General features: G+C 67.7%; 54 protein-coding genes and 2 tRNA genes (1 of these 56 cut by a window edge). 26 read left to right on the forward strand and 30 right to left on the reverse strand.

Features of this window, described 5'->3' with window-relative positions; all coding sequences use genetic code 11:
- The 3 genes from thrS to IP78_RS02725 form a co-directional block, all read left to right on the forward strand.
- Positions 1 to 1894, forward strand: a 1894-nt coding sequence (gene thrS, locus IP78_RS02715) for a threonine--tRNA ligase (RefSeq protein WP_054110282.1), incomplete at its 5' end; no start/stop codon positions are given.
- 1457 nt (positions 1895 to 3351) lie between these two features.
- Positions 3352 to 4353: an LLM class flavin-dependent oxidoreductase gene (locus tag IP78_RS02720; RefSeq protein WP_054110177.1), complete on the forward strand. Its 1002-nt coding sequence runs from the start codon at positions 3352 to 3354 to the stop codon at positions 4351 to 4353.
- Between the two features lie 106 nt (positions 4354 to 4459).
- Positions 4460 to 4960, forward strand: coding sequence for a ferritin-like domain-containing protein (locus tag IP78_RS02725; protein WP_054110178.1), 501 nt, complete (start codon positions 4460 to 4462; stop codon positions 4958 to 4960).
- Between the two features lie 253 nt (positions 4961 to 5213).
- Here IP78_RS02725 and IP78_RS02730 read toward each other — a convergent pair whose 3' ends face one another.
- On the reverse strand, positions 5214 to 5861 hold the full coding sequence (locus IP78_RS02730) for a CAP domain-containing protein (RefSeq protein WP_082384805.1): 648 nt from the start codon (positions 5859 to 5861) through the stop codon (positions 5214 to 5216).
- Between the two features lie 120 nt (positions 5862 to 5981).
- Here IP78_RS02730 and IP78_RS02735 point away from each other — a divergent pair, with 120 nt between their 5' ends.
- Both IP78_RS02735 and IP78_RS02740 read left to right on the forward strand, forming a co-directional pair.
- Complete coding sequence (locus IP78_RS02735) at positions 5982 to 7187, forward strand: acetyl-CoA C-acetyltransferase (protein ID WP_054110283.1); 1206 nt, start codon at positions 5982 to 5984, stop codon at positions 7185 to 7187.
- A gap of 193 nt (positions 7188 to 7380) precedes the next feature.
- Positions 7381 to 9555, forward strand: coding sequence for a 3-hydroxyacyl-CoA dehydrogenase NAD-binding domain-containing protein (locus tag IP78_RS02740; RefSeq protein ID WP_054110180.1), 2175 nt, complete (start codon positions 7381 to 7383; stop codon positions 9553 to 9555).
- 75 nt (positions 9556 to 9630) lie between these two features.
- Here the strand turns inward: IP78_RS02740 and IP78_RS02745 are convergent, their stop codons facing one another.
- On the reverse strand, positions 9631 to 9960 hold the full coding sequence (locus IP78_RS02745; RefSeq protein ID WP_054110181.1) for a hypothetical protein: 330 nt from the start codon (positions 9958 to 9960) through the stop codon (positions 9631 to 9633).
- Between the two features lie 102 nt (positions 9961 to 10062).
- Here IP78_RS02745 and IP78_RS02750 point away from each other — a divergent pair, with 102 nt between their 5' ends.
- Together IP78_RS02750 and IP78_RS02755 are read left to right on the forward strand one after the other, a co-directional pair.
- Positions 10063 to 11028, forward strand: coding sequence for an alpha/beta fold hydrolase (locus IP78_RS02750; RefSeq protein ID WP_054110182.1), 966 nt, complete (start codon positions 10063 to 10065; stop codon positions 11026 to 11028).
- Positions 11025 to 12224, forward strand: a complete 1200-nt coding sequence (locus IP78_RS02755; RefSeq protein WP_255350731.1) for an NAD(P)/FAD-dependent oxidoreductase — start codon at positions 11025 to 11027, stop codon at positions 12222 to 12224. The genes IP78_RS02750 and IP78_RS02755 overlap by 4 nt, the downstream gene beginning before the upstream one ends.
- Positions 12225 to 12640: 416 nt before the next feature.
- On the opposite strand, the gene IP78_RS02760 is transcribed toward IP78_RS02755, so the two are convergent.
- Positions 12641 to 12877, reverse strand: coding sequence for a zinc-finger domain-containing protein (locus IP78_RS02760; protein WP_054110183.1), 237 nt, complete (start codon positions 12875 to 12877; stop codon positions 12641 to 12643).
- Positions 12878 to 12982: 105 nt separating this feature from the next.
- Here IP78_RS02760 and IP78_RS02765 point away from each other — a divergent pair, with 105 nt between their 5' ends.
- The 4 genes from IP78_RS02765 (at position 12983) to IP78_RS02780 (ending at position 15789) form a co-directional block, all read left to right on the forward strand.
- Positions 12983 to 13957 carry an ABC transporter ATP-binding protein gene (locus tag IP78_RS02765; RefSeq protein WP_054110184.1) on the forward strand — a complete coding sequence of 325 codons (975 nt, stop codon included), beginning with the start codon at positions 12983 to 12985 and terminating at the stop codon, positions 13955 to 13957.
- A 14-nt stretch (positions 13958 to 13971) separates the two neighbouring features.
- Complete coding sequence (locus tag IP78_RS02770) at positions 13972 to 14646, forward strand: hypothetical protein (RefSeq protein WP_054110185.1); 675 nt, start codon at positions 13972 to 13974, stop codon at positions 14644 to 14646.
- A 142-nt stretch (positions 14647 to 14788) separates the two neighbouring features.
- A complete protein-coding gene (locus tag IP78_RS02775) occupies positions 14789 to 15166 on the forward strand; it encodes a response regulator transcription factor (RefSeq protein WP_231680893.1) in 378 nt (125 codons plus the stop codon).
- A gap of 89 nt (positions 15167 to 15255) precedes the next feature.
- Positions 15256 to 15789, forward strand: coding sequence for a DUF4199 domain-containing protein (locus IP78_RS02780; protein WP_054110187.1), 534 nt, complete (start codon positions 15256 to 15258; stop codon positions 15787 to 15789).
- Here IP78_RS02780 and IP78_RS02785 read toward each other — a convergent pair.
- The 9 genes from IP78_RS02785 to IP78_RS02825 all read right to left on the reverse strand — a co-directional run bounded on the left by IP78_RS02785 (position 15786) and on the right by IP78_RS02825 (position 25057).
- Positions 15786 to 16184: a hypothetical protein gene (locus tag IP78_RS02785; RefSeq protein ID WP_054110188.1), complete on the reverse strand. Its 399-nt coding sequence runs from the start codon at positions 16182 to 16184 to the stop codon at positions 15786 to 15788. The two genes, IP78_RS02780 and IP78_RS02785, sit on opposite strands and share 4 nt — an antisense overlap.
- A gap of 36 nt (positions 16185 to 16220) precedes the next feature.
- On the reverse strand, positions 16221 to 17216 hold the full coding sequence (gene bioB, locus IP78_RS02790) for a biotin synthase BioB (RefSeq protein ID WP_054110285.1): 996 nt from the start codon (positions 17214 to 17216) through the stop codon (positions 16221 to 16223).
- A 44-nt stretch (positions 17217 to 17260) separates the two neighbouring features.
- Positions 17261 to 18583 carry an amidohydrolase family protein gene (locus IP78_RS02795; protein ID WP_054110189.1) on the reverse strand — a complete coding sequence of 441 codons (1323 nt, stop codon included), beginning with the start codon at positions 18581 to 18583 and terminating at the stop codon, positions 17261 to 17263.
- Between the two features lie 224 nt (positions 18584 to 18807).
- Complete coding sequence (gene lpdA / locus IP78_RS02800; RefSeq protein ID WP_054110190.1) at positions 18808 to 20202, reverse strand: dihydrolipoyl dehydrogenase; 1395 nt, start codon at positions 20200 to 20202, stop codon at positions 18808 to 18810.
- Positions 20203 to 20212: 10 nt separating this feature from the next.
- Complete coding sequence (locus tag IP78_RS02805) at positions 20213 to 20578, reverse strand: type II toxin-antitoxin system VapC family toxin (protein WP_054110191.1); 366 nt, start codon at positions 20576 to 20578, stop codon at positions 20213 to 20215.
- Positions 20572 to 20790 (reverse strand): ribbon-helix-helix protein, CopG family, encoded by a 219-nt coding sequence (locus tag IP78_RS02810; protein WP_054110286.1) that lies wholly within the window; start codon positions 20788 to 20790, stop codon positions 20572 to 20574. Before IP78_RS02810 ends, IP78_RS02805 begins: the two co-directional genes overlap by 7 nt.
- Positions 20791 to 20851: 61 nt before the next feature.
- The gene (locus IP78_RS02815; protein WP_082384806.1) at positions 20852 to 22549 is read right to left on the reverse strand and encodes a 2-oxo acid dehydrogenase subunit E2; all 1698 of its coding nucleotides are present in this window, start codon (positions 22547 to 22549) and stop codon (positions 20852 to 20854) included.
- Entirely contained in the window at positions 22549 to 23619 is a 1071-nt protein-coding gene (locus IP78_RS02820) for an alpha-ketoacid dehydrogenase subunit beta (protein ID WP_082384814.1), read from the reverse strand. The genes IP78_RS02815 and IP78_RS02820 overlap by 1 nt, the downstream gene beginning before the upstream one ends.
- A gap of 205 nt (positions 23620 to 23824) precedes the next feature.
- Entirely contained in the window at positions 23825 to 25057 is a 1233-nt protein-coding gene (locus IP78_RS02825) for a 3-methyl-2-oxobutanoate dehydrogenase (2-methylpropanoyl-transferring) subunit alpha (RefSeq protein WP_054110192.1), read from the reverse strand.
- Positions 25058 to 25204: 147 nt separating this feature from the next.
- Between IP78_RS02825 and IP78_RS02830 the strand changes: the two genes are divergently transcribed.
- Complete coding sequence (locus IP78_RS02830; protein ID WP_054110193.1) at positions 25205 to 25693, forward strand: Lrp/AsnC family transcriptional regulator; 489 nt, start codon at positions 25205 to 25207, stop codon at positions 25691 to 25693.
- A gap of 28 nt (positions 25694 to 25721) precedes the next feature.
- Entirely contained in the window at positions 25722 to 26657 is a 936-nt protein-coding gene (locus IP78_RS02835; RefSeq protein ID WP_054110194.1) for a pirin family protein, read from the forward strand.
- Between the two features lie 213 nt (positions 26658 to 26870).
- Here the strand turns inward: IP78_RS02835 and IP78_RS02840 are convergent, their stop codons facing one another.
- The 4 genes from IP78_RS02840 to IP78_RS02855 form a co-directional block, all read right to left on the reverse strand.
- The gene (locus IP78_RS02840) at positions 26871 to 28448 is read right to left on the reverse strand and encodes a DASS family sodium-coupled anion symporter (RefSeq protein ID WP_054110195.1); all 1578 of its coding nucleotides are present in this window, start codon (positions 28446 to 28448) and stop codon (positions 26871 to 26873) included.
- Positions 28449 to 28544: 96 nt separating this feature from the next.
- A complete protein-coding gene (locus IP78_RS02845; RefSeq protein ID WP_082384807.1) occupies positions 28545 to 29609 on the reverse strand; it encodes a TerC family protein in 1065 nt (354 codons plus the stop codon).
- A 281-nt stretch (positions 29610 to 29890) separates the two neighbouring features.
- Positions 29891 to 30664 carry a MauE/DoxX family redox-associated membrane protein gene (locus IP78_RS02850; protein WP_054110196.1) on the reverse strand — a complete coding sequence of 258 codons (774 nt, stop codon included), beginning with the start codon at positions 30662 to 30664 and terminating at the stop codon, positions 29891 to 29893.
- A gap of 674 nt (positions 30665 to 31338) precedes the next feature.
- Positions 31339 to 31638, reverse strand: coding sequence for a glutaredoxin domain-containing protein (locus IP78_RS02855; protein ID WP_082384815.1), 300 nt, complete (start codon positions 31636 to 31638; stop codon positions 31339 to 31341).
- Between the two features lie 67 nt (positions 31639 to 31705).
- Here IP78_RS02855 and IP78_RS02860 point away from each other — a divergent pair, with 67 nt between their 5' ends.
- Positions 31706 to 32119, forward strand: a complete 414-nt coding sequence (locus tag IP78_RS02860) for a MerR family transcriptional regulator (protein ID WP_054110198.1) — start codon at positions 31706 to 31708, stop codon at positions 32117 to 32119.
- 3 nt (positions 32120 to 32122) lie between these two features.
- Here the strand turns inward: IP78_RS02860 and IP78_RS02865 are convergent, their stop codons facing one another.
- From IP78_RS02865 to IP78_RS02880, 4 genes are all read right to left on the reverse strand, one after another.
- A complete protein-coding gene (locus tag IP78_RS02865) occupies positions 32123 to 32578 on the reverse strand; it encodes a DUF411 domain-containing protein (protein ID WP_054110199.1) in 456 nt (151 codons plus the stop codon).
- Positions 32578 to 32982: a copper resistance protein CopC gene (locus IP78_RS02870; protein ID WP_054110200.1), complete on the reverse strand. Its 405-nt coding sequence runs from the start codon at positions 32980 to 32982 to the stop codon at positions 32578 to 32580. The genes IP78_RS02865 and IP78_RS02870 overlap by 1 nt, the downstream gene beginning before the upstream one ends.
- A gap of 11 nt (positions 32983 to 32993) precedes the next feature.
- On the reverse strand, positions 32994 to 33806 hold the full coding sequence (locus tag IP78_RS02875; RefSeq protein ID WP_231680897.1) for a copper resistance protein B: 813 nt from the start codon (positions 33804 to 33806) through the stop codon (positions 32994 to 32996).
- A gap of 260 nt (positions 33807 to 34066) precedes the next feature.
- Entirely contained in the window at positions 34067 to 35863 is a 1797-nt protein-coding gene (locus IP78_RS02880; protein ID WP_082384808.1) for a copper resistance system multicopper oxidase, read from the reverse strand.
- 116 nt (positions 35864 to 35979) lie between these two features.
- Between IP78_RS02880 and IP78_RS02885 the strand changes: the two genes are divergently transcribed.
- Entirely contained in the window at positions 35980 to 36459 is a 480-nt protein-coding gene (locus IP78_RS02885) for a nuclear transport factor 2 family protein (protein ID WP_054110290.1), read from the forward strand.
- 3 nt (positions 36460 to 36462) lie between these two features.
- Here the strand turns inward: IP78_RS02885 and copD are convergent, their stop codons facing one another.
- The 5 genes from copD to cpdR all read right to left on the reverse strand — a co-directional run bounded on the left by copD (position 36463) and on the right by cpdR (position 38805).
- The gene (gene copD / locus IP78_RS02890) at positions 36463 to 37371 is read right to left on the reverse strand and encodes a copper homeostasis membrane protein CopD (RefSeq protein ID WP_054110203.1); all 909 of its coding nucleotides are present in this window, start codon (positions 37369 to 37371) and stop codon (positions 36463 to 36465) included.
- A gap of 1 nt (position 37372) precedes the next feature.
- Complete coding sequence (gene copC / locus IP78_RS02895; RefSeq protein ID WP_054110204.1) at positions 37373 to 37732, reverse strand: copper homeostasis periplasmic binding protein CopC; 360 nt, start codon at positions 37730 to 37732, stop codon at positions 37373 to 37375.
- 158 nt (positions 37733 to 37890) lie between these two features.
- Positions 37891 to 38121, reverse strand: coding sequence for a hypothetical protein (locus IP78_RS02900; protein WP_054110205.1), 231 nt, complete (start codon positions 38119 to 38121; stop codon positions 37891 to 37893).
- 65 nt (positions 38122 to 38186) lie between these two features.
- Positions 38187 to 38261 (reverse strand) — tRNA-Val (locus IP78_RS02905).
- Between the two features lie 184 nt (positions 38262 to 38445).
- Positions 38446 to 38805, reverse strand: a complete 360-nt coding sequence (gene cpdR / locus IP78_RS02910) for a cell cycle two-component system response regulator CpdR (RefSeq protein ID WP_054110206.1) — start codon at positions 38803 to 38805, stop codon at positions 38446 to 38448.
- Between the two features lie 125 nt (positions 38806 to 38930).
- Between cpdR and IP78_RS02915 the strand changes: the two genes are divergently transcribed.
- Positions 38931 to 39797 carry an N-formylglutamate amidohydrolase gene (locus IP78_RS02915; RefSeq protein ID WP_054110291.1) on the forward strand — a complete coding sequence of 289 codons (867 nt, stop codon included), beginning with the start codon at positions 38931 to 38933 and terminating at the stop codon, positions 39795 to 39797.
- A gap of 249 nt (positions 39798 to 40046) precedes the next feature.
- On the opposite strand, the gene IP78_RS02920 is transcribed toward IP78_RS02915, so the two are convergent.
- Positions 40047 to 40748: a DUF599 domain-containing protein gene (locus IP78_RS02920; protein WP_054110292.1), complete on the reverse strand. Its 702-nt coding sequence runs from the start codon at positions 40746 to 40748 to the stop codon at positions 40047 to 40049.
- A 112-nt stretch (positions 40749 to 40860) separates the two neighbouring features.
- On the opposite strand from IP78_RS02920, the gene ppa reads away from it, so the two are divergent.
- Positions 40861 to 41436 carry an inorganic diphosphatase gene (gene ppa, locus IP78_RS02925; RefSeq protein WP_054110207.1) on the forward strand — a complete coding sequence of 192 codons (576 nt, stop codon included), beginning with the start codon at positions 40861 to 40863 and terminating at the stop codon, positions 41434 to 41436.
- A 66-nt stretch (positions 41437 to 41502) separates the two neighbouring features.
- Here ppa and IP78_RS02930 read toward each other — a convergent pair whose 3' ends face one another.
- Entirely contained in the window at positions 41503 to 43632 is a 2130-nt protein-coding gene (locus IP78_RS02930; protein ID WP_054110208.1) for a M13 family metallopeptidase, read from the reverse strand.
- Positions 43633 to 43864: 232 nt separating this feature from the next.
- On the opposite strand from IP78_RS02930, the gene IP78_RS02935 reads away from it, so the two are divergent.
- The 3 genes from IP78_RS02935 to IP78_RS02945 are packed head-to-tail and all read left to right on the forward strand — an operon-like array spanning position 43865 to position 47486.
- A complete protein-coding gene (locus IP78_RS02935; protein WP_054110209.1) occupies positions 43865 to 44683 on the forward strand; it encodes a response regulator transcription factor in 819 nt (272 codons plus the stop codon).
- A 30-nt stretch (positions 44684 to 44713) separates the two neighbouring features.
- Complete coding sequence (locus tag IP78_RS02940; protein ID WP_156320256.1) at positions 44714 to 46147, forward strand: HAMP domain-containing sensor histidine kinase; 1434 nt, start codon at positions 44714 to 44716, stop codon at positions 46145 to 46147.
- A 31-nt stretch (positions 46148 to 46178) separates the two neighbouring features.
- A complete protein-coding gene (locus IP78_RS02945; RefSeq protein ID WP_231680898.1) occupies positions 46179 to 47486 on the forward strand; it encodes a trypsin-like peptidase domain-containing protein in 1308 nt (435 codons plus the stop codon).
- Between the two features lie 6 nt (positions 47487 to 47492).
- Here IP78_RS02945 and IP78_RS02950 read toward each other — a convergent pair whose 3' ends face one another.
- Together IP78_RS02950 and rpe are read right to left on the reverse strand one after the other, a co-directional pair.
- Complete coding sequence (locus IP78_RS02950; RefSeq protein ID WP_054110211.1) at positions 47493 to 49307, reverse strand: heparinase II/III family protein; 1815 nt, start codon at positions 49305 to 49307, stop codon at positions 47493 to 47495.
- A complete protein-coding gene (rpe, locus tag IP78_RS02955) occupies positions 49304 to 49972 on the reverse strand; it encodes a ribulose-phosphate 3-epimerase (protein ID WP_054110212.1) in 669 nt (222 codons plus the stop codon). The genes IP78_RS02950 and rpe overlap by 4 nt, the downstream gene beginning before the upstream one ends.
- A 144-nt stretch (positions 49973 to 50116) precedes the next feature.
- On the opposite strand from rpe, the gene hppD reads away from it, so the two are divergent.
- The 6 genes from hppD to IP78_RS02985 all read left to right on the forward strand — a co-directional run bounded on the left by hppD (position 50117) and on the right by IP78_RS02985 (position 56265).
- Positions 50117 to 51214, forward strand: coding sequence for a 4-hydroxyphenylpyruvate dioxygenase (gene hppD / locus IP78_RS02960; RefSeq protein ID WP_054110213.1), 1098 nt, complete (start codon positions 50117 to 50119; stop codon positions 51212 to 51214).
- 52 nt (positions 51215 to 51266) lie between these two features.
- Positions 51267 to 51401: a hypothetical protein gene (locus IP78_RS15715; protein ID WP_255350732.1), complete on the forward strand. Its 135-nt coding sequence runs from the start codon at positions 51267 to 51269 to the stop codon at positions 51399 to 51401.
- Positions 51402 to 51592: 191 nt separating this feature from the next.
- On the forward strand, positions 51593 to 52648 hold the full coding sequence (locus tag IP78_RS02970; RefSeq protein WP_054110215.1) for an isoaspartyl peptidase/L-asparaginase family protein: 1056 nt from the start codon (positions 51593 to 51595) through the stop codon (positions 52646 to 52648).
- Between the two features lie 2 nt (positions 52649 to 52650).
- Positions 52651 to 53127 carry an isoprenylcysteine carboxylmethyltransferase family protein gene (locus tag IP78_RS02975; RefSeq protein ID WP_054110216.1) on the forward strand — a complete coding sequence of 159 codons (477 nt, stop codon included), beginning with the start codon at positions 52651 to 52653 and terminating at the stop codon, positions 53125 to 53127.
- Between the two features lie 125 nt (positions 53128 to 53252).
- Positions 53253 to 56102, forward strand: coding sequence for a pitrilysin family protein (locus IP78_RS02980; RefSeq protein WP_054110217.1), 2850 nt, complete (start codon positions 53253 to 53255; stop codon positions 56100 to 56102).
- Between the two features lie 88 nt (positions 56103 to 56190).
- Positions 56191 to 56265, forward strand: a tRNA-Gly gene (locus IP78_RS02985).
- Positions 56266 to 56387: 122 nt separating this feature from the next.
- Here the strand turns inward: IP78_RS02985 and IP78_RS02990 are convergent.
- A protein-coding gene (locus IP78_RS02990) for a S9 family peptidase (RefSeq protein ID WP_156320257.1) crosses the window boundary here: on the reverse strand, positions 56388 to 56866 show its end. It continues 838 nt past the right edge of the window; only the last 479 of its 1317 coding nucleotides appear in the window; its start codon lies off the right edge, out of view; its stop codon occupies positions 56388 to 56390.

The following is a 56866-nucleotide window of genomic DNA, read 5'->3' on the forward strand; positions in this document are numbered from 1 at the left end:
GCGAGACTCCCCCGCCGGTTCGACTGCGCGCGACGTGGCGGCCGCCATCTCGCCCTCGCTGGCCAAGAAGGCGGTGCTGGCCGAGCTGAACGGCGAGCAGCGCGACTTGAACCGGGTGCTGGAGACGGGCGGTTCCTTCCGCCTGATCATGCGCGACGACCCCGAGGCGCTCTACACCATCCGCCACGACACGGCCCATGTGCTGGCCGAGGCCGTGCAGACGCTGTTCCCGGGCACCCAGGTCACCATCGGCCCGGCCATCGAGGACGGCTTCTATTACGATTTTTACCGCGAGACGCCCTTCTCGACCGACGACTTCGCCGCCATCGAGAAGGAGATGGCGAAGATCGTGGACCGGGACGCGAAGTTCGAGCGCGAGGTCTGGGACCGGGACGAGGCCATCCTGTTCTTCGAGGCGCGCGGCGAGAGCTTCAAGGCCGAGCTGATCCGCGACCTGCCCGAAACCGAGACCATCACCCTGTATCGCCAGGGCGAGTGGATCGACCTGTGCCGGGGGCCGCACTTCCCCTCCACGCGTCACGTCGGCAAGGCCTTCAAGCTGACCAAGCTGGCCGGGGCCTATTGGCGCGGTGACTCGAACCGCGAGCAACTGCAGCGCATCTACGGCACCGCCTGGGCGACCAAGGAGGATCTGGACGCCTATCTGAAGCGGCTGGAGGAGGCCGAGAAGCGCGATCACCGCCGCATCGGCCGCCAGATGGAGCTCTTCCACATGCAGGAAGAGGGCCGGGGCATGGTCTTCTGGCACCCCAAGGGCTGGGTGCTGTGGCAGGTGATCGAGGCCTATATGCGCCGCCGCCTGGACGCCGCCGGCTATGTCGAGGTCAAGACGCCCCAGGTGCTGGACCGCAAGTTCTGGGAGGCCTCGGGCCACTGGGAGAAGTACCGGCCCAATATGTTCGTGTGCGAGACGGTCGAGGGGGAAACGCTCAGCCTCAAGCCGATGAACTGTCCGGGCCATGTGCAGATCTTCGGCATCGGCCAGAGGTCCTATCGCGAACTGCCGCTGCGCATGGCCGAGTTCGGCGCGTGCCACCGCTATGAGCCGTCCGGGTCGCTGCACGGCCTGATGCGGGTGCGCGGCTTCACCCAGGACGACGCCCACATCTTCTGCCGCGAGGACCAGATCGTGGAGGAGACGGCGAACTTCATCGCGCTCGCCCGCTCGGTCCACGCCGACCTCGGCATGGAGACCGCCTACATCAGCCTCGGCACCCGGCCCGAGGTGCGCGCCGGCACGGACGAATTCTGGGACAAGGCCGAGGCCCTGATGGCCGAGGCGGCCCGCGCGGCCGGGACCGAGCCGGTGGTGACCGAGGGCGACGGCGCCTTCTACGCGCCCAAGCTGGATTTCGTGGTCAAGGACGCCATCGGCCGCGAATGGACCTGCGGCACCATCCAGCTGGACTATGTCCTGCCCGAACGTCTGGGCGCGGAGTACGTCGGCGAGGACGGCGGCAAGCACCGGCCGGTCATGCTGCACCGGGCCATCCTGGGCAGTTTCGAGCGGTTCATCGGCATCATGATCGAGAACTACGCCGGGGCCTTCCCCCTGTGGCTGGCGCCGGTCCAGGCCGTGGTGGCGACCATCACCTCCGACGCCGACGACTATGCCCACCAGGTCGCCGCCCGGTTCAAGGCCGCCGGCCTGCGCGTCGAGACCGACCTGAGGAACGAGAAGGTCGGCTACAAGGTGCGCGAACACTCGGTCGGCAAGGTCCCCGTCATCGCCGTCGTCGGCCGCTCCGAGGCCGAAAAGGGCGAGGTGGCGATCCGGCGGCTGGGCTCGCAGGAGCAGACGGTGGTCAGCCTGGACGAGGCCATCCGCATCCTGACAGTGGAGGCGACGCCGCCGGATTTGAGGAGGGGGTAATGTATAATGCTGAGAGGCGTCGGGGCCGTATCAGGCCCGAGGCGAATCCGCGCGCTCGAGCCTCCGCACGTCAGGAGGGGTACCGCCCGAGAAAATCGTCCAATGTTAGGCTTATGGGGCCGTCACTCTCTCGGGGACGGCAGACCGCCTCGAACTGCGCGGCTAACTCTGGCTCCGTCGCCAGGAAATGGATACGTGCCGGCGCAAACGACTGGCGAACGGGGTCTTGTTCGGTGCTCCACGTTGTGCTGCCTCGGTCGATGCGGGTGCCTGCTGCGCAATCGAAAACAGAGAAGGTGTGAGTGTAAAGACCCGCCCGCCCTGACAACACTATTCGCATGATTTCGGGCTCGTTTGGTTCGTCAGGACCAACACGTATCGCAGTCCGCTGCCCAGCCACGATGCCAGTGTGGCGCCAGCCAGATTCCGGTTGGGCTTGACCTCCCACGAGCATGGCCACCAACATCGCGACATGGGTCATCATGGGACAGTTGGGCAGAAGGTTGCGTTAGGATCGACGAACCGGGGGACAAACGTCCCGGATTGTGCCGTTGACTCGTCGGAGAGGTTTGCTCGAGTCACTTGATTCAAATACTGATTTGTATTGGGATTCAGGTATGATGCCGCCGTGTAAATGCTTATTGAGTTCGGAGCAGACCTGTTTTCCACTAGCCATCTCGCGAAGGCGAAATCTCCTGGCGAAGGGATACCTGCGTTAACGCCAGGGTGAGAGTGTATAAATCCGACTGGAATGCTGCCCGCGCAACCGTCAGGGTTAATCGCTACAGTAGGCTGACTATCTGGCTGACCGTCGGGTCCATAGTAGATTATCTGCCTGCCGTCCTCACCGAGAATTGGAGGACCGTCATGGATCGGGCCGAGCATCAAGGTTCCGTCACCAGCTTGGCAGATAAGCGCGCCAAACTCGCGATTTTGTAAGTCTTCTGAGAAACGCGCAAATGCGGCGGCCAAAAGCGCGGAAACAGCGGCACGGGCCATGGCGTCTGAGTCCCATTGTCGGCGACCTTCCTCGCTGGGACACGCTATCTGCTCCTCAGTAAATCCCTCCGGGATCGGCGCATTGGGATCGTCGGTGATCTGTTGTTGCTGGTCTCCAGTGCCCGTGCCTTTCGTTGGCCACTGGATCGTAGCATAGGGGCTCGGTGCACGGCGCGTTTGCCCGTTGACGATTACGTCTCCGACCGTCGTCGGGGGACCAGTGTCTGTCATACGTCGTCTCGGACAAAATTCTTGATCACCCGCTCAAATATATGTGAGAAAGTCTTCAGTATCAATGAAATAATTTGGCACACTGGATCCAACCTAAATCTCGCGTGAAGTATAGCGTTCTAATGCCGACGGCCTACAGATTCATCTCCAGATCTCCGATAAGCAAGCACTCGACGAAGAACTGGATTGCTCCTTAAATCTCGTCTCCCTAGGCCTAAACGCAGCCCATGACCGCCCTCTCCATCCTCGACCTCGCGCCCGTTCCCGAGGGGTCCGACGTGTCGCGGGCGCTGGCCAACACCCTCGACCTGGCCCGCCACGCCGAACGGCTGGGCTATCGGCGCTACTGGCTGGCGGAGCATCACAACATGCCGGGCATCGCCTCGGCGGCGACGTCGGTGGTGATCGGGGCGGTGGCGGCGGCGACGAGGACGATCCGGGTCGGGGCCGGCGGGATCATGCTGCCCAACCATGCGCCCCTCGTCATCGCCGAGCAGTTCGGCACGCTGGCGGCGCTCCATCCCGGGCGGATCGACCTGGGGCTGGGCCGGGCGCCGGGGTCGGACATGGCGACCGCGCGGGCCCTGCGGCGCAACCTCGCCGGCGACGCCGACAGCTTCCCCCAGGACGTGGTCGAGCTCATGCACTGGTTCGAGCCGGCCGAGGAGGGCCAGCGGCTGCGCGCCAATCCCGGCGAGGGGCAGGACGTGCCGATCTGGATCCTGGGGTCGTCGACCTTCGGCGCGCAGCTGGCGGCGCATCTGGGCCTGCCCTATGCCTTCGCCAGCCATTTCGCGCCCGGCGAGATGATGGCGGCGATCCGCCTCTATCGCGAGACCTTCCGGCCCTCGGCGCGGCTGGACCGGCCCTATGTCATGCTGGGCTTCAACGTCTTCGCCGCCGAGACGGACGAGGCGGCGCGGCTGTTGTTCACCTCGGTCCAGCAGGCGTTCGTCAACCTGAGGACCGGGCGGCCCGGCAAGCTGCCGCCGCCGGTCGAGGGCTATGCAGAACGTCTGGACCCGGCGGCGCGGGCCATGATCGACCAGGCCCTGTCGTGCTCGGCAGTCGGAGGCCCCGCGACGGTGCGCGATCAGATGCGGGCCTTCGTCGATCGCACCGGAGCCGACGAGCTGATGATCACCAGCCAGATCTGGGACCATGCCGCGCGGGTCCGCTCGCTGGAAATCCTCGCGGAAACAAGGGCGGACTTGGCCAAGGCGGCCTGACTGGCGGCCAAGCGTGGCCTTAAGTCATTGATTTAACAAGCTTGGCTTTCGGAACGGGGACGGCAGGGCATCGTTCTATGGGCTCATCCCTGGAAGGAGTTGACCCATGGCCGACAAGACCCTCGACACCCTGTTCCACGACACGCTGAAGGACATCTATTACGCCGAGCGCAAGATCCTGAAGTCCCTGCCCAAGATGCAGCGCGCGGCCCAGTCGCCCGAGCTGAAGGCGGCCTTCGAGAAGCACATCGGCCAAACCGAAGGCCAGATCGAGCGCCTGCAGCAGGTGTTCGACATCATCGGCAAGCCGGCACGCGGCAAGACCTGCGACGCCATTGAAGGCATCCTGGCCGAGGGCGACGAGATCGCCGAGGAGTACAAGGGCACGGCGGCGCTGGACGCCGGCCTGCTCGCGGCGGCCCAGGCCGTGGAGCACTATGAGATCACCCGCTACGGCACGCTGAAGCGCTGGGCTCTGGTGCTCGGCATGAAGGACGCGGCCCGCCTGCTGGACGAGACGTTGCAGGAGGAGAGCCAGACCGACACCGACCTCACCGCCATCGCCGACGCCGCCGTCAACGCCGAGGCCATGCAGAAGGCGGCCTGACCTCAGAGCGCCTTGTCATCCCGGAAATCGCGCCAGCGATTATCCGGGACGCAGGGACGCTTTGAAGGGCAAGCCCCGGAAGGTGCGAAGCGCCTGTCCGGGGCAATGGTCGACGATCCACCATTCTCCCGGACAATCGCTGGCGCGATTTCCGGGAGTTTCGGGTTCGGCGACGCCGCGTCCCGGCTTTCCCCCCGGCTCCGGGCCGGGGTTCGGCCGGGATGACAACACAGCGCCAATCCGATGGGTCGGTTCAGGGCCGCCGGCCGTCGACGTTTCCGGGCGGAGAATAGCGGCAGGCGAGCAGCTGCTGGCCCTCGCGCGCCTCGATCGCGCAGCCCACGTGGGTGGTGCCCGACCAGATCAGCTGGGTGTAGTGGCCGACGGCCGTCCAGTTCCCGGTTCGGCTGACGTTCGGAAAGACACCGGGGCGGTAGTCCGTGCGCTGCCGGGTCCAGTCCTCGACCATCTCCTCCGGCGTCCAGACCCGGTCACCCCAGCCGGTCCACAGATTCTCGCCGTGCCCATGCGGACGCGGGTCGTGGGCGAAGCGCCTGGTGGCCATCAGTTCGCGGGCCCAGACGCGCGCCTCGACCTCTAGATCCGCGCTCCAGACAAGCGGCGGCGCCCCGACCCGGCGGCGCTCGGCGTTGTGGGCGTCGAGCAGCCGGACTTCGACCGAGGCCGACGGGCGACTGTCCTGCGGCGGGGTGATGGGGACGACGACCCGGGCGTTTTGCGATGGCGGCTCGATCCAGCGCGGGCCGCCGGGATCGGCGGGCACAGGGACCGGGGCAGGTGCCACGGCTGGGGCTGAAACAGGAGAGGGGCCAATGGCCGGAACAAGGGCGCAAGCCGAGGTCAGGGAGGCGGCGACGGCGGAGGCGGCAAGGCGTATCATGGCGTTCTCAATAGCCGACGCGCGCGGCCGTTCCGTGTCAAGGTAACTCTTATCTTGACGTTGACGTAAACGTCCGCTTTAGAGCCTTCACGCGATCCGTCCTCAATGGAGACCCACACCATGACCGACGCCTATATCTACGACGCGGTTCGAACCCCGCGCGGCAAGGGCAAGAAGGACGGGTCCCTGCACGAGATCACCGCCCTGTCGCTGGCCAGCCAGGTGCTGGAAAGCCTGCGCGACCGCAACGGGCTGGATACGTCGAAAGTCGACGACGTCATCCTGGGCTGCGTCTCGCCAGTCGGCGAACAGGGTGCCGACATCGCCCGCACCGCCGTGCTGAACTCCGGCTGGGCCCAGACGGTCGCCGGTGTCCAGATCAACCGCTTCTGCGCCTCGGGCCTGGAGGCCGTGAACATGGCGGCGGCCAAGGTGAAATCCGGCGAGGCCGACTTCGCCGTCGGCGGCGGCGTCGAGGCGATGAGCCGCGTGCCGATGGGCAGTGACGGCGGGGCCTGGCCGGTCGATCCGTCCAGCGCCTTTTCGACCTATTTCGTGCCCCAGGGCGTGTCGGCTGACATGATCGCCTCCAAGTGGGGCTTTTCCCGCGACGACGTCGACGCCTATGCGGTCGAGAGCCACAAGCGCTCGGCCAGGAGCTGGGCCGAGGGCCGGTTCTCCAAGTCGGTCGTGCCGGTCAAGGACCAGCTGGGCCTGACCATCCTGGACCACGACGAGACCATCCGTCCGAACACGGATATGCAGACCCTGGGCGCGTTGAACCCGTCCTTCGCCATGATGGGCGAGATGGCCTTCGACGCCGTGATCAACCAGCGCTACCCCGAGGTCGAGCGCGTCAACCACGTCCATACGCCGGGCAACAGCTCGGGCATCGTCGACGGATCGGCGGGCGTGCTGATCGGCTCACTGGAAGCCGGCAAGGCCTTGGGCCTGAAGCCGCGGGCGAAGATCCGGGGCGCCGCCTCGATCGGGTCGGAGCCCTCGATCATGCTGACGGGACCCGAGTTTGTGGCCAACAAGCTGCTGGGCAAGCTGGGCATGTCAAAGTCTGACATCGACCTGTGGGAGCTGAACGAGGCCTTCGCCGCCGTGGTGCTGCGCTTCATGCAGGCGCTCGACATCCCGCACGACCAGATCAACGTCTGCGGCGGCGCCATCGCCATGGGCCACCCGCTGGGGGCCACCGGCGCCATGATCACCGGCGTTGTGCTGGACGAGCTGGAGCGCTCGGACAAGGAAACCGCCCTCATCACCCTGTGCATCGGCGGCGGCATGGGCACCGCCACGGTGATCGAGCGGGTTTGATTTTCACGGGGTCGCCCCCTCTTCTCCCTTCCCCTCGAGGGGGAAGGGCCAGGGATGGGGTGGACCCCCGGTCTTTCCGGCGAGCCCGGAAGACTCCGGAGTCTTCGAGTCTGGACGGCGGGCATCCTGCCTCCACCCCATCCCAACCCTTCCCCCTCGAGGGGAAGGGCTTTCGAGAGAAGGCCTGACAGCCATGGAAAACTTCAAGATCGACGTCGACGCCGACGGCATCGCCCTGGTCACCTTCGACGTGCCGGGCCGCTCGATGAACACCCTGACCTCGGGCGTCATGGCCGAGATCCCCCAGGTGGTCGAACGCATCAAGACCGACGACGCCATCAAGGGTGCGGTGCTGACCTCGGGCAAGACCTCGGGCTTCTGCGCCGGGGCTGACCTGGGTGACATGGCCGCGGGGATGCTGACGGGCGGCTCGCTGCAGGACGCCTATGACGCCGGCTGGAAGCTGAACGGGGCGCTGCGCGCGCTCGAGACCTGCGGCAAGCCGGTGGCCGCCGCGATCAACGGTCTGGCGCTGGGCGGCGGGCTCGAACTGACGCTGGCGTGCCACTACCGCGTGGTCGGCGACAGCCCGAAGATCCAGCTGGGCCTGCCCGAGATCAAGGTCGGCCTGTTCCCGGGCGGCGGCGGCACCCAGCGCCTGACGCGTCTGGTCGGCGTGCAGGCGGCGATGATGGCCATGAGCGAGGGCAAGTCCTTCCGCCCCAACGACGCCAAGGGCGCGGGCATCGTCCATGAGGTCGTGCCTGCCGGCACCGAGGTCGAGGCCGCCAAGGCCTGGATCAAGGGCGGCGGCAAGGCCCAGCAGCCGTGGGACGACAAGTCCTTCAAACTGCCCGGCGGCGGCCCCTATCACCCGGCCGGCATCCAGAACTTCCTGGTCGGCAACGCCATGCTGAGGAAGCAGTCCTACGGCAACTATCCGGCCGTCGTGAACCTGATGAAGGCGGTCTATGAGGGCGTGCAGGTACCGATGGATGCGGCGCTGCGCATCGAGACCCGCTACTTCATCAAGACCCTGATGACGCCGCAGGCCCAGGGCATGATCCGCAGCCTGTTCCTGTCCAAGCAGGAGCTGGACAAGGGCGCGGTGCGTCCCAAGGACGTGCCCCAATCGGATCCGAAGAAGGTCACCGTGCTCGGCGCTGGCATGATGGGCGCGGGCATCGCCTATGTGAACGCCATGGCGGGCATCCAGACCATCCTGATCGACCGCGACCAGGAAAGCGCCGACAAGGGCAAGGCCCATGTCGAGGACCTGCTGAAGAAGCGCCTGTCGCGCGGCCAGCTGACCCAGGACAAGTACGACGCCCTGCTGGCATCCGTGATCGCCACCACCGACTATGACCACATCAAGGGCTCGGACCTGGTGATCGAGGCGGTGTTCGAAAACCGCGAGATCAAGGCCGATGTGACCAGGCGCGCCGAGGCCCAGCTCACGCCCGGCGCCGTGTTCGGATCCAACACCTCGACCCTGCCGATCACGGGCCTGGCCGAGGCCTCGGTCCGGCCTGAGGACTTCATCGGCATCCACTTCTTCTCGCCCGTCGACAAGATGATGCTGGTCGAGATCATCATGGGGGCCAAGACCGGCCAGGCCGCGCTCGCCAAGGCGCTGGACTACGTCATGAAGATCAAGAAGACGCCGATCGTCGTCCAGGACGGCCGCGGCTTCTACACCTCGCGCTGCTTCGGCACCTATGTCGCCGAGGGCCTGGCCATGCTGGAGGAGGGCTATGCCCCGGCCCTGATCGACAACATCGGCCGCATGACCGGCATGCCGCGTGGCCCGCTGGAGATGCACGACGACGTGGCGCTGGACCTGTCGGTCAAGATCGCCAAACAGACCGCCGAGGACCTGGGCGACGCCTATGTGCCGCTGCCCGGCTGGAAGATCGTCAAGACGATGGTCGAGGACCTGGGCCGCTATGGTCGCAAGAACGGCAAGGGCTTCTACGATTACGACACCAAGCCCAAGACCCTGTGGAAGGGTCTGTCGGACCTGGCGCCGGTCACCATCAACGACTCGACGCCCGAGATGGTCGAGGACCAGAAGCGGCGCCTGATCTTCCGTCAGGCCGTCGAGGTCGCCCGCTGCTGGGAAGAGGGCGTGATCGACGACCCGCGCGAGGCCGACGTCGGCGCCATCCTGGCCTGGGGCTTCGCGCCCTGGACCGGCGGCCCGATCACCTACATCGACCAGATGGGCGCCAAGGCCTTCGTCGAGCAGGCCGATGCCTATGCCGCGAAGTACGGCGAGCGGTTCAGCCCGCCGCAGCTGCTCCGCGACATGGCGGCCAAGGGCGAGACCTTCTACGGCCGGTTCACGGGGCAGAAGGCGGCGGCCTGACCGTCAGCCAGATTTGAAGCAGAAACGGCCCCGGGATCGCTCCCGGGGCCGTCTTCGTTTCCTCAGGCACCTGGATCAGGAGCCGGTGAACTCGAACTCCTGGCCGTCGATCTCGCACATGTTGACGCGCTCGACATAATCCGATCCGTCGTCGAATGTATAATAGAAGTCGTACATGCAGTCTTCGAGGCCATCGTCGATTGTTATCTCGACCGAGTCACCAGGCTCGACCTGGTAATCCAGGATGTTGTCGCTCCATTCATCGGACGAAGACTGTCCGTACAGGATCGAATCGATGGTCGCGTTCGAGTTGTTGACGATCGAGAACGAGACTGAGCCCGTCTGGGCCGATGCAGGCAGGGCAAAGGCGACGCAGGCGGCGGCGGCCAGGAACAGGTTACGCATTGAGATTTCCCCCGCAACGGACGGTGTGTCCGCGCTGTGTCATCCGGTGTAACCGAGATCGGTCACTGCACAAGTCCGGCCGAACCTGGAAAGATCGCCGTCATGCAAACTCGTCACATCGCGACCGACGGCCTGGTCCAGCGCGTACTGGAGGCGGGCCCCGAAGACGCACCTCTCGTCCTGCTGATCCACGGCTTTCCCGAGCTGGGGATCAGCTGGCGCGCTCAGGTCGCGGCGTTGGCGCAAGCCGACTATCGCGCGGCCGCACCCGACATGCGCGGCTATGGCGGCACCAACAAGCCGGAACGAACGGAGGATCATACCATCCTGCAGCTGGTCGGCGACATGGTCGATCTGGTGCGGGCATTGGGGCATCAGACCTGCGTCGTCGTCGGCCACGACTGGGGCGCGCCGGTCGCCTGGCACTGCGCCCTGATGCGGCCCGACGTGTTCACGGCGGTGGCGGGGCTGTCGGTGCCGTTCCAGCCGCGCCGGGCGGCCGGGCCGCCGACACCGGCGATGGCTGCGATCTCGAAGCGGCTGGGCCGGGGCGAGCTCTACATGAACCAGTTCCAGAACCCGGACGCGCACCGCATCTTCGAGGCCGATGTGGCGGCGGGCCTGCGCAAGGGCTTCTACGCCTATGACGGGGCGACGCCGGACGGCCGCCAGTCGACGGGTTTCATCGCCCCGGGCCACGACTTCCTGTCCGAAATCCCCGACGACGCCACCCTGCCGCCGTGGATGAGCGAGGATCACTTCGCGGAGTATGTGAAGGCCTTCACCGCCTCGGGCTTCAAGGGGCCGATCGACTGGTATCGGTGCCTGGACCTGAACTGGTCGCTGACGGCCTTCCTCCAGGGGCAAAAGATCACCCAGCCGTCCATGTTCATGGTGGGAGAGCGCGATCCCGTGCGCCACTACGCCGGCCAGCACGAGGCCGGACTGAAGGACTGGCTAACCGATCTGCGCAGCCAGACCGTGCTGCCCGGCGCCGGCCACTGGTTGCAGCAGGAGCGGCCGGATGAGGTCAACGCCGCTCTCCTCTCTTTCCTGGGTTCGCTGTGAACCCACGACCCCAGACCTTCGACGTTGTCATCGTCGGCGCGGGCGCCGCCGGGATGATGTGCGCCATCGAGGCCGGGCGGCGCGGACGGCGCGTATTGGTCGTCGACCACGCGCGCGCGCCGGGCGAGAAGATCCGCATCAGCGGTGGCGGCCGATGCAACTTCACCAATCTGGAGGCCGGGCGGACCGACCGGTTCCTGGGCACCAACCCCCGGTTCGCGAGCTCGGCGCTGGGGCGATTCACACCCGCCGACTTCATCGCCCGCGTGGACCGGGCCGGCATCGCCTGGCACGAGAAGACTCTCGGCCAACTCTTCTGTGATGACAGCGCCAAGCAGATCATCCGTATGCTGACCGATGACATGCGGGCGGCGAGGGTTGAACTGCGACTGGGCACGGCGGTGGAAACCTATGACCGGTCTGGCGAGCGGTTCGACCTGACCCTGTCGGACGGCTCGGCCGTGTCGGCGGCATCGCTGGTGGTGGCGTCCGGCGGCAAGTCGATCCCCAAGATGGGGGCCACCGGCTGGGGCTATGAGGTGGCGCGCCACTTCGGCCTGACGGTGACCGAGACCCGGCCCGCGCTCGTGCCCCTGACGTTCGAGCACGGGCTGCTGGAACAGACGACACCGCTGGCGGGCGTCGCGGTCGACGCCGTCGTCAGCCATGGCCGGACCAGGTTCGAGGAGGCCATGCTGTTCACCCATCGCGGCCTGTCCGGCCCGGCGATCCTGCAGATCAGCAGCTACTGGCGCGAGGGCGATCCGATCACGGTGTCGATGGCTCCGGGCGTTCCGGTGCTGGAGCGGTTGAAGGCGAGAAAGGCCGAGAACGGCGGCAAGCAAGCCGTCCATACGGCGCTGTCGGAGATCGTGCCTCGCCGTCTGGCCGAGACCCTAGCCGCTCGCGAAGGGGCCAACGGCAAGCTGGCGGAGGTGGGCGACAAGGTGCTGGCGCGACTGGAGACCGCCGTGAATGCCTGGACCGTCAAACCCGTGGGCTCGGAGGGCTATCGCACGGCCGAAGTCACTCTGGGCGGCGTCGCCACGGACCAGCTGGACCAGAAGACGATGGAAGCGAAAGCCGTGCCCGGCCTGTTCTTCATCGGCGAGGTCGTCGACATCACCGGCTGGCTGGGCGGCTATAACTTCCAGTGGGCCTGGAGTTCGGGCTGGGCGGCCGGGCAGGTCGTCTAGGCCTCAATAGCCTCGACGGAGCGCTTGATCGGTCGCTTGATTGAGCCCGGTCCTGCGTCCGCTCGCACCCTGAGCCATTCGGGCATTGAAACCGCCACTACGGCAGACATAGTCGCCACCGCCGCGTCGGGCGTCGGGTCGCCTTGCAACGAGCACACCGCCGAGCCCATCGCACTGGGCGGTCAGCTCGGCGAGGGTGGCGGGCGGGCTCGCGGGGGCCGTCGCGCAGGCGGCGAGGCTAAGGGCGGCCGAACCAAGGATGACGACTGATCGGATCATCGCAGTCTCCCGTAGCCCGCAGTCGATCCTGAAAAACATGCGGCGCTGCAAGGGCCATCAACAGGAGCGCACGAAGCCTTTCGCGCGTCAAGGTTGTCGAGGTCTCGCCCGTCTCGCGAAGACCGTTCTCCGAACCGTCAGTGCGCTTCCGGCGGACGCGCCGCAGGGTCGAGATACTCATTCTCCGGCCGCCCCTTTCCGGCCAGGACGAAGCGTCGGTCGCAGTAGCCGCACTCGACGAAATCCTCGCCGCCCATGTCCAGATAGACGAGCGGGTGACCCAGGACGCCGCCACCGTCGCAGGCCACGCGCTTGGAGGTCACGACGATCTCTTCTGGCGGAAGAACGAGGACATCGGGATGGCGGGGCGGCATGAAGCGATCCGTGGTTTTGGCCGTGGTCTTGGCGCGGGTTGCGCGCGCGCATAGTTAGACGCCACGGCGCGTCGCCGAAAGCCCTCCCGCCACCCGAAAGCCCGCATGACCGAGACCGAAGCCCTGCCCGTCAACGCCATCGAGGTGCGCGGGCTGGAGAAGACCTACGCGGGATCCAAGAAGGCACCGCCCAAAGTGGCGCTGAAGGGCGTCGACCTCGTGATCCCGCGCGGCTCCATGTTCGGCCTGCTGGGCCCAAACGGCGCAGGCAAGTCGACCCTGATCAACATCCTGGCCGGGGTGGTGAACAAGACGGCGGGCCACGCCTCGATCTGGGGCCGCGACATCGACGAGCGCCCTCGCGACGCCCGCGCCGCGCTGGGCGTGGTGCCGCAGGAGATCGTGGCCGACGTCTTCTTCACCCCGCGCGAGGCGCTGGAGGTGCAGGCGGGTTTCTATGGCGTGCCGGCCAATGAGCGGCGCTCGGACGAACTGCTGGCGGCGCTGGGTCTGTCGGACAAGGCCAACGCCTATGTCCGCGCCCTGTCGGGCGGCATGAAGCGCCGCCTGATGGTGGCCAAGGCCCTGGTGCACAATCCGCCGGTCCTGATCCTGGATGAGCCGACGGCGGGCGTGGACGTCGAGCTGCGCCGCCAGCTGTGGGAATACGTCCGCCGCATCAACGCCGAGGGCGTGACCATCCTGCTGACCACCCACTATCTGGAAGAGGCGCAGGAGCTGTGTGACACCATCGCCATCATGAACCGGGGCGAGGTGGTGGCCTGCGAGCCGACGCCCCAGCTTCTGCGCCGTCTGGACACGAGAAACGTCATCGTGACGCCGGAGGGCGAACTGCCCGCGCCGCCGGCGCTCGAAGGCTTCGAGGTGGCCCCTCGCCCGAACGGGGCTTTCGCGGTGACTTACAGAAAGGGCCGGTCGTCGGTGGAGCAGGTACTGGCCGCTGTGCGCGCGGCGGGCGTGACCATCGCCGACATCACCACCGAGGACCCCGACCTGGAAGACGTCTTCGTCGCCCTGACTTATGGTGACCCCAAGGCGGCGGATCCAACGAAGGATTGAGGGAGGACAGGCGGATGCTGAACCGGCTCAGGACGCTGACGGCGGCAACACTGCTCAGCCTCTCCCTGGCGGCCTGCATCACCCAGAGAGAGCAGGTTCTCGCTCCAGACGCGGGCGGCGTCGTGATCCGGGCCGAGACCGGTCGACCTGTGCAGGGAGCACGGGTTCGCTTCGTTGGGCGTGATGCGTTGCCGCCGGCCATCACAGCCGCAGACGGGCGGTTCACCCTTCAAGGGCAGACTGAAAGACGCGTGATCCTCGCCTATCCGATCGGTGGCGTTTACCGCGATACGACAGGCGTGATGGCCTCCGTTCCAGGTCTGGCTGACGCCTATGCTAGCGCTGATTTCGTGAGCGCGGGCCGTCCGGCCTCGGCGATGCATGACATCCCGATCCTGATGTTTCCGGCCGACGCCCCGGACACGCCGCTCCACACCCTGATGGCCGATTGCGTCGGTGAAGCCGAGGAAAGCCATGCTCTCCATCTGGCCACGCATGTGTCGACGCTCGATCCCGGCACCCCTCCGGACTGGCTGACCCCGGACCGGGCCCGGGCGCTTCTGGAGCATCTGAACCGGACCCACCCGTTCTCGCGCTTCCAGACTTGCAGGGAGGCGAGCGAGGCCTACGCCCTCTATTCGTCCGCGACCACAGTACTGGAGATGGTCTTCGCTGCGGATGGAGGCTGAGGCTTGCGAGCCGGCATCGACCGGCGCGGTGATCCGCCAGACATCGACAGCGCAGAGTGACGCTTCGATCCCCCTCCCCCACTCGGACCGGAACCGCTAGCCTTGCGCCATGTGGAAGCGGATCGCGCTTTACGGAGCCCTGTTGGCGTTAGGCGCGGCGGCGCTCCAGTGGCTGGACTACCAGAGGCTGGCGCGCGCCTGGACCACGGAAATCTATATCGGCCTGATCGCGGGAGGATTCCTCGCCCTGGGTCTCTGGCTCGGCCGGGTCCTGTTCGTGAGAGAGGCCGCTCCGTTCGACGGCAACCCACAGGCGCAGGCGGCGCTGGGCATGACCGGGCGCGAGCTGGACGTGCTCAAGGAACTGGCCGAGGGGCGATCCAACAAGGAGATCGGGCGTCGCCTCGGCATCTCGCCCGAGACGGTGAAGACCCACTTGGCGAGGCTCTACGAACGGCTCGGAGCCCGCCGGCGCGCCGAGGCCGTGCTGCGGGCGCGAGAACTCGGCCTCATCCCCTGACCGGACGATTCCGCCCAGATCCCCCGTTCGGGTGATTGCCACACCGATCGGATGGGGCGCTGATGGCGGTCACACGGAGGGAGATTTCCATGCTCAGGACCATTCTCGTCTACGGCCTCGTCGGAGGCCTCATCGTCGGCACCCCCATGCTGCTTCAGGGATTGCTTCTGGAGGAGCATCCGCCCGTGCCGATCGCGATGGCGATCGGCTACACCACCATGCTGATCGCCCTGTCCACGGTCTTCCTGGCCGTGAAGCGGCAGCGAGACACGGTCGGCGGCGGGGTGATCAGGTTCTGGCCCGCGCTCGGCATGGGCCTGGCCATCAGCGCCGTGGCCGGCGTCATCTATGTCCTGACCTGGGAACTGACCCAGGCCCTGACCGGCTACGGCTTCGTCGCCGAATACACCGACACGATGGTGGCCGAAAAACAGGCGACCGGTGCCAGCGCCGAGGAAATCGCCACCCTGCGCGCCCAGATGGCTGACTTCGCGGTGCAGTACGCCAATCCGCTCTATCGCCTGCCGGTGACCTTCATCGAGATCTTCCCGGTCGGCGTGCTGGTCTCGCTGATTTCGGCGGCCCTGCTACGCAATCCGCGCTTTCTTCCAGCGCGGCGCTAGACGACCATTACCGTGCCGAGCAGCAACTTGGCGGCGCCGCGACGTCCGAGGATGATGTTGATCGCCGACTGCAGCTGGGCGGCCAGCCGGTCGACGTTGGGCACCCCACCGGGGAGCAGGCGCTCGGCCTCGCGCTGGACCAGAATGGCGAAGACCGCCCGCACGCGCGGCTGCGCCTGCTGGGCCCGCAGGAAGAGGGCGGGATCGGCGACGTCGACGCCGGTCTCGACGGTCATGACCCCCCGGCGTCCGTCCGAGCGGATCGTGGTCGCGGTGATGGTGGGATAGCGCAGGTAGCCGCCGGTCGACGGCGCGGACCCGCCTCCGGCTCCCGCCAACGCAGGCGTGGCGGCGGCGAGCAACAGTGGGGCGGCGAGAAGGGCGCGACGATCCATGATCGCCGTTCTGCCACGGCGCCGCTTAAGGTCGGGTTACGCAGCGTTCGCCTCGGTGCCGAGCGCCATCGGCCGCAGGTCCAGCTTGGCGAACAGGGCCGCGTCGGCGTCCTCGCCCGGATTGGGCGTGGTCAGCAGGCGGCCACCGACGAAGATGGAGTTGGCGCCGGCGAGGAAACACAGGGCCTGCATCTCCGCGCTCATGCCCTCGCGTCCGGCCGAAAGCCGAACCATGGCCTTGGGGCAGACCAGCCGCGCGACGGCGACGGTGCGGACGAACTCGATGGGGTCGATCTCGCCTTCGCGTTTCACCCGATCGCCCAGCGGCGTGCCCGACACGGGCACGAGCGCATTGACCGGCAGGCTGTCAGGATGCTCGGGCAGGGTGGCCAGCGCGTGCAGCAAACCCGCGCGATCGCGACGGCTCTCGCCCATGCCGACGATGCCGCCGCAGCAGGTCTTCATGCCGGCCGAGCGCACATGCTCCAGGGTGTCCAGCCGATCCTGATAGGTGCGCGTCGTGACGACGTCGGCGTAGTAGTCCGGCCCGGTGTCGAGGTTGTGGTTGTAGTAGTCCAGCCCGGCGTCCTTCAGCTGGCGCGCCTGATCGGCGGTCAGCATGCCCAAGGTCGCGCAGGTCTCCAGACCAAGAGCCTTCACGCCCGCGATCATGGTGGCAAGTTTGGGCGTATCGCGGTCCTTCAGCTCGCGCCAGGCCGCGCCCATGCAGAAACGGCTGGCCCCACCCGCCTTGGCCGCCATGGCCTCGGCGATGACCGAGGTCGCGTCCATCAGCTTTTCGGCCTTCAGCCCGGTGTCGAACGCGGCGGACTGGGAGCAATATCCGCAGTTCTCGGCGCAACCGCCCGTCTTGATCGACAGAAGCTGCGAGGTCTGGACCTCCGACGGATCGAACCAGCGGCGATGGACGCTCGCGGCCTCGAATACCAGATCCATGAAGGGACGGGCGAACAGGGCCTCGACTTCGGTCAGGGTCCAGTCGTGGCGGGGGAGCGCGGGATCGACGGTCATGGGCGCTTCCTGTCCCATGACCGCTGAAGAGGCAACGGCGAAGCTCAGTCTTCGTGCTTGTAGACGCGGCCGTCGCGCATCACGAAGTCGACATCCTTGAGCACGGTAACGTCGCTCAGAGGATCGCCGTCGACGGCGATGATGTCGGCGCGGCGGCCGGGCTCGAGGGAGCCCAGCTCTTCGCCGAGGCCGAGCAGGTCGGCGGCATTGACCGTGGCCGCCTGGATGGCTGTGGCTGGCGTCATGCCGTGCTGGACCATGAGCTCGAACTCGTCGGCGTTGCGGCCATGCATGGACACGCCGGCGTCGGTGCCGAAGGCGATGCGCACGCCGCCGGGCACGGCGCGTTCCAGCGACTGGCCGGTGATGGAGATGCGCCACAGAATCTTGGGCAGGACCTCGGCGGAGTAGGCGTTGGGATCGGCGGCCAGCCGCTCGCGATAGCCGTTCACGGTCGACAGGGTCGGGACGTAGTAGGCACCGGACTCCCGGAACAGCCGGATCGTCTCGTCGTCGAAGATAGTGCCGTGCTCGATGGAGTCCGCGCCGAGCCGCAGCGCCAGGGCGATGCCATCGGCTCCGTGGGCGTGGACCGCGACCCGCTTGCCATACAGATGCGCCGTCTCGATCAGGGCGCGCGCCTCGTCCTCGAACATCTGGGCGCCCAGACCAGCGCCGATCCGGCTGTTCACGCCGCCAGTCGTGGCGATCTTTATGACGTCGACCCCCCGGCTGATCTGCAGCCGCACGGCCTCGCGACACGAGGCCGTGTCGTCGCAGACGTTGTCGTGGTCGGTGTGCTCGCGCAGCTCATCGTTCAGGCCGTTGCGTCCATCCATATGGCCGGCGGTGGTGGAGATGCTGCGGCCCGCATCCACGATGCGCGGGCTGGGCAGGGCGTGGCGCGCGGCGGCGTCGCGCAGCGCCAGAGTCACGCCGTCCCCGTCGCCCAGGTTCCGCACCGTGGTGAAGCCCGCCATCAGGGTGACGCGCGCATTCTCGGCCGCGCGATAGGCCGTGGTCGGCACGCTCTCGGTGAAGCCCGCGATCAGGCCCGCCTGCCCCGCCTGGCTGGTCGCCAGGTGGACGTGGCTGTCGATCAGGCCGGGCAGGACGAAACGGTCGGACAGGTCCACGATCTGTGCGCCCGGAAAGGCGTCGGCGCCCACGATGCCGTCCCGCACCTCCACCACCCGGCCGTCACGGATGACGACGGTGGAGGGGCCCCTCGGTGCCTGGCCGGGTCGGTCCAGCAGACGTCCGGCCTGAACCAGGGTGACCGGACCGGTCGAGGCCGCCTCCTGGGCGACGGCGGCAGTGCCTGCGAGCAGCAGGCTGAGCGCGGCGGCGGCGATGATCGGCTTCATGGGGTCCCTCCAGTTTGTGACGGAGTTAGCCACGCGTGACCGCTCGATCCTAGGTCCAATCGACAGGTCTGCCTCGCTCCGGCTCGGGCGCGACCCGAATGTGCACTTTCATTTTTTGAGTGCACATCGTGCACTTTTCGTCGGTTCGGGCGCGCAAGCGGAATCCCGATGAGCCCGAGGATAGGGCATCGATACGTCAGAATCGGTCGGACGCCGTCCGTCGATCAGATGTGAATGGCGTGGCCCAGAGCGCGCAATGACGCCTCGTGGAAGGCCTCTCCCAGGGTCGGGTGGACATGGATGACGCCCGCGACGTCCTCCAGCACCGCCCCCATCTCCAGCATCTGGGCGAAGCTGTTGGACAGTTCGGCGACGTGCTGGCCGACGGCCTGCAGGCCGAGGATGCGGTGGTCGGTTTTCGACGCGATGACCCGCACGAAGCCGCCGTCCTCGCCCGCCTCGATGGCCAGGGCCCGGCCGATGGCGGCGAGCGGGAAGACCGACTGGATCACGTCGTCGCGGCCCTCGACATCGAGCGGTCCGAGCCCGGCCGAGACGATCTCCGGCTCGGTGAAGCAGACCGCCGCGATCGTCACGGGGTCGAACCGGCGGTCCTTCCCGGCGATGATCTCGGCGACCATCTCGCCCTGGGCCGAGCCCTTGTGGGCCAGCATGGGCTCGCCGGTCAGGTCGCCGACGGCCCAGACGTTCTTCATGCTGGTGGCGCAGCGATCATCGACCTTCACGAACGGCCCGGCCATGGCGACGCCCATGTTCTCGAGGCCCCAGCCGGTGGTGCGCGGCTTGCGACCGACCGTCACCAGCACCTTGTCGGCCGGGATCGACAGGGGCTCGCCGTCCTTTGTGGTGATCGACAGTGCTCCGTCGCCGAACCCGCCCGCACGGGCCCCGAGGAACAGCTGGACCCCGTGCCGCTCCAGCCACTTGTGGACCGGATCGGTCAGGGCCTTGTCGTACAGCGGCAGGATGCGGTCGGCCATCTCGACGATGGCGACCTCGGCCCCCAGCTTGCGATAGGCTATGCCCAGCTCCAGTCCGATATAGCCGCCGCCGACGACGACCAGCTTGCCCGGCACCGCGTCCAGCGACAGGGCCTCGGTCGAGGAGATGACATCGCCGCCGAACGGCAGGAAGGGCAGCTCGACGGCTTCCGACCCCGTCGCCAGGATGACGTGCTCGGCCGTGATGGTGATCGGCCCGTCCTCGGTCTCGACGCGGCAGGTCTTGGCGTCCTGGAAGGTCGCCCAGCCCTTGATGACCTTGACCTTGGCCTTCTTCAGCAGGGCCGCGACGCCGCTGTTCAGCTTGCGGACGATCCCGTCCTTCCACTCGACCGTCTTGGACAGGTCGATGGCGGGCGCGGACGCCGTGATGCCCAGCGTCCCGTCGCCCGCCGCCTTGGCCACGGTCTCGTACTTCGACGCCGCGTGGATGATCGCCTTGGACGGAATGCAGCCGACGTTCAGGCAGGTCCCGCCCAGCCCGTCGCCGCCGTCCACCAGCACGGTCTCCAGCCCCAGCTGGCCGCAGCGGATGCCGGCGACATAGCCGCCGGTGCCCGCGCCGATGATGAGGACCTTTGTCTTGAGCTGCTGCATCGGAAACCTGTCAGAGGGCGTAAGGGGCGCGGACGCCCGGCTCGTCGGCCGGAAAGTCCTTGGTATTGCGAGTGACCAAGAGGCGGCCGGTCGTCTGAGCGGAGGCCCAGATCACCGCGTCAGGAAACTTCAACCGGCGGGCCCTGCGAAGATCCACGGCGCGCTCAGCGACGGCATCGGTCAGACCGACGACGATGAATCGATCAAGAAACTGTCGAGTGCGTTCGGACGAGTCTTCCCCCACTCCAACCATCACTTCAATCCAGGTCACGATGCTGATCGCCGGGCTTGGATATCGTTCGATTTCCGCCGTCGCCTGGGGATAGCCCTTGAGGTGATCGACCAGGATGTTGGAGTCCAGAAGGGCCGCTACCACTCGCTGCGCAGCCTTTCCTGGTAAGCGAGCCCGTCCTCGCCGTCCTTGCCCCACAGGCCGAACGAGTCCGCGAGCGGCGCCGGCTGTTTGTGGCGGGCTACATAGTCGTCGATCGCGGCTCTAATGACCGCCGCGCGGGGCCGCTTCTCGCGCTTGGCCAGAGCGTCCAGCGCGGCGACTTGACCCTCATCGGCGTCCACGAGAATTCGCATGTCGATCTCCGTGATATACGTTGCGTATATCATATAGCGGCGCGGGGATGAACCGCCAGCCTCACCCCATCCACAGCGTCGCGGGCTGCTCGAGCAGACCCTTGATCCGCTGCACGAAGACCGCCGCGTCGTGGCCGTCGACAATGCGGTGATCGAAGCTGGACGACAGGTTCATCATCTTGCGCACGACCATCTGGCCGTCCTTCACCACCACCCGCTCCTGGATCTTGTTGGGGCCGACGATGGCGACCTCCGGGTGGTTGATGATGGGGGTGTGGACGACGCCGCCCAGCGTGCCCAGCGAGGTGATGGTGATGGTCGAACCGGTCAGCTCGTCCCTCTTGGCCGAGCCGTCCTTGGCCGCGCCCGAGACGCGGGCGATCTCGAGCGCCGTGTCGTAGGGGTCGCGCGCCTCCGCGTGGCGGACCACGGGCACCATGAGGCCATTGGGCGTCTGGGCAGCGATGCCCAGATGCACGGCGGCGTGCTGGGTCAGGACCCCGGCCTCGTCGTCGTAGTGGGAGTTGATCGTCGGTTGGTCGCGCAGCGCCACGACGATGGCGCGGGCGATGAAGGGCAGGACGTTCAGCTTGGGCCGATCCGTGCCCTTGTTCTGGGCGTTCAGGTGGGCGCGCAGCTCCTCCAGCGCCGTGACGTCGATCTCCTCGACATAGGTGATGTGGGGGATGCGCCGGACGCTCTCGGCCATCTTCTCCGCGATCTTGCGGCGCAGGCCGATGATGCGGACCTCGGTCGTGCCCTCGGCGCGGGCGTAGGTGGAGCCTGTCGAAGCGGACGCAGCCGGACGCGATCCGCCGGCCAGGAAGGCGTCCAGATCGCCGTGCTCGATGCGGCCGGCGGGGCCGGAGCCGGGGACGAACTGCAGCTCGATGCCGAGTTCGCGGGCACGCTTGCGCACGGCGGGCGAGGCGAGGGGGCGGACGCCGGGGGTCTGGGCCTGCCGCGCGACCGGAGCGGTGGACACCGCCGGAACCGGCTTTGGCTTGGAACTGTCGGTTTTCGGCGCAGGGGCAGCCTTGGCGGCCGGAGCCGGGGTGGGCGCAGCGGCTCTGGCCGAGGCGGCAACGTTTCCGGCGCCTTCAACGTCGAAGCGCACCAGGGGGCCGCCGACCGGAACCTGGGTTCCAGCCTCGCCGTGCAGGGCCGTGACCACGCCCGCGACGGGGCTGGTCAGCTCGACGGTGGCCTTGTCGGTCATCACCTCGGCCAGCAGCTGGTCTTCGGAGACCGCGTCGCCGACCGCGACGTGCCAGGCGACCAGCTCGGCCTCGGCCGTGCCCTCGCCCACGTCGGGGAGTTTGAAGACGTAATTGCCGAGACTCGAGCCCTCCCCCTCGAGGGGGGAGGGTTGGGTGGGGGTGGAGGCACGATCTTCGTCGTCGGACGCGGAGACTCCGTCGGCGTCTTCCTGGGCCGCTTCAGGCAGCGGGGCTCCACCCCCATCCCCGGCCCTTCCCCCCTCGAGGGGGAAGGGAGAAGAAGTGGCATTCCCCGCCCCCTCCACCTCGAACTCGACCAGCGGCCCGCCGACCGGGGACATCACGCCGGGCTCGCCATGTAGAGCCGTGACCTTGCCCGCGACCGGGCTGGTCAACTCCACCGTCGCCTTGTCGGTCATGACGTCGGCCAGGATCTGGTCCTCGGCCACGGTGTCGCCCACGGCGACGTGCCAGGCGACCAGTTCGGCCTCGGCGGTGCCTTCGCCCACGTCGGGCAGCTTGAAGACGTAGCGGCCCATCAGCGTCCTCCCGCCATCACGGATCTCAGGGCGTCGGCGACCCTCTGCGGGCCGGGGAAGTATTCCCACTCGAACGCATGCGGATAGGGCGTGTCCCAGCCGCAGACGCGGGTGATCGGTGCCTCCAGCTCATAGAAGCAGCGCTCCTGCACCAGCGCCGACAGCTCCGCTCCGTACCCGGAGGTTTTCGGAGCCTCGTGCACGATGACGCATCGGCCGGTCTTCTTCACGCTGGCCTCGATGGTCTCGATGTCGAGCGGAACGAGGCTGCGCAGGTCGATGACCTCGGCGTCGACGCCGGCGTGCTCGGCCCCGGCCAGCGACACCCATACCATCGATCCATAGGCCAGGATGGTGACGTCGGCTCCCTCGCGCAAGATGCGCGCCTTGCCGATCGGCTCGACATGTTTGCCGGTCGGCACCTGGGCCAGGGCCTGGGCCTTCCACGGCGAGACCGGGTTCTGGTGCCAGCCGTCGAAGGGGCCGTTGTAGAGGCGCTTGGGCTCGAAGAAGATGACCGGATCGTCGTCCTCGATCGCCGCGGTCAGCAGACCCTTGGCGTCATACGGATTGGACGGGATCACCACCTTCAGCCCGGCGATGTGGGTGAACAGACTTTCGGGCGACTGGCTGTGGGTCTGGCCGCCGAAGATGCCGCCGCCATAGGGGCTTCGCACGACGATCGGGGCGGTGAACTGGCCGGCCGAGCGATAGCGCAGCTTGGCGGCTTCCGAGACGATCTGGTCGTAGGCCGGATAGATGTAGTCGGCGAACTGGATCTCCACGACCGGACGCAGGCCGTATGAGCCCATGCCGATGGCCGCGGCGACGATGCCGCATTCCGAGATCGGAGCATCGAAGCTGCGCGTCAGGCCGTGCTTCTTCTGCAGGTGATCCGTGACCCGGAAGACCCCGCCGAAATAGCCCGCGTCCTCGCCGAAGGAGAGCACGTTGGGGTCCTCGGCCATCTTCACGTCCAGTGCCGAGTTCAGCGCCTGGATCATGTTCATTGGCACGACGGCCGGAGCCTCGGGCGCGTCGGATGCCGGGGCGTTCGATTGAACCTCCATGTCGGGCTCGATGCCATCCTGGATGTCGGCGTCGGTGAAGGTGGCTTCGGTCAATGAAAACCTCCGCTCATCCCGGCGAAAGCCGGGACCCAGTTCTTTTGTGAAGCACAGTGCGCCGGATAACGGCCGGTGCGGATGCGGTTGTTGTCATCGCCCAAAGCACTGGGTCCCGGCTTTCGCCGGGATGAGCGGGGAGAAAGGAGCATCATACGCCGACCTCCCGGCGCTGTTCGATCAGGCGCCAGTCCTCGGTGGCGAAGACTTCCTCGAACATGGTCTTCACGCTCGGGCGCGACTGGCCGAGCGTGCCGATGGCCTCAGCTTCCTTGCCCGCGGCGCGGACCTGTTCGACGGCGTCGGTCTCCGCCTCGGCCTGCCGCTCCTCGGACCATTCGCCGAGCGCGATCAGGTGCTGCTTGAGCCGCGCGATCGGATCGCCCAGCGGCCACTTCTCGTGCTCGTCGCCGGGGCGGTACCGGCTGGGATCGTCCGAGGTCGAATGCGGCGCGCCGCGATAGGTGAACAGCTCGATCACCGTCGCGCCCTGGTTGGTCCGTGCCCGCTCCTCGGCCCACTGGGTCACCGCCCAGACGGCCAGGAAGTCGTTGCCGTCGACGCGCAGCGCCGGCAGGCCATAGCCAATGGCCTTGGAGGCGAAGGTCGTTTCCAGCCCGCCGGCGATGCCCATGAAACTTGAGATGGCCCACTGGTTGTTGACGACGTTCAGGATCACCGGGGCGCGATAGACGGCGGCGAAGGTGAGCGCGTTGTGGAAGTCCCCTTCCGCCGTGGCCCCGTCGCCGATCCAACTGATGGCGATCTTGTCGTCGCCCTTGTAGGCAGACGCCATGGCCCAGCCGACGGCCTGGGGCACCTGGGTGCCCAGATTGCCAGAGATGGTGAAGAACCCATAGTCCTTGGCCGAATACATGATCGGCAGCTGGCGGCCTTTGATCGGGTCTTCGGCGTTGGAATAGATCTGGTTCATCATCGCCGCGAGCGGATAGCCGCGCGCGATCAGCAGGCCCTGCTGGCGATAGGTCGGAAAGCCCATGTCCTCGCGGCTCAGGATCATGCCCTGGGCCACCGCGATGGCCTCCTCGCCGGTGCACTTCATGTAGAAGCTGGTCTTGCCCTGGCGGTGGGCGCGGTGCATCCGGTCGTCGAAGGCGCGGGTCAGGATCATGGCCTTCAGACCCCGGCGCATCGTCTCGGGATCCAGTTTGGGATCCCACGGCCCGACCGCCCGGCCCTCGTCGTCCAGAACCCGCACCAGGCGGAAGGCCAGGTCCAGCATCTGCACCGGCCGCGCATCGACCGGCGGACGGTCCACGCTACCTGCGGCGTCGATCTTGATGTGGCTGAAGTCCGGCGCGTCTCCCGGGCGGCCCGAAGGCTCCGGCACGCGCAGCGAGAGCGGCCTTGAGTTCCTGGTCATTCCATCCTGCCGTCCGGTTGATCCGAGCGCGTCACTGATTTCCGGCGCTCATAACACGCACCTCGCGTTAACGCTCGCCTATTATCACCTTGCGCAAGGTCGATTTAGGGTATTTTATTGCGCGATAACGATAATCGGAGAAACGCCTTGGCTGACGAACTGGACCCGATCGACGCCCGCATCCTGGACATCCTGCAACAGGACGCCGGCCTGTCGGTCGCGGAGGTCGCCGAGCGGGTAGGCTTGTCGGCCTCGCCGTGCTGGAGACGGATCAAGAGACTGGAGGATACGGGCTTCATCCGCAAGCGGGTGACCCTGCTGGACGCCGGGCTTCTGGGTCTGGACTTCGAGGTCTACGCCATCGTCAAGCTGAGCCTTCCGTCCAAGGACAACCTCGACGCCTTCGAGGCGGCCGTCGCAAACTGGCCCGAGGTCGTCCAGTGCGCCACCATCACCGGCCGCGAGGACTATGTCCTGCGCATCATCACGTCGGACATGCACGCCTTTGACAACTTCCTGCGCGAGAAGCTGCTCAGCCTCGGCATCGTCTCGGACTGCGAGAGCCACATCGTCACCCGCGGCGTGAAGAACGTCACTACCCTTCCGCTGGGCATCGTCACGCCCCACGTGCAATAGTCCCAGGCACAGTTCAGGAGGCCCGACCATGATCGAGATGGTGATCGACGCCCGCAGGAAGGACCTCGGCGGCTTCGAGGTCGGGCGCGTGCTGCCGTTCCATTCGCGCCGCATGATCGGGCCCTTCATCTTTCTGGATCACATGGGCCCGGCCGAGTTCGCGCCGGGTGCCGAGGCCATCAACGTCCGGCCCCACCCGCACATCGGCCTGTCGACCCTGTCCTATCTGTTCGAGGGCGAGATCCTGCACCGTGACAGTCTGGGCTACACCCAGCCGATCCGGCCCGGCGAGGTGAACTGGATGACCGCCGGCACGGGCATCGTCCACTCTGAACGCACCGATCCGCTGAGGAAGGCGCAAGGGGGCAAGCTGAACGGCATGCAGGCCTGGATCGCCCTGCCGACCGAGGCGGAAGACGCCGACCCCAGCTTCCAGCACATCGGCGAGGAAGGCCTGCCCCTCTATGAGAACGGCGGCCTGTTCGCGCGTCTCGTCGCCGGCGAAGCCTATGGTGCCAAGGCCGGGGTGCAGGTCTCCTCGCCCCTGTTCTATGTCCATTGGGAGCTCAAGGACGGCGTGCGCACGGCTCCGCCGCCGGGCAGGGGCGCGGGCGGCATGTCGGAGCGGGCGCTCTATGTCGCCACGGGCTCGGTCGAGATCGGCGACCGCACCTTCCACGAGGGCCAGCTGATCGTGCTGGAGCCGACGGCCGAACCGACCGTACGGTCCATCGGCCCGTCGACGGTCATGGTTCTGGGCGGCGAACCGGTGGGCGAGCGGCACATCTGGTGGAACTTCGTCCATTCGTCGCGCGAACGCATCGAACAGGCCAAGCACGACTGGAAGGCGGGCCGCATGACCCTGCCGACCGAGGACGACCACGAGTTCATTCCCCTGCCCGAGGACGCCGCCGTTACCACGCGATCCGACCCGATCAAGCCTTCGCCAGCAAACCCGACCTAGCCGCGGGCCTTGCCGGCGCGCCCTGTCGCTTTACCGAGGACTGGCAGCCACGGCCGGAACGGTCGCGTCGGACCGGTTCTGCCAGCACGGTCATCAGGATGCTCTGGAAGGCCGCTTCGATGCGGCCTTCCCCGGTCGTGCATCTTCAAACGCCCCGAGGCGGGACGACAAGGCCACGCGTCCGTCATCGAACGCCATCGCCGAGACTGGGCGTCAGGGGGCCGGCTGGTCGAGCACCCCCTCCGCGAACAGGGTGTTCACAGCGAGGATCGCGACGACGCCCGCCACATTCAGCAAGAAGCCTTTCCACAGCATGGTTCGCAGCGATGGAAGGCCGGTCGCGAACGCGATAGCGTTGGCCGCCGTTGCGATCGGTAGCATGAATCCGAGGCTGGCGGTCAGGGTCACCGGGAAGACCAGGAGCAGGGGATTGATCCCAAGCGCCGCCGCGAGGGCGGCGACAATGGGGAGCATGGCCGTCAAGGTCGCGACATTCGACAACATTTCGGTCGCGATCAGGGTGATCAGGATCAGGGCGAGCAGGATGATCAACGGCTCAAGTCCCCGCAGGCCCTCCATCGCCTCACCGAGCCACGCCGACAGGCCGGTGCCGTCCATGGCTGCAGCAAGCGACAGCCCCCCGCCGAACAGGATGACGATGCCCCAGGGGATGCGTTCCGCGCTCGACCAGTCCAGCAGCCGGGGCCTTTGTGGATCGCCAGACGACAGGATGAACAGGGCCAGCGCCCCAACGATGGCGATGCCCATGTCGCTCAGCCGCTCCAGGCCGGGCAGTTTCACGAGTACGAGCTCGCGTAGCATCCAGGCCGACGCGACGGCGGCAAAGACCACCAGAACCCGCTTCTCGGCCACAGTGGCCGCACCCAGGGCTTCGCGCGCACGCTGCAACACGGCCCGCCCCCGGGCGGCGTCGTCAGCGCTGGCGGTCAGCAATCCGCGGGTCACGATGAACCACAGGATCGGGAGCATAACCACGACCACCGGAACGCCGAGCATCATCCACTGAACAAAAGACAGGTCGACCCCCCGTTCGTTCAGGAAACCCATGGCGATGACGTTGGTGGGAGACCCCACCGGCGTGCCCATGCCGCCGATCGAGGCCGCATAGGCCACACCGAGCACGAGCGCGACGCCAAGACGGGGATCGCGATGACCATTGTCAGCCATGGCTCGGGCGACGGCGACGGCGATCGGCGTCAGCATCAGGGCCGTGGCCGTGTTGGAAATCCATAGGGACAACAGCCCCGCCGCGAGGATGAACCCTGCGACAAGGGCCATGGGATGCCCGCCTACCGCCCCGGCGACCGTGAGAGCGATCCGGGCATGCAGACCCCAGCGCTCGATGGCGGCGGCCAGCATGAAGCCCCCGATGAAGAGAAACAGGATCGGGTCGGCATAGGGTCGGGCTGCCTCGGCAGCGGTGGCCGCGCCGGTGAGCGGAAGCGCGATCAGCGGGACCAGGGCCGTGGCGGCGATGGGGACCGCCTCGCTCACCCACCAGACGAGCATGAGGGCCATGATCGACACGACCCACCAGGCTTCGGCCGACAGGCCCCCGGGCGCACCGACCAGCTGCAGGCAGATCGCGATCGCCGGGCCCAGAACAAGGCCCAGCTTGCGCCCGGCGGGTCCCGCTCCGCCGCCCTCGGCCGGCGGGCCTTCGATCTCCGCACCCGGGACAGCCTTGACGCCGCCCGTTCCAGCCCCGGACATCAGCAAGCCTCCCAGGTTCGCCACCACACCCGTGCGATGACCGATGCCATCCGCCACCAGGGTCCTTAGAGCCCGTCGCCAAGCCACACAATCGCGGCGACATGGCTCGCCAGAGGGACCGGACGGCGCGGGCCGCCGGGCGCACCCAGAGCCTTATCCGTCTTTTCCGGTGTCCTGCGTCTTCAACCAGGAGTAGGCCATGGCTCCACCGATCAGGGCGAGGGTGGCGATCAGGGACCACTGAGGCTCGAGGTAGGGCACGAGGGCTTCGCCCGTGATGTCCTTCCAACCCTTGTAGAGCCCAAAGTTCCAGATGATCTTCACCCCGATCAGCACGAGCACCATCGACAGGCCGTACTTCAGGTATTTGAACCGGGCCACAGCCTCGGCGAGCATGAAATACATCGATCTCAGGCCCAGGATCGCGAAGATGTTGGACGTGTAGACGATGAAGGGGTCCTTGGTGACGGCGAAGATCGCAGGGACGGAGTCCACCGCGAAGATGACGTCCACGACCTCAACCATGATCAGGGTGAGGAACAGGGGGGTTGCGAACAGGATCAGCCGGCCGGACCCCTTCGGATCCGGTCTCCTGACGAAGAAGTTGTGGTTCTCGATCGTGTCGGTGATCCGCAGCCGCCTTCTGAGGAACTTCAGGACGGGGTTCTGGTTCAGGTCCATCTCGTGGTCGGCGCCGAAAATCATCTTCCAGCCCGTGAAGATCAGGAAGGCGGCGAAGATGAACAGAACCCAGGTAAACTCGTTGACGATCGCCGCTCCGAGCGAGATGAAGATACCCCTGAAAACAATCGCGCCCATGATGCCCCAGAAAAGCACCCTGTGCTGGTACTCTCTCGGAACCGCAAAGAAGGTGAAGATCATCCCGATGACAAAAATATTGTCAAACGCGAGGGCGGTTTCCAGAAGGTAGCCAGTAAAGTACTGCAGAAGCGCTTGCTGGTTCAGGTTTTCAGGACTGATATAGTAGGTGGGATCGGGCTCGTAGACGAAGTAGATATAGGCCCCGAACGCGATCGCGAGCGAGGCAAAGCACGCCCACATCGCGGCGGACTTCCTCGCCGATACGATGCCGTCCTTGTTGTTGACGACCCCCAGATCGAGCCACAGCAGCAGGCCGATGAACGCCAGGAAGGCGATCCAGAGCCAAATGGGCTGCCCTGCATAGGTCGCAGCCAGAAACGGAAGGGATTCCAGCATCCCGCACCCCCGAGCAATGTGAGATGGCGCTGCGTGGCACCAATCCATACGGCGATCCGACATCGCAGCCGACGCCTCGGCTGCCAGAGGGGCCCGGACCTTTGGAGCGCGGTCTAATGGCCACTATAGCCGCGACAGTCAACTGCCGCGCCACGCTCTGGACCGATCAACGGCGAAGCATGATCGCGCAGGTCAAACGCAGTCCTGGACCAGGTCTGGTATGACCATTTAGCGCCCGGAGCGGTCATCGGATAGGCCTCCAACTTCGGACCTTGGCACGCTCACATCGCCATCATCTCGCGACCTCCGCCGACCTCCATCGCCACCATCCAGACCGCCATGGCGATCATCATCAGGTTCTCGGTCAGGGACAGGAAGCCCAACGGCACATTGCTGTCGCCGCCGACGCAGGCGCACTTGAGTTCGCGCTTGTCGATGTAGACGGCCTTGAACACCGAGGCCGCGCCGATGCCGCCGATGAACAGGGCGATCGGGACCGATAGCCAGGTCAGGACCCCCGCCAGCATCAGGGCGCCCGCCCCGAACTCGGCGAAAGGATAAATCTTCCCGTAAGGCACCCACCGCTTGGCCAGGAGGTCGTAGTTCAGGAACATGGTCGAGAAGCTCTCGACGTTCTGCAGCTTGAGCATGGCCAGCGCCATCATCGACAGGGCGATGAACCATTCGCCCGCCTGAACCGTCAGGGGCGTGCCGTGGACCGTCAGGCTCAGCATCGCCGCCATCACGGCCGTGGTCAGGAACACGACGAGGACCGGAGTATAGGTCAGGGCCTTGGGGTCGCGGACCTTCAGGCCGAGGAAACGGCGCAGGTCGTCGTGGCCGCCGATGCGCTGGCCATCGATGAAGGCCTGGGGCGTGGTGGTCACGCCGTGCTCGGCCTTGAAGGCGTCCACCGCCTCACGCGTGGTCAGCCAGCGGTCGTCGACGACATAGCCCCGGCTCTTCAGCAGATGCCGGGCCTTCAGCCCCCAGGGACAGGTGTGGCCGGGCATGACCATTCGATACAGGACGGCGGTTCGGGACGGGTTGGACATGGTGCACTCCTTGGTTTGGCAATCCAGGCGGCGAACCTAGGTTCCGTACTCAGGTACGGAGTCAATCATGAAGGTTCGAACGATTCCGGGCCTGGCGCCGGAGGCGGCGTGGGGAGAGCAGTCACCGTCATGGCGATGGCGCCACCAGAGGAGAGTCCTGGCTCGCCGGACGCCCGACCTTCAGACCGAATGTCAGGTTTGAGCGTCGACGCGACTGCCGTGGCTATCGACAAGAGGCCGTCAGACTGAGGCTTCCTGGACGCAAGTCCGGATTCGGGAAGCGCGGTCATCAGCCGACAGCCGCTCGGCCCATTGACGTCGTTCAGTTGATCGGCCGATTTCATCGTCGAACGGCGAGCTCCGCTGGCTCGCCTGAAACATCCATTCGCTGAGCGCCCGGAGGCCGACAACATCGAGATCGGCCCCTTGTCGCTGGGATAGGCCCCTCTCTGCGGCGAGCACGCCGACACAGGCAGCCGCGAAACCAGCGGAGCCGTCGTCCTTGAGCACCGGATCAACGACAGGCACGGACGCGCAACCCAGCAGCGCCGTCGCGGCGGCGATAAGGGTCAGGACAGCGGAGGTTCCTTGTAAGGTAGGGGCTGGCGAAGTGGTCGCCTCGGCAGGACCAGACGGGTCGGCACGGTGTGTCATGGTGAAGATCGGCGCTCCGACTAGTACGACCACCTCATGGGCGTGTAGGTCAGAGACTCGGGCTCGCGCACCTTGAGGCCCAGATAGCGGCGCAGGTCGTCGTAGCCCCCGATACGGACGCCGTCGATGAAAATCTGAGGTAGCGACTTCCCCCCTCGCTCAGCCTTGAAGGCCTCGACGGCGTCTCGTGTGGTCAGGCCGCGATCATCGATCGCGTACCCTCGCCCCTTGAGCAGATAACGCGCTCTCAATCCCCAGGGACAGATCTGGCCGGGCATGACCATCCGATAAAGGACGGCGGTTCGGGAGAGGTTGGACACGATGCGCTCCGCAGCTTGCAATCCGGAGCGGCAAGCCTAGGTTCCGTACTGAGGTACGGAGTCAATCATGAAGGTTCGAACGATCGCGGGCCTGGCCCGCGAAGGCGGCGTGGGCGTCGAAACCATCCGCTTCTATCAGCGGCGCGGCCTGATGCCGAAGCCCGAACGGTGGTCCTCCAGCGGCGTGGGCGAGGGCATCCGGCGCTATGGCGACGAGGATGTGCGGCGCCTCAAGTTCATCCGCTCGGCCCAGACGGCGGGCTTCACCCTGGAGCAGATCCGGGAGCTGCTCTCGCTGGACGCCGGCGAGGATCGCGAGCGGGCCCGCGCGCTCGCGGCCGAACGCCTCGAGGCGCTGGACAGGACCATCGCCGATCTGGAGCAGGCGCGGGCGGGCTTAAGGCGGCTGGCCGGAGCCTGCGCGTCGAAGGACACCGGGCCATGCCCGATCATCGCCGCCTTCCAGGGCGAGGCCGCCTGAGGCTCAGGCCCCGTTGTGGCGCCCGAAGACGGTGGCTTCTCCAGCTCGGTTGATCAGCAGGGTGACATAGGGCTGGCGACCCGCCGCCTCCATGCCCGGCGATCCGGCGGGCATCCCGGGCGCGGCCAGGGCCACCGCCGCTGGCCGCTCGCGCAGCAGGCGCTCCACATCGGCGGCGGGCACATGGCCCTCGATGGCGTAGGCACCGACCACGGCGGTGTGGCACCCGGCATAGCGATCCGGCACGCCGTACCGTGCGCGGATCGGGGCCAGATCCTCGCGCTCGACCACCTCGACCGTCCAGCCGGCCGCGCGCATGTGCGCCACCCAGCCGTCGCAGCAGCCGCACCAGGGCGTCTTGTAGGCCGTCATCCGCCGGTCCTGCGCCGGGACAGGCCCTGCTGCGGTCGCTGCGACCGCCCCCGCCAGAAGGGCGCGCCGGGTCTGGGCGCGGATCATCAATGCACCATGAAGCGGACGGTGCCCGTCATGGCGTGGCCGTCCCCGCCCTCGGCGGTCCAGTTCAGAACGTAGTTCCCGGGCCGAAGCGTCGGTAGCTCGGCCGAGACTCGCGTGGTCGCAGCGGCGGCGGCGACCGGGACCGACACGGCCGAGCCGCCCTCGGCCTGAACCGTGACGGCTTTCAGCGTCATGGCGTGCGGGAAGGTCGCGGTGAACCAGTCGGGCGGGCCGTCGGTCATGGCCCCGTCAGCCGGGCTGGTGACGACGCTATGCGCGGCGTGGTCGCCGGATGCGGCCTGGCCATGGCCCGCATGCGCCCCATGGCCGGTGTGGGCGTCCTGTGCGGGGGCGGGCGCGGCGACGAACAGGCCGGCGGCGACAAGGGGAAGAAGGGTGCGCATCTCGATACTCCTCAGAACCAGGCCTTCAAGCCGACGACGAACCGGGTGTGCTCAGGCTCTCCGCCCGCCGCGCGAGTGAAATCGGCAGTGTCGCCGAGCTCCCGGCTCCATTCCACGCCGATGTAAGGCGCGAACTCCTTGGCGATCTCATAGCGCAATCGCACGCCAGCCTCGACATGGGTGAAGCCCGAGCCCAGACCGAGCTCCAGCACGTCGGAGGCCGAGGCCTCGATCTCGACGCGCGGCTGCAGGATCAGGCGCTGGGTGATGCGCTGGTCGTACTCGGCCTCGACCCGCGCGGTCAGGTCGCCCTCGGTCGACAGGAAGGCGGCGGCGTCGAACTCCCACCAGTAGGGGGCCAGGCCCTGAAGCCCGAGCACCAGATGCGTCGGATCCTCGCCGTCCTCGCGGAAGTCCTGGCGCAACCCGGCCTGCACGTCCCAGAAGGGCGAAATGGCGCGGCTGTAGAGCGCCTGAACCTCGCCCTCGACCTCGCCGTCGAAGTCGCCTTCACCTTCGGACTTCCACCAGAAGCGGTTGATGTCGCCGCCGGTCCAGCCCGCGACGTCCCAGGTCCAGCCTTCCTCGCCGTCGTCGAAGCCGACTTCCAGCCGGTCGATGATAACGGCGGTGGCGCGCACGTCGCCGTTCTCGCGCCTCAGGATGTCGCGGGCGCCGGCCATCTGGTCCGCTCCCCAGATGGCGTCGGCGGCATGGGCGGGGCCGGACAGGGCGGCGGGCGGCAGGGGCGGTTGCCTCGGCCGGCCCTCGTCATCCGCGCTGGTCGGCACGTCGGGCGGACCTCCGGCGGACTGGCGGCTCATATCATGACCTGCGTGAGGGTCGTTCTGGGCCGGCATCGCGTGACCCGCGTGAGGATCAGCGGCCTGAGAGGGTGCGCCCATGTCGTGCCCGGCGTGCGGATCAGCGGCCTGAGCCGGCGCGGGTATGGCGTGTCCCGCATGCGGATCAGCCGCAGGAGTCTGAGTCGGCGGTCGGGCGGGCGTCGCATGATGGCTGTGGTCCTGGGCAGCCGCCGTCCCGGCGACCAGCAGCAGAGGGACGAGCGCGGTCATGAGGCGGATCATGACGCCGCTCCATCCAGCGGGCGGACGGTGACGACGTTGAACATGCCCGCGTGCATGTGCATCAGCATGTGGCAGTGGAAGGCCCAGTCGCCGGGCGCATCCGCCGTCAGGTCGAAGGTCACCTTGGACCCCGGCGCGACATTGACCGTGTGCTTCAGCGGCTGATGCCCGGGCGGGCCGCCCGTCACCAGCTCGAAGAAGTGGCCGTGCAGGTGGATGGGGTGGGCCATCATGGTGTCGTTGACCAGGGTCACCCGCACCCGTTCGTTCCGCTCGAAACGGATCGGCTCGACGATCTCTGAGAACTTGCGCCCGTCGAAGCCCCACATGAACCGTTCCATGTTGCCGGTCAGGTGGATTTCCAGCGCGCGCGACGGCGGCCTCTGGTCCTTGTTGGGGGCGAGCGACACCAGGTCGGTGTAGACCAGCACCCGGTGCGGGACGTCCTCCAGCCCCATGGGCCGCTCGCCCAGGCGGTTGGCCGGGTCCGACGAGATCATGTCCACCCCGACGCCGACCGCCATGCCGGCGGGGGCGTTGTCCGGGTTGCGCATGTCGTGGGCCATGCCCTCGTGCCCCACGGCAGAATGATCCATCGACGCGGCGGCCGGCGCGCCGTGTTCCATGGCGGAATGATCCATTCCGTGACCCATGGCCGAGTGGTCCATGCCCGCCATGCCACCCATGCCCATGTCGCGCATGGTGAGCGTCGGAACCTGGCGCAGCGGCGGAACCTCGGCCGTCAGGCCCAGCCGGGGCGCCAGCGTCGCCCGCGCCATGCCGGAGCGATCCACGGACTCGGCGACCAGGGTGTAGGCGCGGTCGTCCATGGGCCGGACGATGACGTCATAGGTCTCGGCGACCGAGATCTGGAACTCGTCGGTCTCGACGGGGCGCACGTTCTCGCCGTCGGCATTGACCACCGTCATGGCCAGGCCCGGGACGCGGACGTTGAAGATCGACATGGCCGAGGCGTTGATGACCCTCAGCCGAACCCGCTCGCCGGGGCGGAACAGGCCGGTCCAGTTCTCGGCCGGGCCATGGCCGTTGACCAGATAGGTGTAGGTCGTGCCGTTGACGTCGGCGATGTCGCGCGGGTCCATCCGCATCTGGCCCCACATCCGGCGGTCGGCCAGCGACATGCCGTCCTCGCCGGACAGCAGGCCCGACAGGGTCGTGCGCGACTGGTTGAAGTAGCCGGGGCTCTTCTTCAGGCGGTCCAGAATCTCGTGCGGATGCAGGAAGCTCCAGTCCGACAGGACGATCACATGCTCGCGGTCGTAAGCCACCGGATCGGCCCCTGCCGGGTCGATGATCAGCGGCCCGTAGTGGCCCATCGCCTCCTGCAGGTTGGAGTGGCTGTGGTACCAGAAGGTGCCCGACTGGATGACCGGGAACTCGTACTCGAACGTCTCGCCCGGCCGGATGCCGGGAAAGCTGACGCCGGGCACCCCGTCCATGTGGAAGGGCAGCAGCACGCCGTGCCAGTGGATCGAGGTGTCTTCGTCCAGGGTGTTGGTCACCGACAGCCGAGCCCTTTGGCCTTCGCGCAACCGGATCAGCGGCGCGGGCAGGGTCCCGTTGACGGTGATCGCATGGCCTGTCCGGCCGCCGACGGTGAAGGGCGAGTGGCCGACGCTGAGGCGCACGTCCGGGCCTTCCAGCGTCGGCAGATCGGCGCGCAGGCCCGGCGATCCGGTCTGCGCCCAGACGGGCAGCAGGCCCTGCACCGCCCAGGCCGTCGCTGCGCCGCCCAGTCCCATCAAAAGTCCTCGGCGATTTCGGTCGATCATGGCGTAGGGTCTCGATTCCAGTTGGCGCAGACTTGCACTGCGTACATTGGTACAGAGTCAACGATACGACCTGCGACCGACTGTCTCCTCACCCCTACGCCCGTTCGGAGCCGATGATGACCCGCCTGATCCTCGCCGCCCTTCTGGGCCTCGTCGCCGTGCCGGCCTCGGCGCACGACCGTCCGACCGCCCCGGCGGTCGCCCAGGCGGCCGACGCCGCCACGGCCCCGGCCATCGCGGTCGTGGACGCCTTCCACGCGGCCCTGCGCTCGGGCGACGCAGACGCCGTTCTGGCGCTGCTGACCGAGGACGTGGTCGTCCTGGAAACCGGGGGCGCGGAACGCTCGCGCGAGGAATACGCTGGTCATCACCTGCCCGCCGACATGACCTTCGCCGCCGCCACGACCGACGAGGTCACGCGCCGCGCCGCCTGGGTCGAGGGCGAAATCGCCTGGGTCCTGACCGAAGGACGGACCACCGGCACCTTCAACGACCGGCCGATCAACAGCCTGGGCGCCGAGACGATGATCCTGCATCGCACGGCCGACGGCTGGCGCATCCGCCACATCCACTGGTCGTCACGGAACGCGCGCTGATCCTCACATCGAGGCCGGCGGCATCTGGACGCCCATCGCCGCGACGAGACCCAGCAGGAGGATCCCGGCCGCCATCTCCACGCCCACGCTGACCCGCAGGCCGCGAACCGCCTCGCCGGTGTCCGCGCCGGCCTCGATCGCCCGCTCCAGGGCCGGGGTCAGGGTGTAGCGGTTGTGCGAGGCGAGCCAGACCATGATCGTGAACAGCAGCAGCTTTGCGAACAGCAGCTGCCCCCACGTCGTGCTGGCGAGCTGGTCGGCCCCTTGCATGCCGACGAGGAAGGCGGTGTTCACCATCCCGGTCAGGGTGAGCGCGAGCACGGCCAGCGTCCCCACGGACCCGAACCCGGCCAGCGATCGCGCGGAGGCCTCGACATCGCCGGGGTCGCGGCGCGCCAGCATCAGGCAGAAGCCCGCCAGCGCCCCCAGCCACACGGCGGCGGCGAGGGCATGGATGACGTCGGCGACCAGATGGACCAGCCCGGCCGCGCCCTCGCTCGACGCCCCGTGGCCGCTCCAGGCGAAACTGGCGGTGGCTCCGGCAAACGCCACAGCGGCCATCACCGTCATCACACGTTGCCCCCGGCCCGCGAGCAGAAGGATCACCCCGAGCAAGCCAAGACCGGCGCGGGCGAGATGCGCTATCCCCAGGCTTGTCGACTGGATGACATAGCCGATCGCCGCCACGTCCAGCGCCGCGCTCCATCCGCCAGCCATCATGGCGGTCTGGGCCAGAAGGCCGCCGACCGCACCGACTGCCAGCAGCAGTCCGGCGAGCACGGCCGTACAGCGACGCGTCGTCTCCCCGGAGGCCGCGCGGGCGTGGAGTTGGAACAGCGGCAAGCCCAGAGCGACCACGGCGGCGGCGAACTGAAGCCACCGCAGGACGACGACGGTCAGCTCGATCGGCACGTCAGCGTACGGTGAAGCTGTAGTTTCCGGTCATCCGATGCCCATCGGCTGCCGCGATCGCCCACGTCACCCGATAGGTCCCGGCCGGCAGCGGCGTGGAGAACGAGCCGCCCAGCGTCTTGCCGTCCTCAGACACCGTCTTGGTCAAGACGACGGCGCGCCCCCGTCCATCCTCGACCTCAACAGTCGAGAAAGGTGCAGCGAACCGCTCGCTGAAGGTCAACGCGACAGTACGCGGAGCACTGACGGTCGCTCCGTCAGCAGGCGTCGCGGCGACAAGTCGAGCGTGCGCCGCGACTGGAGACGCGGAAGCGGCCAGTGCCGCCACGCCGGCAAAGAACAGAATGCGATTGGAGAACACGTTTCAGAAGCCCTTTGTAAAGTGCGCAGGACCACCGGTCATCGGCACGGGTGACTGTCGCCTTGGAAGCCCGCTGATCGGCCGCTCTTGCCCCGACGATCTAACACATTCCGACAAGCGGACATTCTCGATGTCGTCCAGGAGCCTGATCTGGACCTTCACGGAACTCTGCTCATTAGCGGCTCATCCCTCGCCTGGTCCACCAGCGAATAGCGGGTGCTACGCCCACTGGCCTCGTCCTTGATCGGGATGCCGCGCTTCACGAGGTCGGTGATGTCGCGCAGGGCCGTGTCGGTGAAAACCTTGGTCTGAGCGGCCCACCAGAAGGTGGTCAGCTTGCTCTCGAAGCCGTCGACCGGACATGCTGCAGAAGCGATGTATTCGGGCATTCACCGCGCTCGCGGACCCCGCCGCCACAGAGCGTTCCGCAAAACTCTGATTTTATTGAAGAAAATGGTGGACGCGACAGGGATTGAACCTGTGACCCCTACGATGTCAACGTAGTGCTCTCCCGCTGAGCTACGCGTCCGCCGTGGCGGGTCCGGCAAGGCCGGTCCGGGAAGGCGCGGTCTATAACCCGCCTGTCGCGCGCCTCGCAAGGGGCAATCCTGCGCTCAACCAGCGAGCCGCCGCATGGCGAGCGGTAGCGCGCTTAGGACGCGCTCAAGCCGCAAGCCACCGCGTGACGACCGGCAGCGTCATCAAGACGAGCATCAGGCCGCAGCCACCATCCTCTCGACCTCGCTGACAAGGTCGCGCAGGTGGACGGGCTTGGACAGGACCTTGGCCTGGGGGCTGGCCTGGGCGGCGGACAGGGCGACGGCGGCGAAGCCCGTGATGAACATGATGCGCAGGCCCGGCTGGCGGGCAGCGGCGACGCGGGCGACCTCGATGCCGTCCGCGCCCGGCATGACGATGTCGGTCAGCAGAAGGTCGTAGGGGCCATGCTCGAGCGCATCGATGGCGTCGTCGCCGTTCTCGCAATCGACGACCTCGTGGCCGGCGCGTTCCAGCGCCCGGGTCAGGAAGCCCCGCAGGGAGCCGTCGTCTTCCGCCAGCAGGATGCGCGCCATGCCCGATCGTTCCTCTCTCGTTGCGGCCACGCTAGGCCCAGAACGGTAAACCGGCGATGAAATTCGCTGTGTCGTGCAGGGCCGGTCTCGTGGCTGTTGGGGAAAAACAGTCTATGGCGAGGACGATGACCGCGGCCCCCCTGACCGATCCGTCCGACAGCCCGCTGCCGTTCGTGGTGCAGCCCGCGATCGGCGCGCCCGGTCCGATGGTCTTCGCCTCGCCGCATTCCGGCGGCTGGACGCCCCAGGACATGGGGCACAGCCCCGCACTGTCGCCCATGACGCTGCGCAGCGCCGAGGATGTCGGCGTCGACCGTCTGGTCGCGGCAGGGCCACGCCACGGGGCTCCCCTGATCGCCGCGCGGGTGTCGCGAGCCTATATCGACCTGAACCGCGCGCCGGAGGAGATGGATGCGATCCTCATCGACGGGGTCGAGGGCGCCACCTCCGCCAAGGTGGCGGCGGGTTACGGGGTCATCCCGCGCCGGGCCGGCGATGGCACCGCGCTCTATGGTCGGCGGCTGTCGGCGGAGGAGGCCCTGGTCCGTCTCGCGCGGGTCCACGCGCCTTACCATGCCGCGCTGGAGGCGCTGATGATCGAAAGCCGTGCGCGGCATGGTCTCGCCCTTCTGATCGACTGGCACTCCATGCCCTCACGGGCGACGGGCGCGGGAAAGCGGGGAGCGCGCGGGGTCGATATCGTTCTCGGCGACCGGCACGGCGCGGCGACGCGCGCGGGTGTGACGCGACGGATCAGGGTCCTGTTCGAGGCCGAGGGCCTGACAGTCGCGCTCAACACCCCCTATGCCGGGGGCTATGCCACCCAGCGCTGGGGCCGGCCGGACGAAGGGTTCCAGGCGGTACAGGTCGAGATCAACCGCGCCCTCTATCTGGATGAGGCGACGCTGGAGCCGTCGGCGGACCACGACCGGTTCCAGGGTCTGCTGACGCGGGTGATCGAAGCCCTGTCGCGCGAGACCTGGCCGCGCTGAGCCCGAAAAAAAGCCGCGCCCGAGGGCGCGGCATAAAAGTCTATAGGGAGGAAACGCCCAGGAAGGGCAAGACGCCCGGAGGCGTCGGTTCTCAAGTTAGGTTGCAATGCACAATACGTCAAGACGGATCGATGAACCCGGCATCACGCCGCGTTACAACGCATTCATGCCATCAGGCCGCCATGTAATCGCTTTCATCGCAAAAGCCTTCCCCGACCCGCGCCGCTAGAGATTGCTGCATTGCAAAAACTATGAAGCCGAAGACCGGTCCGACTCGATCAGGCGGCGGGCCGTTCGGATGGCGCGGGCCGCCGGTGATCCGGACTGACGCCAGACCAGCAGGGCGAAGGCCGACACCACGCCGGCGCACAGCCACAGCGGCCCGAACAGCCAGGCTGCGGCCGCGAGCGCGAAGTAATAGCCTCTCACGCCCTGACTGAAGGCACCCAGGGCCGGGTTCAGCACATCCGCCGTGGCCTGGCCAAAGGCGTCACGGTCGGCCTCGGTCGTGATCTCGGGCGCAGCACCGATCATGGCGAGCGCATAGTTCATCTGTCGGATGGACCAGATGAAATCGAGCAGACCCCGCGCCAGGCACAGCAGCACCAGCCCCAGCTTGGCCTCCAGAAGCGGCAGGGGCACATCCTCCGCCCCGACCGCCGAAAAGCCCTGCAACGCCTGATCGCCACCGAACAGCACGCTGGCCACGCCCGCGATCAGCAGCAGGTTGGACGAGGCGAAAAAGGAACCGGAGTTGATGGAATGGCCCAGAAGCTGGCTGTCCAGGAGCCGCACCTCTCTCCGGGTCATCGCGGTCATCCACGCGTGACGGACGGTCAGCATGTCTTCGTTCAGGGAGCCGCTGCGCCGCGCCAACACACTCAGAAGGGGTCCGTAGCCCAGCCAGCACAGGAAGAAGAGCGCCAGGCCCAGCCAGTCGAAAAAGCTCATCTCGGCCTGCGCCTCCAAGCCCGCGTCACCGCCCGCGCTTGCCGCGAGGCTCTGACCGGCTTATCACGCCCAGCCTTCTTTCGCAGTCGCACAATCATTCGGGGCCACCGCCATGAACCTTGACGCCATTCCCGTCGGTCCCAACCCGCCCTGGGACCTGAACGTCGTGATCGAGATCCCGCAAGGCGGTCTGCCGGTGAAGTACGAGATGGACAAGGCGTCCGGCGCCCTGTTCGTGGACCGCTTCCTGCACACGGCCATGTACTATCCAGGCAACTACGGCTTCGTGCCCCACACCCTGGCCGACGACGGCGACCCCTGCGATGTCATCGTGCTGAACCCGACGCCGGTGGTGCCGGGCTGCGTCATCCGCTCGCGTCCGATCGGGGTGCTGATGATGGAGGACGAAGCCGGCGGCGACGACAAGATCCTGGCCGTGCCGGTCGACGCCCTGCATCCCTATTACACGGACATCGCCAGCTATCGGCAGCTGCCGACCATCATGGTCGAGCAGATCGAGCACTTCTTTACCCGCTACAAGGACCTGGAGAAGAACAAGTCGGTGCGGGTCAAGCGCTGGGGCGACGCGGGCGAGGCCGCCGAGTTGATCGCGCGCGGTGTGGTCGCGCATCGCGAGGCCGAGGCCGAGGCCAAGAAGGCGGGCGGCAAGGCGGCCAATGCCGCGTGAACCGCGGCCCTCATGGCTGAAAGGACGTAGGGCCGGAGCGGGATCACCGCTCCGGCCCTTTTCATGTCACCAGATCCGGACGCGCTGATCCGGCGACAGGTAATAGCGCTGGCCCGGCTGAACGTCGAAGGCCTCGTACCAGGCGTCGACGTTGCGGACCGGCCCGATCACGCGGAACTCCGCCGGGCTGTGCGGACCCGTGGCGACCTGGTTCCTCAGGAAGTCATCGCGGCCCTTGGACTGCCACACCTGGGCCCAGCCCAGGAAGAACCGCTGCTCGCCGGTGAAGCCGTCCAGCACCGGGGCCTCCTGGCCGTTCAGCGACAGCTGATAGGCCTCCAGACCCACCGCCACGCCCGCGGCGTCACCGATGTTCTCGCCCATCGACAGGGCGCCCTGGACGAAATAGCCCGGGAGGACCTCATAGGTGTCGTACTGGGCACCCAGACGCGCCGTCAGGGCCTCGAAGTTGGCGCGGTCCTCCGGCGTCCACCAGCTGCGCAATACGCCGTCGCCGTCAGACTTGGAGCCCTGGTCGTCGAAGCCGTGGCCGATCTCGTGGCCGATGACCCCGCCGATGGCACCATAGTTCACCGCCGGATCGGCGTTCGGATCGAAGAACGGCGGCTGCAGGATGGCGGCCGGGAAGACGATCTCGTTGTTGGTGGAGTTGTAATAGGCGTTCACCGTCTGGGGCGTCATGCCCCACTCGGCCTTGTCGACGGGCTCGTTGAGGCGGGCCAGCTGGTACTCCCAGCGGAAGCGTCCGGCGCGCTCGGCATTGCCGAACAGGTCGTCAGGGCGGATCTCCAGCGCGGAGTAGTCCCGCCACTGCTCCGGATATCCGATCTTGACCGTGAACTTGGCCAGTTTCTCCTGGGCGGCCGCCTTGGTCTCGGCACTCATCCAGTCATAGGTCTCGATGCGAAGCGCCAGCGCCCGGCGCAGATTGGCGACCAGCTCTTCCATCTGGGCCTTGGACTCGGCCGGGAAGTATTCGGCGACGTACTGGCGGCCCAGGGCTTCGCCGAGCGCGCCTTCCGTGAAGCCGATCGCGCGCTTGTCGCGGGGACGCTGCTCGGGCTGGCCCTGCAGATCGCGCTGGCGGAAGGCCCACTGGGCGTCGGCGAACCGGGCCGACAGGCGCGAGGCGGCCTGATCGGTGGTGTGGAACGCCTGCCAGGCCCGCAGCGTCTCGATCGGCGTTTCCGCATAGATGGCGGCGATCTGTGGCATGGCCGTGTTCTGGCGCACGATCAGGCGGGGGATGTCGCCCAGACGGGCCGCGCCGAAATAGCCGTTCCAGTCGAAGCCCGGCGCGTCAGCGGCCAGCTGCTGGATGGTGTACTCGTTGTAGGTCCGGTCGCGGTTGCGGTTCTCGGCCGGCGTCCAGTGCGCCTGGGCGATGCGCGTCTCGAGATCCAGGATGCGCTGGGCGTTTCCGGCGGGGTCGTCCCAGCCGATCATTTCCAGCATCCGGGCCAGGTAGGCCAGATAGAGCTCCTTCTTGTCGGCATAGAGCGGCGACAGATAGAAATCGCGGTTGGGCATGCCCAGGCCCGACTGACCGGCGGAGACGACATAGCGGTCCGGCTGCTTCTGGTCCGTCGAGATGCCGGTGGCGAAGAAGGAGCCGCCCAGCGCCCCGATGGTCCGGCCCATGTAGGCCGCCATGGCTTCATGGCTGTCGATCGCCCGGATGGCCGCCAGATAGGGTTGCAGGGGCTGGTCATCCAGCGCCTCGATGCGGGCCACGTCCATGTAGCTGCGATAGGCGTCGGCGATCTTCTGCTCATCCGAGCCCGGGGCCAGGTCCGTCCGCGCCAGAAGAGCGGTGATCATCGCCTCCAGCCGGTTGTCCGACAGATCGCGCAGAAGGGCGAAGGCGCCGTAGTTCGAACGGTCCGCCGGAATGGTAAGCTGGTCCAGCGCCGCGCCATTCGCGTAGCGCATGAAGTTGTCGCCCGGCGCCATCGACAGGTCCATGCCCGCAGGATCGAAGCCCCAGGTCCCGAAGCGCGGCGCCTCGACGCCTGCCCAGCCCGACGCTCCGATGCTGGCGGCCGGCGTCTGGAAGATCGACCAGATCGTGCAGGCCTCATCCAGGCAGGCGTGATCGTGGTCGGGACCATCGGCGAAGGCGGCGGAGGGGATCAGGAAGGCGGCCGCAGCGGCGCCGATCAGCAGTCTTTTCATGGAAATGTCCCGGGGTTGAGCCTCTGCGCGGTCTTGGGCGCGCTTGGGACCAGACCCTACGCCCCCGAACCGGCGCGCAATCTTAAAAATCCTTCATCTTTGCGTGAGCGGCGTCAGGAAGGGTCAGCGGCGGCAGCGCGAGGACGCGCTAGGGTATTGAACCGGCCGTTGGCCCGGGATTGTCGATCGGCCGAGGGGGTGCCTATCCTCCCGGCGAGGCGGGGGATCACAGGTGACCGATACAGCTGCGGACGAAGCGACCTCGGTGGCCGGCGACCCCTTCGCCGCACTCGCTGACGTTTTCGCCGGCAGGCGGGCGCTGCTGCTTGAAGACGACCCGGCGCTGGCAGAGCATGTGGCAGATCGCCTTCTGGCGGCGGGGTTCGCGGCCGTCGAGCGGTTCGAGGCGGGGGAGGCCGCCCTGGAGGCCGCCCAGACCCGTCCCTACGACATTCTCATTCTGGACCGCCTGACCGCCGGACTGGATGGACTGGAAACGCTCAAGCGTCTGCGATCCGCGCCGGGTGTCTCTTCAGATGCGCCTGCGCTCATGCTGACCGCCCTCACAGGCGAGCGTCAGCGGGTCGAGGGTCTGCTGGGCGGGGCCGACGACTATCTGTCCAAGCCCATCGGCGACGAGGAACTCCTGGCCCGCATCGCAGCCCAGCTGCGCCGCGTTGCCCGTCGCTCCAAAGCGGTTTCGACCGACCTGACCAACGGCCCCTTCCGTCTGTCGCCCGGCGCGCGGACGCTGAAGCTCAAGACGCCCGACGGTGAACGACTGATCGATCTTTCACCGCTGGAGTTCGCGATCGTCTCAGAGCTGATGACCGCCCGTGGCCAGCCCGTGACGAAGACCATGCTGTGGGACCGTTGCTGGGTAGAATGGACCTTCCTTCCCGACAATTTCATCAACATCATCGATGCGCGCATTTCGGCCCTTCGGCGTCGGCTCAAGGAGCAGACGCCCGAGATCGGGGAGGATTTGCACCCGCTGATCGTCGCCGCGCGCAGCCAGAGCCTCGTGTTCCGCGATCTGGACCCGGCGTGATCCCGAGGATGTGGTGACAAGGTCAGCTCCGTGAGCCGCTGGGAGGCGCTTCGACGCCGGATGGACCTGTCGGCCCCCTTGACCTGGCTAAGTCGACGGACGACGACCCAACTCGCCTCGGCTCTGGCGATCCTCGCGGCTGTGGCCCTGTCTGGATCGCTGGTGATCACCGGCCGCGCGGCCCAGCTTGATCAGCGCCAGCAGGCCGCCCTGGCCGCGCTCGCTGACTTCGCCGCCATTGCCGTGAAGCTGCCGACCGACGTTGGCATGGACGCCGCGTCGATGACCGAGGCGGACGCGGCCTATGTGTCCGCGGTCCTGACCGCCTTCCAGGACGGTCCCGACCGCGAGGCGACGACGCTGGAGGAAACCTGCCGGACCGGACGGGGCGGGGCGGGTCTGCGGCTGGTCCGGGCTCCGGTCGGCAAGCCTGCCGGGCTGGCCGCGCTGGAAACGGCGCGGGCCACTCGGCTGACCCGTCTCGGACCCGATGTCTATCTGATCCGACTGGTGCCGGGAGATCTATGCCTGAACCGCGCCGTCGAGGCGGTGGTCGTGCGACGGTCTGTCGGTGCCCTGGAGGTCACGGTCGGCCGCGTCGTCGACCCGGCCGGCTCCGCCTGGCGGCAGGCCGTTCTGGCCGTCTTCGGCGTCGGCGTACTGATCCTCGCGGCGGGGCTGACGGCGGCGACCTTCGCCCGGCGTCGGCTGACCGCAGCCCTGGCCAAGGTCAGCAAGGCGCTGGATCGCGCCGCGGTCGGCGACTTCTCCTATCGCGCCCCCGAGGTTTCGGTGGCACCGGAGCTCACCGAACTTTCGAGGCAGGTCAACCGCACCCTGGACCGTCTGGACGAGCTGCTGACATGGCTGCGGGATTCGGCCGATCAGCTGGCTCATGATTTCCGAACCCCGCTGGCCAGGGCGACTGCTCGTCTCGATCAGCTGGCAGAAGCCGGCGACGCCCGCATGAGTGCCCGGCTGATCGGCGAGGCGCGCCAGGACTTGGCCGAGATCTCCCGCGCCATGACCGAGGCGATGGCGCTGCGCGACGGTGAGGCCTGGTCTTTCGAGAGCGTTCGCCTCGATACGCTCGCCGAGGCGGCCGTAGAGCTCTACGAGCCCATTGCCGAGCAGCGCGGCGTCCGCATCAGGGCCGAGGTCGAACCGGTCACCGTTCTGGGGGTTCGCTCCCTGCTGCAACGCGCGGTCGCCAACCTCGTGGACAACGCCGTGAAATTCTCGCCGGACGGCGGAACCGTCGTGATACGGGCGCGATCAGCGGTGGATGGGCCGATCCTGTCGGTGGCCGATCAGGGACCGGGCATGGGCATGGCCAACGCCGGGCCTGACAGCCACGGCATGGGCCTCGCCTTCGTGCGCGCGAGCCTGCGCCGACACGGCGCACGAATGACGATTGATGACGCCGCGCCTGGGACCATCGTCACGGCGCGTTTCGCGAGATAGGCTCGCTGAAAGACATCGAGGGGGAAACACCGTGAACCGCACCCGCTTCCTGGCGACGACCGCCATCGTTCTGCTGATGGCCGGGACGGCGTCCGCCCAGACCGCGCCTGAGTTTCCCCTGCCCTATGACAGCCAGCGCGGCGTCTTCAGCTTCGCCACCGGGCTCGAGCGGTCTCTGCCCGCCGTGGTCCGGGTCACGACGCTGGGCCGCTCCGCCGGACCTTCGCGGGATGGGTCCGAACCCACCGCCATGTCCGGCGGATCCGGTGTCATCATCGATGCGGACGAGGGCATCATCGTCACCAACCATCACGTCATCGAGGGCGGACAGACGTTCCGTGTCGACCTGTCCGACGGGCGCCTACTGGACGCCGAGCTCATCGGCACGGACCTGGCGACCGATCTCGCGGTTCTGCGCATCCCTGCCGGCGGCCTGGCCGAGGTGGAGACGGTCGATTCCGACACGCTTCGCACCGGCGATCTCGCCTTCGCCGTCGGCTATCCGCTGGGGCTGGACCAGACCCTGACCATGGGCGTGATCTCGGGTCTCGGCCGCTCTGGCATGGGCGACGCGGTCGAGGACTACATCCAGACCGACGCCGCGGTGAACTCCGGCAACTCCGGTGGCCCGCTGCTGGACAGCCGGGGCCGGCTGATCGGCATCAACACCTCGATCCTGTCGGGCGACTTCTCGGGCGGCAACGACGGCATCGCCTTCGCCGTTCCCACCCGCATCATGATGTTCGTGGTCGAACAGTTGCGCGCCAATGGCGAGGTCACGCGCGGCCGGATCGGCGCGACTCTCGGCTCGCTGACGGCCGAGCGGGCGGTCGAGCTGGGGCTGGGCTTCGTGCGCGGTGCCATCGTCGAGGATGTGGTTCCCGGATCGCCGGCCGACCGCGCGGGCCTGGTGCGCGGCGACGTCATCACGCGGATCCAGAACCGTCCGGTCGCCAACGCTGGCTCCGTCCAGGCCGTGGTCGGGATTGCGGCTCCTGGCACGCCCTTGACCCTGGTCTATCTGAGGGACTCGACAGAAGCGACGACGTCGCTGACCGTCGAGGTGTCAGAGTCCGGCGGCATCCAGATCGGCTCGACCGCCGTCCAGGCCTTTGGCGCAAGCTTCGCCGCCACCCCTTCCGGTATTCAGGTCCAGGCGGTCGAAGGCGGCTCGGCGGCCGCGGTGGCCGACCTGCGCGCCGGGGACATCGTGACCCATGTGGGCGGCCGCCGTGTCGACGATCTGGCAACGCTCGGAGCCGGACTCGGCGACCGCGAGAACCCCGTCCTGACTGTTATCCGCGGCGACGCCGAGCTCCGGGTGCGGATCGGCGGCTGATCCCGGTCAGACCGGATCGCCAGCCGCGCCTGCGGGGCTCAGCTTCCAGCGGATCTTGGTCTCGGCATCGGTGCGCGCCGAGCCGCGCACCACGACCTGCAGCGAGCGCCGTGTCAGGCCGTCCTCGACGTGCACCGACGGCTCGATGGCCACATCCGGTCCATCGGTGCGGAACCACCAGCCCCGGCCGGAATGTCCGCGCAACAGGATGGACCGACGATCCCGCGCCAGCGAGGCCTGCGCCCCTGGCTCCAGATGAAAACGGACCGCATATGGGGCCGCGATCTGGCGCACCTGACCGCGATGCTCGGCGCAGGGATACAGTCGTTCCTCAGCGCGCAGTTCGTCGAGCCGCTGATCCAGATACAGCCGCCGCTGATGCAGCAGACCATAGGCAGCCGCCCAGGCGTCGTGCTCGACTTCCAGCCAGACGGCGCCTTCGGCATCGCGGCGTTCGAGCGTCGTCTTCCAGGGGCGACCATAAAGGCGAGGCCCGAGCAGCTCCGCCTTCCACCCTCCAAGAGGCTCGGCGAACGTGGTTTCGCCCAGGGTCAGAGTCGAATGGCCCGGCGATAGCCGCAGACCCTGCCGGTCAGGCGCGCGGGGCGTCCAGCCGCAGCCCGTGATCAACCGGTCCTTGCCGCAAACGACCTCCAGCGCCAGCGGTTGGGCGCAAGCCGCCTCTGACCAGGCCTCCTTGCCCGGAGATCCGGCGTCCGTCACGATCGTCAGCAGGGGTGAGCGGATGCGAACCAGCCCGCCGACCGTCCCGGTGGCCCCACCCGGCGTTTCGGCATGTTCGTCGTGAGCGCGGGCGGCCGCGACACGGGCAACCGTCGACGGCCCGCCGCCCTGCATGGCCGTAAGCCGACCATCGGGCAGAACCTGCAGTCTCAGCGCTGTCGTCAGCCTGACGATCGCCCCGGAAATCGCTTCCGGCACCGGCTCCGATAACTGGGCCAGCGCTTCGTTGAGCGCCAGCAGGTCCAGCAGCAGCTCCAGCCCGGCTTCCGGGCTCCTTGAGGCGTGGGATCCGTCTCCCGCCACGGTCACGCGCAGGGCACCGACGAGCCTGCCAAGCCCCACCCGGCGTATCCTCTGTCCCGGCGTCCCGGCCAGGACCGCGCCCGCGAGGGCAGAGGCCACCAGCCGCTCGGCCTTTCCCGCCAGCCCACCCGGAGGACGCAGCAACTGCCGCGCCTGACGTCCCAGGATGTCCGCCAGCCGGAACCTGTCCCCGTCGCTCGCCACCGCCCCCATCCGCCGCGCCGCGCAGGCCAGGTTGAAGGTCCGCCGCGCCAGGATCTGCGGGTCCCAGGCGAACGGCGACCAGCGCGCGAAGGTCTGGGCCCAGGCGAGCGTGAGCCGCAGCGCCTCTCGCGCGCCCCGCTCCTCGTGCAGCATCAGCGACGGCAGCCAGGCGAAGGCGTGCAGATCAGTGGCGAAGGCCTTGGACGGGCTCGGCCGGTTCCAAGGATCGCCCCCGGCCTCGACCTCCATGTGGGTCCCGGCGAGATGGAACTTGCCCGACAGGATCGCCTTGCCGACCGCGCCGTCGACGGGTCGGAAATCGCGCGGCGAGGCGGCGAAGGCCACCGCCTTTCCGGCCGCCAGCGTCTGGGCATAGCCGGGCAGGCCATACAGCTCGATCCACATCTGCCGTGTCAGCATGCGCCCGGCGATGGCGGGCCACAGCTGGGGCCCCGTCGCCACGCCCGCGCTCTTGACCGGCGTGCGCATCGGCGCCCCCCGCAGGCCCGGGATGGCGTCCGGCGCCACCGTCGGGCTCGACCGGTCTGCGAAGGGGCCAATGGGGTTCAAGCCGCGACGCCTTTCAGCCCCGCGATGTTGGCGGCATAGCAGGCCGGTCCGCCCTTGAACACGGCGGTACCGGCGACCAGGGCATCCGCCCCGGCCGCGACGCAGGCCCCGGCGTTCAGGGCGGTCACCCCGCCGTCGACTTGCAGGTGCGCCTTTGATCCGGCCGCATCCAGCAGGGCCCGCGTCCGCTCGATCTTCCTCAGCGCGCTGTCGATGAAGGACTGGCCGCCGAAGCCCGGATTGACCGACATCAGCAGCACCAGGTCGACCAGGTCGATGACCTCGTCCAGCACCGACAGAGGCGTTCCGGGGTTCAGCACCACACCCGCCTTGGCTCCCAGCTGGCGAATGCGACCGAGGGTCCGGTGCAGGTGCGGCCCGCTCTCCGGATGGACGCTCAGGACGTCCGCTCCGGCGGCGCGATAGGCCTCCAGCCAGGGATCGACCGGCGCGACCATCAGGTGGACATCGAAGGGCAGGGTCGTGTGCGGCCGCAGCGCCTTCACCACGTCCGGGCCAATGGTGATGTTGGGCACGAAGTGGCCGTCCATCACATCGACGTGAACCCAGTCGGCCCCCGCCGCCTCGATCGCGGCGACCTCTTCGCCCAGTTTGGCGAAGTCCGAAGCGAGGATGGACGGGCAGATCAGGGGAGGGCTGGCCATCCCTTGCGATTAGGCCGGGCCGCTCGCGCGGGCAAGCGTCGGCGCGCCCTTCGGCCCTGCGGGTTGGCTTCCCGGCCTCGCGCCACTAGGTTCCGCGCCAATCGGCCGACACCCACGGCCACCACAGTCTTCAGGAGACCCGACATGGACGACCTGGCCCCCCGCGCGACCGCCGCAGCCAAGGACAACCCGCTCGGTGTCGACGGCTTCGAGTTCGTCGAGTTCACCGGCCCCGACCCCCAGGCGATGATCCGTCAGCTGGAGGTTCTGGGCTTCGTCCAGACGCACCGCAATCCGGCCAACGGCGTCGTCCGCATGAAGCAGGGCGACATCAGCTTCCTGGTCCACACCGATCCCAAGGGGCACGCCGGCGAGTTCGCAAAAGACCATGGTCCGTCCGCCAACGGCATGGCGTTCCGCGTCGCCGACGCCAAGGCCGCCTATGAGGGCGCCATCGCACGCGGGGCCCATTCGGCCGAGATGCACGACGGCGGGGCGCTTGGACCCGGCGCCCATGTGCTCCGCGGCATCGGCGGATCCTTGCTCTATCTCATCGATTCCTACGGCGAGAAGGGCTCGCTCTACGACGGATGGGACGAGGTCGAGGGCTGGGAAGAGGCCGAGCGCAAGAACAACGTCGGCCTCTATCTGCTGGATCACCTGACCCACAACGTGCGGCGCGGCCAGATGCGCACCTGGTCCGGCTTCTACGGCGAGGTCTTCGCCTTCGAGGAGCAGAAGTATTTCGACATCAAGGGCAAGGCGACGGGCCTGTTCTCCCAGGCCATGATCGCGCCCGACCGCGCCATCCGCATTCCCCTGAATGAGAGCCAGGACGAAAACTCCCAGATCGAGGAGTTCCTGCGCCGCTACAATGGCGAGGGCATCCAGCATATCGCCCTGGCGACCGACAACATCTTCGAGACGGTCGAGACGCTCAAGGAACGCGGCGTGCCCTTCCAGGACACGATCGAGACCTACTTCGAACTGATCGACAAGCGCCTGCCCAACCACGGCGAGGACGTGGCGCGGATGCGCAAGAACCGCATCCTGATCGACGGCTCGGACGAGGACGGCCTGCTGCTGCAGATCTTCACCCAGGACATGTTCGGCCCGATCTTCTTCGAGATCATTCAGAGGAAGGGCAACCAGGCGTTCGGCGAGGGCAATTTCCAGGCCCTGTTCGATTCCATCGAGCTCGACCAGATCCGTCGCGGCGTGATCAAGGTCGACGCGAATTAAGGTCGCGCCTCCTCACTGGCTGCCCTTCCTCGGCCCGTTGGCGGCGGCGGTCGTGGGCGGGCTGGTCGGCCAGTTCGGTCTCGGCGGCGGCTTCTGGACGGTGCTGATCGCGGCGCTGGTCGGCGGCTTTGTCCCGATCATCGCCTATCGTCTGTGGAAGTGGTCGCATCACAAGCGCGGACCCTAATGTCCGCCGGGCCGACGTCCGTTTCTGACGTGTCGGCTTGCTAGGATTGCGTTCTGGGCCTTCGCTCAAAGGACGCGAGGCGGACTGAGTGGACTCAGTGGACGGTGTTTTTCGTTCGCCGACCTCGCTGGACCCGGCCACGCCGGTCGGTGCACGATGGCGACGCGCCAAACAGGAATGGATCCCGCCGCATGACCTTTCGCGTCCTCGCCGGCCTCGCCGCCGCCCTTACCCTCGCCGCGCCCGTGGCAGCCCAGGAAACAACGCCGCGCTGGGCCTTCGCCATCCACGGTGGAGCGGGCGTGATCGAACGCGCCGATCTTTCGCCGGAACAGGACGCCGCCTACCGCGCCTCCCTGTCGCGCGCGCTGGAAGCCGGGGCCGCCATCCTGCGTGACGGCGGGTCATCGCTCGACGCCATCCAGGCCGCCATCCAGATCATGGAGGACGACCCCCTGTTCAACGCCGGGCGGGGTGCCGTCTTCACCGCCGAGGGCCGCAACGAGCTCGACGCCGCCGTCATGAACGGTCGCGACCTGTCCGCCGGTGCCGTCGCGGGTCTCACCACCACCCGCCACCCCATCGCCGCCGCTCGCGCCGTGATGGAGAACTCGCCTCACGTCATGCTGATCGGCCAGGGCGCGGATACCTTCGCGGCGTCGCAGGGATTGGAGCAGGTCGACCCCTCCTACTTCTTCACCGAGCGCCGCTGGCGCGGGCTCGAAAACTTCCTGCGTGAACGCAACCTGCCGATCCCGTCCCGCCCGGCCGGAGCCCCTGCTGCGGGCATGGCCTCGCTGGAGCCCGCGCCGCCGCTGAATGAGCGCAAGTTCGGCACGGTCGGCGCCGTGGCGCTGGATCAGTCCGGAACGCTGGCCGCCGGCACCTCGACGGGGGGCACGACGGGCAAGCGTTGGGGCCGGGTCGGCGACGTGCCGGTGCTGGGCGCCGGCACCTATGCCTCCAACCGCGATGGCTGCGCCGTCTCGGCCACCGGCGACGGCGAGTTCTACATCCGGGCCACGGTCGCCCGCGACATCTGCACCCGCATCGCCGCAGGCGCCTCGTCCGAGGACGCCGGTCAGGCAGAAGTCGACGACGCCCTGTCGCTGGGCGGCTACGGCGGGGTGATCGTGGTCGACGGAAACGGCGTTCCCGGCTTCGCCATGACCACCTCGGGCATGTACCGCGGCGCGGTCACATCCTCGGAACCCGCCCGCGTGGCCATTTACGCCGACGAACAGTGAACATGGGCCGCCCGGCGTCCGACATCCCGGGCGTGCTCGCCCCGCCGCCCCTGATCTATCTCGGCTTCCTCGCGCTCGGCTGGGGCGTCGGTCGTCTGATTGACGAACCAAGCCTTGGCCTCGACCGCAATTTGCGCGGCGGTGTCGCCCTGGCCGGCTTGCTTTTGGGGCTGGTGATCGAGGCGTGGGCGGCCGGGCTGTTCCAGAAGGCGAAGACGGCGGTCCAGCCCTGGAAGCCGTCCACGGCCCTCGTCACCACCGGCGTCTATGGCTTCACGCGAAACCCCATCTATCTGGGCTTCGCCATCACCTATCTGGCTCTGGCCATCGGTCTCGACAGCCCCCTGGCGATCGTCCTGTTGATCCCCTGCCTGCTGATCGTCGACCGCTTCGTCATCCAGCGCGAGGAACGCTACCTCGCCGCCCGCTTCGGAGCCGACTACGAGGCCTATCGGCGACGCGTTCGCCGGTGGGTCTGAGGCGGCATGAGAGACGCGGCCGGTCCCCTGTCCCGCATCCCTGTTCGACATTACCGCCCCGTAACGTGCGCCCGGTCGATTGGCTCGATACGGTCGTTGAATCTGTCCGTCGGAGCCTCTGGACCATGAAGTCGCGCCTGAAGTCGGCCGTCGCCGCGCTTGCCCTGATCACTGTGCTCGGGGCTCCGGCCCTCGCCGTCCCCGCCGTCGCCGTGGCGCAGGAGGCCTCGGCCTCGATCGCCGTGCCGCCCCTGGGCTTCGTCAAGCGCACCCTGCCCAACGGCATGGACGTCTACACGGCGCGCGACACCACCACCTCCAACGTCACCATCCAGGTCTGGTATCGCGTCGGCTCCAAGGACGATCCGGAGGGCCGCTCCGGCTTCGCCCACCTGTTCGAACACCTGATGTTCAAGGCGACCAAGGACTTTCCTGACGAAACCTTCGACCGCCTGACCGAGGACGTGGGCGGCAACAACAACGCCTTCACGTCGGACGACGTCACCGGCTACTACCAGACCGTCCCCGCCAACCACCTGGAGCGACTGATCTTCGCCGAGGCCAGCCGCCTGTCGTCGCTGGTCGTCAACGAGGCCGTGTTCGAAAGCGAGCGCGACGTGGTGAAGGAGGAATACCGCCAGGGCGTGCTGGCCCAGCCCTATGGCCGCCTGTTCAGCGTCTTCATGCCGGCGACCATCTATCAGGAGCACCCCTATCGCCGTACGACGATCGGCTCGATCGAGGACCTGGACGCCGCGACGCTGGAGGACGTGCTGCGCTTTCACGCCACCTACTACCGGCCCGACAACGCCATCCTGATCGTGGCCGGCAACTTCGATCAGGCCCAGCTGGATGGCTGGATCGATCAGTATCTGGCCCCCATCCCCAACCCCAACCGGCCACTGCCCGAAAACAACGTCCGCGAGCCTGAGCCGACCGGCCCGCGCGAGGCGACCTTCTATGCCCCGAACGTGCCGCTGCCTGCCGTGGTGCTGTCCTGGCCGACCGTGCCCTACGCCCATCCGGACCGGGTCGCCCTGACCGTGCTCGACGGCATCCTGTCCACGGGCGAGAGCTCGCGGATGTATCGCTCGCTCGTTTATGAGCAGCAGATCGCGGCCCAGGCATCGTCCAGCCCCGACTTCTCGCAGCAGGCCGGGGCTCTGTCGGCCTACGCCATCATGGCCGGCGGCGAGACGCCAGAGACCGGCATCGCCGCCATCCGCGCCGAGATCGCCCGCCTGCGCGACGAACCCGTCACCGCCGCCGAACTGGCCGAGGCCAAGAACGAACTGGTGGCCGATGCCCTTCGCGGCCGCGAGACCATTGAGGACCGCGCCACGACGCTCGGCTTCGTCCTGATCAACACCAACGACGCCTCCGTCGCCGACCGCCAGATCGCCGACATCCAGGCCGTGACGGCCGAAGACATCCAGCGCGTCGCCCGGCGCTATCTCACCGACGACCGGACCATCACCATCCGCTATCTGAACGCGGACGAGCAGAACCCGCCGACGCCCCAGAACACCGACGTCACCGCCCCGGTGACCGTCGCCGACCTCGCCCCCGTCGGCCAGGTCTTCACCCTGCTGCCGGAAGCGGAGCGGACCCCGCTGCCCGAGCCGACCGCGCCGGTCTCGCCGACCACGCCGCCCGTCGCGGACTTCCGCCTTGCCAATGGGCTGCGCGTGCTCGTGGTCGAGAAGGAAGGCCTGCCGCTGGTCTCCGCCCGCCTGAACTTCGACGCGGGCGCGGCCTATGAGGCGCCTGGCAAGGCGGGTCTGGCCAACATGACCGCCGCCTTGCTGACGCAGGGCACCACCACCCGCACCGCGCCCCAGATCGCCACGGAGATCGAGCAACTGGGCGCCTCGATCGGCGCGGGCGCGGGGTCCGACTTCGCCAATGTCTACGCCAACGCCCCGGCCGACGTCTTCCCGCGCGCGGTGGAGCTGATGGCCGATCTGGTCCGCAACCCGACCTTCGCCGAGGAGGAGCTGGAGCGTCAGCGCGATCAGGCGCTGGACGGCCTGCGCGTCGCCCTGTCGACGCCCGGCCCCGTGGCGGCCCAGGCCGCCGGCCGCGTGATCTACGGCGAGGCCCCCTATGGCGCCCCCGGCGGCGGCACCCTGACCAGCCTTCCCGCCCTGACGCGCGAGGACGTCACGGCCTTCCATGCCGGGCGCTATCGCCCGTCGGACGCGACCCTGGTCTTCTCGGGCGCCATCGACGAGGCCGAGGCCCGTCGGCTGGCCGAGGCCGCGTTTGGCGACTGGACCAGCCCGGCGGTCGCATCGGCCGCCGTCGATCCGTCCGGCCCGGCGCTGCCGCCCCGCGTCGTCGTCATCGACCAGCCGGGTGCCGGTCAGGCGGCGGTGACGGTCGCTATGCGGGGGGTGTCGCGCACCGACGCCGACTACTTCCCGCTGACGCTCGGAAACACGCTTCTGGGCGGCAGCTTCACCTCGCGGCTGAACCAGGAGATCCGCATCAAGCGGGGCCTGAGCTACGGCACCCGCTCGTCTCTGGGCGTGCGCGCCGACGAGGGCCTGTTCACCGCCAGCGCCCAGACCCGTAACGACGCGGCGGCCGAGGTCGCGAGCCTGATCCTGGCCGAGATCGAGCGGCTGTCGACCACCCAACCGACCGAGCAGGAGATGACCACCCGCCGCGCCATCCTGACCGGCGCCTTCGGCAGTTCCCTGGAGACGGTGGACGGCCTGGGCGCGCTCGTGGCCAATCTCGCCCTCTATGACCTGCCGATGAGCGATCTGGCGGCCTACGTCGGCAACGTCGAGGCGATCAGCGCCGCCGACGTGCAGTCGGCCTTTGCCGAACACCTGCCGGTCGATCGGGCCAGCCTGGTGATCGTCGGCGACGCCGCCCAGTTCATCGACGCCATCCGGGCGCAATATCCGCAGGTGGAGGTCATCCCTCTGACCAGCCTGAACCTCGACCGGGCGGCGCTGCAATAGGCAGGGGCAGGCGGAATCGGCGGGAGACGCATTTTCGACTTGCGAGCCTCTCCCGCCCTCCGCTATAGGCCCCGCTCTCGACTGAGATGCGGGCGTAGCTCAGGGGTAGAGCATCACCTTGCCAAGGTGAGGGTCGGGCGTTCGAATCGCCTCGCCCGCTCCAGTCGAAACTAGGAAGATCAGGGGCGTGCCGGTTTCGGCAGGCCCTGATTTTTTCCAGCCCGGGCGCGGGTCATCATACGGTCATCCGATCCCACCGGCAGGCTCTTGGCTGGGCCTACCCCGTCAGGGTTGGGGGTAAAACCCCGGGTCGATCCGGCACGGTTCTCTCATCCGGGGGGCCAGAGCCTCGCACGCGGCGGCGATGCCGGCGGGCGTCGGCCGTTCACCGGTCTCGATCCAGGCCTCAAGGGACTCCAGCAAAGCGACGTACTGGGGTGCAGACAAGCGGCTGTGTTCTGTCTCGGTCGTGAAGGTCTGAACCAGAAGGTTTGAACGTCCGGCCTCGCCGACCGTGTTGGCATACATCGCCGAATGCTCGACGAAGACCGTCGGATCGTAACGGGCGTGGATCGTGACGGTCGGCAGGATGATGTCGCCGCTCAGATCGCTGTCATAGGCCAGGGCCGCGACGGCGTCGGGATCGGCGGCGAACCGTTCGACGCCCTGGTTCAGCGCACGGTCGTCGTCGGAGCCGCGATAGGTGCGGCCCATGTTGTCGAACGGATTGCGTCCGCCCAGCCGCTTCCAGACCAGATCCTGAA

This window comes from Brevundimonas sp. AAP58, assembly GCF_001295975.1.
GTDB lineage: Bacteria > Pseudomonadota > Alphaproteobacteria > Caulobacterales > Caulobacteraceae > Brevundimonas.

Coding starts and splice junctions, on each gene's coding strand:
- IP78_RS02885 (WP_054110290.1), top strand. CDS start 35,980: ATGACCCGCCTGATCCTCGCCGCCCTTCTGGGCCTCGTCGCCGTGCCG.
- hppD (WP_054110213.1), top strand. CDS start 50,117: ATGGACGACCTGGCCCCCCGCGCGACCGCCGCAGCCAAGGACAACCCG.
- IP78_RS02920 (WP_054110292.1), bottom strand. CDS start 40,748: ATGAGCTTTTTCGACTGGCTGGGCCTGGCGCTCTTCTTCCTGTGCTGG.
- IP78_RS02865 (WP_054110199.1), bottom strand. CDS start 32,578: ATGATCCGCGCCCAGACCCGGCGCGCCCTTCTGGCGGGGGCGGTCGCA.
- IP78_RS02970 (WP_054110215.1), top strand. CDS start 51,593: ATGACCTTTCGCGTCCTCGCCGGCCTCGCCGCCGCCCTTACCCTCGCC.
- IP78_RS02750 (WP_054110182.1), top strand. CDS start 10,063: ATGCAAACTCGTCACATCGCGACCGACGGCCTGGTCCAGCGCGTACTG.
- IP78_RS02975 (WP_054110216.1), top strand. CDS start 52,651: ATGGGCCGCCCGGCGTCCGACATCCCGGGCGTGCTCGCCCCGCCGCCC.
- IP78_RS02915 (WP_054110291.1), top strand. CDS start 38,931: ATGACCGCGGCCCCCCTGACCGATCCGTCCGACAGCCCGCTGCCGTTC.
- IP78_RS02730 (WP_082384805.1), bottom strand. CDS start 5,861: ATGATACGCCTTGCCGCCTCCGCCGTCGCCGCCTCCCTGACCTCGGCT.
- lpdA (WP_054110190.1), bottom strand. CDS start 20,202: ATGCAGCAGCTCAAGACAAAGGTCCTCATCATCGGCGCGGGCACCGGC.
- IP78_RS02760 (WP_054110183.1), bottom strand. CDS start 12,877: ATGCCGCCCCGCCATCCCGATGTCCTCGTTCTTCCGCCAGAAGAGATC.
- IP78_RS02980 (WP_054110217.1), top strand. CDS start 53,253: ATGAAGTCGCGCCTGAAGTCGGCCGTCGCCGCGCTTGCCCTGATCACT.
- bioB (WP_054110285.1), bottom strand. CDS start 17,216: ATGACCGTCGATCCCGCGCTCCCCCGCCACGACTGGACCCTGACCGAA.
- ppa (WP_054110207.1), top strand. CDS start 40,861: ATGAACCTTGACGCCATTCCCGTCGGTCCCAACCCGCCCTGGGACCTG.
- IP78_RS02735 (WP_054110283.1), top strand. CDS start 5,982: ATGACCGACGCCTATATCTACGACGCGGTTCGAACCCCGCGCGGCAAG.
- IP78_RS02825 (WP_054110192.1), bottom strand. CDS start 25,057: ATGACCAGGAACTCAAGGCCGCTCTCGCTGCGCGTGCCGGAGCCTTCG.
- cpdR (WP_054110206.1), bottom strand. CDS start 38,805: ATGGCGCGCATCCTGCTGGCGGAAGACGACGGCTCCCTGCGGGGCTTC.
- IP78_RS02780 (WP_054110187.1), top strand. CDS start 15,256: ATGCTCAGGACCATTCTCGTCTACGGCCTCGTCGGAGGCCTCATCGTC.
- IP78_RS02820 (WP_082384814.1), bottom strand. CDS start 23,619: ATGGAGGTTCAATCGAACGCCCCGGCATCCGACGCGCCCGAGGCTCCG.
- IP78_RS02770 (WP_054110185.1), top strand. CDS start 13,972: ATGCTGAACCGGCTCAGGACGCTGACGGCGGCAACACTGCTCAGCCTC.
- IP78_RS02815 (WP_082384806.1), bottom strand. CDS start 22,549: ATGGGCCGCTACGTCTTCAAGCTGCCCGACGTGGGCGAAGGCACCGCC.
- IP78_RS02850 (WP_054110196.1), bottom strand. CDS start 30,664: ATGTCCAACCCGTCCCGAACCGCCGTCCTGTATCGAATGGTCATGCCC.
- IP78_RS02835 (WP_054110194.1), top strand. CDS start 25,722: ATGATCGAGATGGTGATCGACGCCCGCAGGAAGGACCTCGGCGGCTTC.
- IP78_RS02930 (WP_054110208.1), bottom strand. CDS start 43,632: ATGAAAAGACTGCTGATCGGCGCCGCTGCGGCCGCCTTCCTGATCCCC.
- IP78_RS02795 (WP_054110189.1), bottom strand. CDS start 18,583: ATGAAGCCGATCATCGCCGCCGCCGCGCTCAGCCTGCTGCTCGCAGGC.
- rpe (WP_054110212.1), bottom strand. CDS start 49,972: ATGGCCAGCCCTCCCCTGATCTGCCCGTCCATCCTCGCTTCGGACTTC.
- IP78_RS02765 (WP_054110184.1), top strand. CDS start 12,983: ATGACCGAGACCGAAGCCCTGCCCGTCAACGCCATCGAGGTGCGCGGG.
- IP78_RS02880 (WP_082384808.1), bottom strand. CDS start 35,863: ATGATCGACCGAAATCGCCGAGGACTTTTGATGGGACTGGGCGGCGCA.
- IP78_RS02725 (WP_054110178.1), top strand. CDS start 4,460: ATGGCCGACAAGACCCTCGACACCCTGTTCCACGACACGCTGAAGGAC.
- IP78_RS02745 (WP_054110181.1), bottom strand. CDS start 9,960: ATGCGTAACCTGTTCCTGGCCGCCGCCGCCTGCGTCGCCTTTGCCCTG.
- IP78_RS02785 (WP_054110188.1), bottom strand. CDS start 16,184: ATGGATCGTCGCGCCCTTCTCGCCGCCCCACTGTTGCTCGCCGCCGCC.
- IP78_RS02875 (WP_231680897.1), bottom strand. CDS start 33,806: ATGAGCCGCCAGTCCGCCGGAGGTCCGCCCGACGTGCCGACCAGCGCG.
- IP78_RS02870 (WP_054110200.1), bottom strand. CDS start 32,982: ATGCGCACCCTTCTTCCCCTTGTCGCCGCCGGCCTGTTCGTCGCCGCG.
- IP78_RS02860 (WP_054110198.1), top strand. CDS start 31,706: ATGAAGGTTCGAACGATCGCGGGCCTGGCCCGCGAAGGCGGCGTGGGC.
- IP78_RS02740 (WP_054110180.1), top strand. CDS start 7,381: ATGGAAAACTTCAAGATCGACGTCGACGCCGACGGCATCGCCCTGGTC.
- IP78_RS02720 (WP_054110177.1), top strand. CDS start 3,352: ATGACCGCCCTCTCCATCCTCGACCTCGCGCCCGTTCCCGAGGGGTCC.
- IP78_RS02845 (WP_082384807.1), bottom strand. CDS start 29,609: ATGCTGGAATCCCTTCCGTTTCTGGCTGCGACCTATGCAGGGCAGCCC.
- IP78_RS02810 (WP_054110286.1), bottom strand. CDS start 20,790: ATGCGAATTCTCGTGGACGCCGATGAGGGTCAAGTCGCCGCGCTGGAC.
- IP78_RS02900 (WP_054110205.1), bottom strand. CDS start 38,121: ATGCCCGAATACATCGCTTCTGCAGCATGTCCGGTCGACGGCTTCGAG.